At 69.4% G+C, this 55105-nt stretch carries 54 protein-coding genes (2 of these 54 cut by a window edge); 19 read left to right on the forward strand and 35 right to left on the reverse strand.

What is annotated here, in order from left to right; genetic code table 11:
- From glcF to AC2YHJ_RS03770, 4 genes are all read left to right on the forward strand, one after another.
- Positions 1 to 541: the 3' end of a glycolate oxidase subunit GlcF gene (gene glcF, locus AC2YHJ_RS03755; RefSeq protein WP_487394053.1), read on the forward strand. Its footprint begins 776 nt before the window's first position; 541 of the gene's 1317 nt are visible here — the last part of the coding sequence; the start codon falls outside the window, past its left edge; the stop codon is at positions 539 to 541.
- Positions 542 to 588: 47 nt separating this feature from the next.
- Positions 589 to 1158, forward strand: a complete 570-nt coding sequence (locus AC2YHJ_RS03760) for a tetratricopeptide repeat protein (RefSeq protein WP_487394054.1) — start codon at positions 589 to 591, stop codon at positions 1156 to 1158.
- Positions 1159 to 1239: 81 nt separating this feature from the next.
- Positions 1240 to 2319, forward strand: a complete 1080-nt coding sequence (ada, locus tag AC2YHJ_RS03765; protein WP_487394055.1) for a bifunctional DNA-binding transcriptional regulator/O6-methylguanine-DNA methyltransferase Ada — start codon at positions 1240 to 1242, stop codon at positions 2317 to 2319.
- Positions 2320 to 2388: 69 nt separating this feature from the next.
- The gene (locus AC2YHJ_RS03770) at positions 2389 to 3330 is read left to right on the forward strand and encodes a 2-hydroxyacid dehydrogenase (RefSeq protein WP_487394057.1); all 942 of its coding nucleotides are present in this window, start codon (positions 2389 to 2391) and stop codon (positions 3328 to 3330) included.
- 8 nt (positions 3331 to 3338) lie between these two features.
- Here the strand turns inward: AC2YHJ_RS03770 and AC2YHJ_RS03775 are convergent, their stop codons facing one another.
- The 3 genes from AC2YHJ_RS03775 to AC2YHJ_RS03785 all read right to left on the reverse strand — a co-directional run bounded on the left by AC2YHJ_RS03775 (position 3339) and on the right by AC2YHJ_RS03785 (position 5812).
- Positions 3339 to 3905: a transposase gene (locus AC2YHJ_RS03775; protein WP_487394058.1), complete on the reverse strand. Its 567-nt coding sequence runs from the start codon at positions 3903 to 3905 to the stop codon at positions 3339 to 3341.
- 152 nt (positions 3906 to 4057) lie between these two features.
- A complete protein-coding gene (locus AC2YHJ_RS03780) occupies positions 4058 to 4735 on the reverse strand; it encodes a hypothetical protein (RefSeq protein ID WP_487394059.1) in 678 nt (225 codons plus the stop codon).
- 135 nt (positions 4736 to 4870) lie between these two features.
- Positions 4871 to 5812, reverse strand: coding sequence for a dienelactone hydrolase family protein (locus tag AC2YHJ_RS03785; RefSeq protein WP_487394060.1), 942 nt, complete (start codon positions 5810 to 5812; stop codon positions 4871 to 4873).
- A gap of 259 nt (positions 5813 to 6071) precedes the next feature.
- Between AC2YHJ_RS03785 and AC2YHJ_RS03790 the strand changes: the two genes are divergently transcribed.
- A complete protein-coding gene (locus tag AC2YHJ_RS03790; protein WP_487394061.1) occupies positions 6072 to 7115 on the forward strand; it encodes a helix-turn-helix domain-containing protein in 1044 nt (347 codons plus the stop codon).
- Positions 7116 to 7416: 301 nt separating this feature from the next.
- Here the strand turns inward: AC2YHJ_RS03790 and AC2YHJ_RS03795 are convergent, their stop codons facing one another.
- The 11 genes from AC2YHJ_RS03795 to AC2YHJ_RS03845 all read right to left on the reverse strand — a co-directional run bounded on the left by AC2YHJ_RS03795 (position 7417) and on the right by AC2YHJ_RS03845 (position 18542).
- A complete protein-coding gene (locus AC2YHJ_RS03795; protein ID WP_487394062.1) occupies positions 7417 to 8913 on the reverse strand; it encodes an arylsulfatase in 1497 nt (498 codons plus the stop codon).
- 65 nt (positions 8914 to 8978) lie between these two features.
- Positions 8979 to 9419: a YidH family protein gene (locus AC2YHJ_RS03800; RefSeq protein WP_487394064.1), complete on the reverse strand. Its 441-nt coding sequence runs from the start codon at positions 9417 to 9419 to the stop codon at positions 8979 to 8981.
- Positions 9420 to 9454: 35 nt separating this feature from the next.
- Positions 9455 to 9961 (reverse strand): hypothetical protein, encoded by a 507-nt coding sequence (locus AC2YHJ_RS03805; RefSeq protein ID WP_487394065.1) that lies wholly within the window; start codon positions 9959 to 9961, stop codon positions 9455 to 9457.
- A 454-nt stretch (positions 9962 to 10415) separates the two neighbouring features.
- A complete protein-coding gene (locus tag AC2YHJ_RS03810) occupies positions 10416 to 10592 on the reverse strand; it encodes a pyruvate kinase alpha/beta domain-containing protein (protein WP_487394066.1) in 177 nt (58 codons plus the stop codon).
- 64 nt (positions 10593 to 10656) lie between these two features.
- Positions 10657 to 11022: a hypothetical protein gene (locus AC2YHJ_RS03815; protein ID WP_487394067.1), complete on the reverse strand. Its 366-nt coding sequence runs from the start codon at positions 11020 to 11022 to the stop codon at positions 10657 to 10659.
- Positions 11019 to 11450, reverse strand: a complete 432-nt coding sequence (locus tag AC2YHJ_RS03820) for a hypothetical protein (RefSeq protein WP_487394068.1) — start codon at positions 11448 to 11450, stop codon at positions 11019 to 11021. The genes AC2YHJ_RS03815 and AC2YHJ_RS03820 overlap by 4 nt, the downstream gene beginning before the upstream one ends.
- A 63-nt stretch (positions 11451 to 11513) precedes the next feature.
- Positions 11514 to 12677 (reverse strand): metallophosphoesterase family protein, encoded by a 1164-nt coding sequence (locus tag AC2YHJ_RS03825; protein WP_487394069.1) that lies wholly within the window; start codon positions 12675 to 12677, stop codon positions 11514 to 11516.
- Between the two features lie 383 nt (positions 12678 to 13060).
- Complete coding sequence (locus tag AC2YHJ_RS03830; protein ID WP_487394071.1) at positions 13061 to 14428, reverse strand: L,D-transpeptidase scaffold domain-containing protein; 1368 nt, start codon at positions 14426 to 14428, stop codon at positions 13061 to 13063.
- Between the two features lie 558 nt (positions 14429 to 14986).
- On the reverse strand, positions 14987 to 16420 hold the full coding sequence (gene pyk, locus AC2YHJ_RS03835; RefSeq protein WP_487394298.1) for a pyruvate kinase: 1434 nt from the start codon (positions 16418 to 16420) through the stop codon (positions 14987 to 14989).
- Between the two features lie 292 nt (positions 16421 to 16712).
- A complete protein-coding gene (locus tag AC2YHJ_RS03840; RefSeq protein WP_487394072.1) occupies positions 16713 to 17993 on the reverse strand; it encodes a glycerate kinase type-2 family protein in 1281 nt (426 codons plus the stop codon).
- A 162-nt stretch (positions 17994 to 18155) separates the two neighbouring features.
- Entirely contained in the window at positions 18156 to 18542 is a 387-nt protein-coding gene (locus AC2YHJ_RS03845; RefSeq protein ID WP_487394074.1) for a nuclear transport factor 2 family protein, read from the reverse strand.
- 156 nt (positions 18543 to 18698) lie between these two features.
- On the opposite strand from AC2YHJ_RS03845, the gene AC2YHJ_RS03850 reads away from it, so the two are divergent.
- On the forward strand, positions 18699 to 19010 hold the full coding sequence (locus AC2YHJ_RS03850) for a DUF1244 domain-containing protein (protein ID WP_487394075.1): 312 nt from the start codon (positions 18699 to 18701) through the stop codon (positions 19008 to 19010).
- Between the two features lie 66 nt (positions 19011 to 19076).
- Positions 19077 to 19343, forward strand: a complete 267-nt coding sequence (locus AC2YHJ_RS03855; protein WP_487394300.1) for a DUF2312 domain-containing protein — start codon at positions 19077 to 19079, stop codon at positions 19341 to 19343.
- A gap of 36 nt (positions 19344 to 19379) precedes the next feature.
- Here the strand turns inward: AC2YHJ_RS03855 and ggt are convergent, their stop codons facing one another.
- The 4 genes from ggt to AC2YHJ_RS03875 form a co-directional block, all read right to left on the reverse strand.
- On the reverse strand, positions 19380 to 20984 hold the full coding sequence (gene ggt, locus AC2YHJ_RS03860; protein ID WP_487394076.1) for a gamma-glutamyltransferase: 1605 nt from the start codon (positions 20982 to 20984) through the stop codon (positions 19380 to 19382).
- 1 nt (position 20985) lies between these two features.
- Positions 20986 to 21840, reverse strand: a complete 855-nt coding sequence (locus AC2YHJ_RS03865; RefSeq protein ID WP_487394078.1) for an alpha/beta hydrolase family protein — start codon at positions 21838 to 21840, stop codon at positions 20986 to 20988.
- A 3-nt stretch (positions 21841 to 21843) separates the two neighbouring features.
- Positions 21844 to 23454 (reverse strand): ABC transporter substrate-binding protein, encoded by a 1611-nt coding sequence (locus AC2YHJ_RS03870; RefSeq protein ID WP_487394080.1) that lies wholly within the window; start codon positions 23452 to 23454, stop codon positions 21844 to 21846.
- A 136-nt stretch (positions 23455 to 23590) separates the two neighbouring features.
- On the reverse strand, positions 23591 to 24505 hold the full coding sequence (locus AC2YHJ_RS03875; protein ID WP_487394081.1) for a GntR family transcriptional regulator: 915 nt from the start codon (positions 24503 to 24505) through the stop codon (positions 23591 to 23593).
- Positions 24506 to 24554: 49 nt separating this feature from the next.
- Between AC2YHJ_RS03875 and AC2YHJ_RS03880 the strand changes: the two genes are divergently transcribed.
- The gene (locus AC2YHJ_RS03880; protein WP_487394083.1) at positions 24555 to 25688 is read left to right on the forward strand and encodes a C45 family autoproteolytic acyltransferase/hydrolase; all 1134 of its coding nucleotides are present in this window, start codon (positions 24555 to 24557) and stop codon (positions 25686 to 25688) included.
- A 10-nt stretch (positions 25689 to 25698) separates the two neighbouring features.
- On the opposite strand, the gene AC2YHJ_RS03885 is transcribed toward AC2YHJ_RS03880, so the two are convergent.
- Together AC2YHJ_RS03885 and AC2YHJ_RS03890 are read right to left on the reverse strand one after the other, a co-directional pair.
- Positions 25699 to 26409 (reverse strand): glutamine amidotransferase-related protein, encoded by a 711-nt coding sequence (locus tag AC2YHJ_RS03885; RefSeq protein WP_487394085.1) that lies wholly within the window; start codon positions 26407 to 26409, stop codon positions 25699 to 25701.
- 75 nt (positions 26410 to 26484) lie between these two features.
- Entirely contained in the window at positions 26485 to 27375 is an 891-nt protein-coding gene (locus tag AC2YHJ_RS03890) for a LysR substrate-binding domain-containing protein (RefSeq protein ID WP_487394086.1), read from the reverse strand.
- A 122-nt stretch (positions 27376 to 27497) separates the two neighbouring features.
- Between AC2YHJ_RS03890 and AC2YHJ_RS03895 the strand changes: the two genes are divergently transcribed.
- The 6 genes from AC2YHJ_RS03895 to AC2YHJ_RS03920 are packed head-to-tail and all read left to right on the forward strand — an operon-like array spanning position 27498 to position 33246.
- Complete coding sequence (locus AC2YHJ_RS03895; protein WP_487394088.1) at positions 27498 to 28439, forward strand: N-carbamoyl-D-amino-acid hydrolase; 942 nt, start codon at positions 27498 to 27500, stop codon at positions 28437 to 28439.
- Positions 28440 to 28455: 16 nt separating this feature from the next.
- Positions 28456 to 29841 (forward strand): amidohydrolase family protein, encoded by a 1386-nt coding sequence (locus tag AC2YHJ_RS03900; protein ID WP_487394089.1) that lies wholly within the window; start codon positions 28456 to 28458, stop codon positions 29839 to 29841.
- A gap of 56 nt (positions 29842 to 29897) precedes the next feature.
- Positions 29898 to 30746 (forward strand): amino acid ABC transporter permease, encoded by an 849-nt coding sequence (locus AC2YHJ_RS03905; RefSeq protein ID WP_487394090.1) that lies wholly within the window; start codon positions 29898 to 29900, stop codon positions 30744 to 30746.
- Between the two features lie 2 nt (positions 30747 to 30748).
- Entirely contained in the window at positions 30749 to 31513 is a 765-nt protein-coding gene (locus tag AC2YHJ_RS03910) for an amino acid ABC transporter ATP-binding protein (RefSeq protein WP_487394092.1), read from the forward strand.
- Between the two features lie 21 nt (positions 31514 to 31534).
- A complete protein-coding gene (locus tag AC2YHJ_RS03915; RefSeq protein ID WP_487394093.1) occupies positions 31535 to 32416 on the forward strand; it encodes a polysaccharide deacetylase family protein in 882 nt (293 codons plus the stop codon).
- Positions 32417 to 32418: 2 nt separating this feature from the next.
- Positions 32419 to 33246, forward strand: a complete 828-nt coding sequence (locus tag AC2YHJ_RS03920) for a transporter substrate-binding domain-containing protein (RefSeq protein WP_487394094.1) — start codon at positions 32419 to 32421, stop codon at positions 33244 to 33246.
- Between the two features lie 52 nt (positions 33247 to 33298).
- Here AC2YHJ_RS03920 and AC2YHJ_RS03925 read toward each other — a convergent pair whose 3' ends face one another.
- Genes AC2YHJ_RS03925 through AC2YHJ_RS03955 form a run of 7 tightly spaced genes read right to left on the reverse strand, consistent with a single transcriptional unit; the run spans position 33299 to position 40551 of the window.
- The gene (locus tag AC2YHJ_RS03925; protein WP_487394095.1) at positions 33299 to 34276 is read right to left on the reverse strand and encodes a Bug family tripartite tricarboxylate transporter substrate binding protein; all 978 of its coding nucleotides are present in this window, start codon (positions 34274 to 34276) and stop codon (positions 33299 to 33301) included.
- A gap of 56 nt (positions 34277 to 34332) precedes the next feature.
- The gene (locus AC2YHJ_RS03930) at positions 34333 to 35223 is read right to left on the reverse strand and encodes a dihydrodipicolinate synthase family protein (RefSeq protein WP_487394097.1); all 891 of its coding nucleotides are present in this window, start codon (positions 35221 to 35223) and stop codon (positions 34333 to 34335) included.
- A complete protein-coding gene (locus tag AC2YHJ_RS03935) occupies positions 35220 to 36383 on the reverse strand; it encodes a sialidase family protein (RefSeq protein ID WP_487394098.1) in 1164 nt (387 codons plus the stop codon). The genes AC2YHJ_RS03930 and AC2YHJ_RS03935 overlap by 4 nt, the downstream gene beginning before the upstream one ends.
- A 14-nt stretch (positions 36384 to 36397) precedes the next feature.
- Positions 36398 to 37528: an iron-containing alcohol dehydrogenase gene (locus AC2YHJ_RS03940; RefSeq protein ID WP_487394099.1), complete on the reverse strand. Its 1131-nt coding sequence runs from the start codon at positions 37526 to 37528 to the stop codon at positions 36398 to 36400.
- Positions 37529 to 37532: 4 nt separating this feature from the next.
- Positions 37533 to 38567 carry a 4-hydroxythreonine-4-phosphate dehydrogenase PdxA gene (gene pdxA / locus AC2YHJ_RS03945; RefSeq protein ID WP_487394101.1) on the reverse strand — a complete coding sequence of 345 codons (1035 nt, stop codon included), beginning with the start codon at positions 38565 to 38567 and terminating at the stop codon, positions 37533 to 37535.
- Positions 38564 to 39670 (reverse strand): four-carbon acid sugar kinase family protein, encoded by a 1107-nt coding sequence (locus AC2YHJ_RS03950; protein ID WP_487394102.1) that lies wholly within the window; start codon positions 39668 to 39670, stop codon positions 38564 to 38566. Before AC2YHJ_RS03950 ends, pdxA begins: the two co-directional genes overlap by 4 nt.
- Positions 39667 to 40551, reverse strand: coding sequence for an IclR family transcriptional regulator (locus AC2YHJ_RS03955; RefSeq protein WP_487394103.1), 885 nt, complete (start codon positions 40549 to 40551; stop codon positions 39667 to 39669). Before AC2YHJ_RS03955 ends, AC2YHJ_RS03950 begins: the two co-directional genes overlap by 4 nt.
- 90 nt (positions 40552 to 40641) lie before the next feature.
- Between AC2YHJ_RS03955 and AC2YHJ_RS03960 the strand changes: the two genes are divergently transcribed.
- Positions 40642 to 41334, forward strand: a complete 693-nt coding sequence (locus AC2YHJ_RS03960; RefSeq protein WP_487394104.1) for an SDR family NAD(P)-dependent oxidoreductase — start codon at positions 40642 to 40644, stop codon at positions 41332 to 41334.
- Here the strand turns inward: AC2YHJ_RS03960 and AC2YHJ_RS03965 are convergent.
- The 3 genes from AC2YHJ_RS03965 to AC2YHJ_RS03975 are packed head-to-tail and all read right to left on the reverse strand — an operon-like array spanning position 41326 to position 45160.
- Positions 41326 to 43344 (reverse strand): acetyl/propionyl/methylcrotonyl-CoA carboxylase subunit alpha, encoded by a 2019-nt coding sequence (locus AC2YHJ_RS03965; RefSeq protein ID WP_487394105.1) that lies wholly within the window; start codon positions 43342 to 43344, stop codon positions 41326 to 41328. The genes AC2YHJ_RS03960 and AC2YHJ_RS03965 overlap by 9 nt on opposite strands.
- Positions 43345 to 43352: 8 nt before the next feature.
- Positions 43353 to 44960 (reverse strand): carboxyl transferase domain-containing protein, encoded by a 1608-nt coding sequence (locus tag AC2YHJ_RS03970; protein ID WP_487394106.1) that lies wholly within the window; start codon positions 44958 to 44960, stop codon positions 43353 to 43355.
- A gap of 14 nt (positions 44961 to 44974) precedes the next feature.
- Complete coding sequence (locus AC2YHJ_RS03975; protein WP_487394107.1) at positions 44975 to 45160, reverse strand: hypothetical protein; 186 nt, start codon at positions 45158 to 45160, stop codon at positions 44975 to 44977.
- A 301-nt stretch (positions 45161 to 45461) separates the two neighbouring features.
- Between AC2YHJ_RS03975 and AC2YHJ_RS03980 the strand changes: the two genes are divergently transcribed.
- From AC2YHJ_RS03980 to AC2YHJ_RS03990, 3 genes are all read left to right on the forward strand, one after another.
- Positions 45462 to 45860, forward strand: a complete 399-nt coding sequence (locus AC2YHJ_RS03980; protein WP_487394109.1) for a DOPA 4,5-dioxygenase family protein — start codon at positions 45462 to 45464, stop codon at positions 45858 to 45860.
- 52 nt (positions 45861 to 45912) lie between these two features.
- Positions 45913 to 46890 carry a Bug family tripartite tricarboxylate transporter substrate binding protein gene (locus AC2YHJ_RS03985; protein WP_487394110.1) on the forward strand — a complete coding sequence of 326 codons (978 nt, stop codon included), beginning with the start codon at positions 45913 to 45915 and terminating at the stop codon, positions 46888 to 46890.
- 114 nt (positions 46891 to 47004) lie between these two features.
- The gene (locus tag AC2YHJ_RS03990) at positions 47005 to 48075 is read left to right on the forward strand and encodes a TauD/TfdA family dioxygenase (RefSeq protein ID WP_487394111.1); all 1071 of its coding nucleotides are present in this window, start codon (positions 47005 to 47007) and stop codon (positions 48073 to 48075) included.
- A 20-nt stretch (positions 48076 to 48095) separates the two neighbouring features.
- On the opposite strand, the gene AC2YHJ_RS03995 is transcribed toward AC2YHJ_RS03990, so the two are convergent.
- The 5 genes from AC2YHJ_RS03995 to AC2YHJ_RS04015 form a co-directional block, all read right to left on the reverse strand.
- Positions 48096 to 48899, reverse strand: a complete 804-nt coding sequence (locus AC2YHJ_RS03995) for a Crp/Fnr family transcriptional regulator (protein ID WP_487394113.1) — start codon at positions 48897 to 48899, stop codon at positions 48096 to 48098.
- Positions 48900 to 49180: 281 nt separating this feature from the next.
- Positions 49181 to 49570 carry a hypothetical protein gene (locus tag AC2YHJ_RS04000; RefSeq protein ID WP_487394114.1) on the reverse strand — a complete coding sequence of 130 codons (390 nt, stop codon included), beginning with the start codon at positions 49568 to 49570 and terminating at the stop codon, positions 49181 to 49183.
- 145 nt (positions 49571 to 49715) lie between these two features.
- Positions 49716 to 50810, reverse strand: a complete 1095-nt coding sequence (locus tag AC2YHJ_RS04005; RefSeq protein WP_487394115.1) for a CE1 family esterase — start codon at positions 50808 to 50810, stop codon at positions 49716 to 49718.
- Positions 50807 to 52186, reverse strand: coding sequence for a CoA transferase (locus tag AC2YHJ_RS04010; protein WP_487394117.1), 1380 nt, complete (start codon positions 52184 to 52186; stop codon positions 50807 to 50809). The genes AC2YHJ_RS04005 and AC2YHJ_RS04010 overlap by 4 nt, the downstream gene beginning before the upstream one ends.
- A 255-nt stretch (positions 52187 to 52441) precedes the next feature.
- Positions 52442 to 54166, reverse strand: coding sequence for an AMP-dependent synthetase/ligase (locus AC2YHJ_RS04015; RefSeq protein ID WP_487394118.1), 1725 nt, complete (start codon positions 54164 to 54166; stop codon positions 52442 to 52444).
- Between the two features lie 291 nt (positions 54167 to 54457).
- On the opposite strand from AC2YHJ_RS04015, the gene AC2YHJ_RS04020 reads away from it, so the two are divergent.
- On the forward strand, positions 54458 to 55105 hold the beginning of the coding sequence (locus AC2YHJ_RS04020; protein WP_487394119.1) for a M3 family oligoendopeptidase. 1173 nt of this gene lie beyond the right edge of the window; 648 of the gene's 1821 nt are visible here — the first part of the coding sequence; its start codon is at positions 54458 to 54460; its stop codon lies beyond the right edge, outside the window.

Below are 55105 nucleotides of genomic sequence, written 5' to 3' on the forward strand. Positions count from 1 at the left end.
GGACGGGCTGGATGCCATCGTGGTCAACGCCTCGGGCTGCGGCACCACGCTCAAGGACTACGGCCACATGTTCCGCGAGGAACCGGAGCGCGAGGCCGCAGCCAAGGTCGCGGCACTCGCCGCCGACATCAGCGAGGTGCTGACCCGCTTCGCCTATGCCCCGACGCGGCCAGCGCCGGGACTGACCGTTGCCTATCATGCCGCCTGCTCGCTGCAACACGGGCAGAAGATCACCAACGAGCCCAAGGCGCTGCTGAAGGCGGCCGGCTTCACCGTGAAGGAACCGGCGGAAGGCCACATCTGCTGTGGGTCCGCGGGCACATACAACCTGATGCAGCCGGAGATCGCCGGGCAGCTCAAGGCGCGCAAGCAGGCCAACATCGCGCGCACCGGGGCGGCGGTGATCGCCTCGGGCAATATCGGCTGCCTGACGCAGCTCGGCGACGGTGCCATCCCGGCGGTCCACACGGTCGAATTGCTGGACTGGATGGCCGGCGGCCCGGAACCCGCGGCGATCGCCCGGGTGCGAGCGGCGGCGTGAAGACGCGGCGCTTGCCCCGCCGTGCCGCGAGGGCCGAGCATGGCCCCATGCGCGCCGCCCTGATCGCCCTGCCGCTGCTGATCCTGCCCGGCCTGGCGGCGGCGCAGCCTGCGCCGAACCGCCAGCAGGAAAGCCGACGCGCTGAGCTCGACACCCTGTTCGAAAACCTGCGGACCGCCCTGGACGAGCCGTCGGCGATGATGATCGAGAACCGCATCCGGGCCATCTGGATCGAGGGTGCTTCGCCGGCCGCGGTGCTGCTGCTGCGGCGCGGCGCCCGCAACCTCGCCGCCCGCACGAATGACGAGGCGCTGGAAGACTTCGACGCCGCCCTGATCCTGAGCCCCAACAGCGCCGAGGCCTGGCACCAGCGCGCCCAGGCCTACGCCGCGATGGGCGATCCGGCCGCCGCCGCGCGCGACCTGCAGGAGGCGCTTCGGCTCGAGCCACGGCACTTCGGCGCCCTCCTCACCCTGTCCATGCTGCAGGAGGAACGCGGCGACGCCCGCGCTGCGCTGCGCAGCATGGAGGCCGCGCTGGCGGTGCACCCCAAGCTGCGCGGCGGCGCCGAACGCCTGCGCGAGCTGCGCCGCAAGGCGGAAGGCGACGCGACCTGAAAGCGCGCTACCGTCGGCCGTGCGCTTGCCGGCGCAACCGGCGGATGGCTGTCCCTTGTCACCCCATGTCATGGCTTTCCCATGCCCGATGACACCCGCATCCCGACCGATCCCGACGCCGCCCGCTGGGCGGCCGTGCTGGCCCGCGACCCCGAACCGGCGAGCGGCCCGTTTCTCTACGCCGTCACAACGCAGGGGGTGTTCTGCAGGCCGGGCTGCCCATCGCGCCCGCCGCTGCGCCGGAACACGCGCTTCTTCGCCGACGCCACGGCCGCCGAGGCCGAAGGCTTCCGCGCCTGCAAGCGATGCGACCCGAAGGGCGACCGCGCCGCGATCCACGCCGCGGCGATCCGCGCCGCCTGCGCCATGATCGAGGCAGCCGAGACCATCCCCTCCCTCGCAGCACTGGCCGACCGCGCCGGCTATGCGCGGCATCACTTCCTGCGGCTGTTCCGCGACATCACCGGCGTCACGCCGCGATCCTATGCCGAGAGCGTGCGGGCGCGGCGCCTGTCGGCCGCGCTGGCCGATGGCGCGCGCGTTGCCGATGCCGTGGCCGAGGCCGGCTTCGGCAGTGAGAGCCGTGTCTATGAAGACCCCGGCCGCGTGCTCGGCATGACGCCGGGTGCCGCGCGGCGCGGTGGCGCGGGGGAGGTGATCCGCGTCGCACTCGCCGACAGCGTGCTCGGCCCGCTGATGATCGGCGCCACGGAGGCCGGCATCTGCTTCATCGGCTTCGGCGAGGACGAAGCCGGCCTGCGCGGGGACGTGATGCACCGCTTCCCCCGCGCCGCCATTGAAGACGCGCCCGATGACCTGGCCGAGGCGATGCGCACGGTCGTCGCCTTCATCGCCGAACCCAAGGCCGCGCTCGACCTGCCACTCGACCTGCGGGGCACGGCCTTCCAGCGCCAGGTGTGGGAAGCACTGCGGGCCATCCCGCTCGGGGAGACGCGCACCTATGCCGGGCTTGCCGCCGAGATGGGCATGCCGCGGGCGACGCGTGCCGTCGCGCGGGCCTGCGCGCAGAACAAGGTGTCGCTCGCGGTGCCCTGCCATCGCGTGATCGGCAAGGATGGCGACCTGACCGGCTATCGCTGGGGGGTGGAGCGCAAGCGCGCGCTGCTGGCGGGCGAGAAGGCTGCGCGCGGGCGGGGTTGAGATACCGCGCGCGGCGTGGTCCGATGCGGGCAGGGGAGAGACACGCCGCAAGCCTTGGAGTGTCCCGCCATGTCCCCGCCCATCCTGCTCGCCATGCCACTCGCCACGCGGCTGCGTGATCGGCTGTCCACGCTGTATGACGTGCACGGCCCCTTCGCGCCGGTCATCCCGGCGGCGATCCCCGAGGCGGCGCGCGGCGCCCGCGCACTGATCACCATCGGCGGCCATCGCAACGACGCGGCGATGATGGATGCGCTGCCGGACCTCGGCCTGATCGCCTGCTACGGCACGGGGTTCGAAGGGGTGGACCTGGCCGAGGCCGCGCGGCGCGGCATCATGGTCACCCATGCGCGGGATGCGAACGCAACCTCCGTCGCGGAGTTCGCGATGGGCCTGGTGCTGGCCGCCGCGCGCGACATGGGCAAGGGCGAGCGCCTGCTGCGCGCGGGCAAGTGGCGCAGCATAGACAGCATGGGGCTGGTGCCGGGCCTCGCGGGACGGCGCATGGGTGTGTACGGGCTCGGTTCGATCGGGATGAAGATCGCGGCGCGCGCGGCGGCCTTCGAGATGGAGATCGGCTACCACGGCCGCGCGCCGAAGCCGGGCGTGGCCTATGCGTATCACCCGACGCTGCTCTCCCTGGCCGAATGGTGCGACGTGCTGGTGGTGGCGGTGCGCGCGAGTGCCGAGACGCAGCATGCGGTGAATGCCGATGTGCTGGCGGCGTTGGGGAAGAAGGGCGTGGTGGTGAACATCGCGCGCGGGTCGGTGATCGACGAGGCCGCGCTGGTCGAAGCCCTGGAGCAGGGGGTGATCCACGCCGCGGGGCTCGACGTGTTCGAGCATGAGCCGAAGATCCCGGAGCGGCTGCTCGCGGTGCCGAATGCGGTGCTGACGCCGCATGTCGCGGCCTTCACGACCCTGGCGCAGCGGGTGCAGCAGCAGCTGATGCTGGATGCGCTGGCCGCCTTCTTCGCGGGGCAGAGGCCGGAGAATGTAGTCGCCGCCTGAGCACGGCATCACGACCAGCCGAGGCGCAGTCGTCGCGGGATGTACTTGATGCCGCCGGCCATGCGGTGGAGGTGCTTCAGGGCCTTGATGTAGCCGAGATAGGCGGCGAAGTGCCGCGTCTGTTTCGGCGGGCTGGGCAGGCCCATGCGCCTGAGCTTTTCGGACAAATCGGGGTTGGGGAGCTTGTTCGGCGGCCCGTTCAGCGCGGCGAGGAAGCCCAGCCGGCGGATGAGGACGATGAAGCGGAGGCCGCGGAGCCGGACGGCGCGGCGGCAGGCGCGGAAGATAAGGGGTGCGATCTCGTTAAGCGGGTGTTTGGGATCGTTGTCCTTGATGGCGCGGAGGAGTTTCTCCCACACGCCGGCATGCGTCAGGCGACGAAAGTAGCGGGAGACAGTGTCGGGTTTGCCGTGTTCGGGCGGGAGGCAGCGCCAGGGGGCAGTGGTGCAGGCCAGGTGGAATATGGCGTTCATGCGACCGCGGAGGTCGCCGATCTGGCGGCCGGCGGGGGAGGCGGGGAGGATGTGGGGGAGGAGGGCGAGGAATTGGGTGGGGGTGAGGGGGTGGGGGTGCATGAGCCAGTGTATGCACATTGCAGTAAGAAAAGCAATATTTTCCTATATTGGCGAATCGCTTACGTGTCACGCGTCGGCTTTGGCCGAACGCTGCCGGAGCGCTTCAAGGAAGCTTGCCAAAGAAATCAGGAAGCGAGGTCTTCAATCGATGTTCATCGCCCGGCTTGCTGTCGCGGCAGCGGTCGAGCATCACTGGCCATCGCAACCCGGCAGCCTTCCGCGGCCATGACCGGCGCGTCACGGTCCGGCGTCGCACCCATGCCGCCCGCCGAGAACGCAAGCGCGTTGCAGAGCGCCGCGAGCCGCATTGGTACCTGACGCTCCTCGAGCAATGGCGAACCGACCACAAAGGCCGGCGCTCCGTTGCCAAGCGTGATCGCCGCGACGTAACGCGGACCATTCGCGCCGAGCAGGCTGGTGGCCGGTTCCCCGACGACGTCCAGCACCGCCGCGCCACCGCGGCCGTAGCCGATCACCACAACTGGCCCCGCGCCTATCGTGACGGTCATGGCGTCGAGTGCACCAACCGCAGCAGCCATGATGGTATCGTGTCCTGTCTGGATGGACTCGCAGGACGGCGGCACGAATTCCAGCACAGCCGCGCGTTCAGCGAGCAGCGCCGCCACGAGCTGGTCGCGCGTGGCATCGTGCATCGGTTCCGGCATCAGCAGAACCACCGCCCCGTCGCCGAGACTCCAAGCCGGCGGCAGGCTCAACAGCGCAGGCGCATGGCATCGCGGCGCTGCCGGCATGACGACGTCGAGGGCCTCGAAGGTCGTGAATTCATAAGCGGTGGCCGGACGAACGGCGAAACCAATGGCAAGCGCCATCGCGATGAAGTGGGGCCTCATCCTGGGGTTCCTCCTGTCGTGATCTCGACGTCATGGCCCCGCGCAGCGCGGGGAACTGGCTTGACCGCGGCGAACTCCAACGCGCCTCGCCGGGTGTGCGCCGCTCACCCGGGGTCACCGCCGCTGCGCCGCGAAGGCGGAAGCGAAGAAGCTCGCGGTTTGAGTGGCCGAAAGCGCCGCACCTTCCGGCCAGTAGCGCACTCCGAGCCGCCGGCCGGGCTGGCCTGGCCAGGGCAGGCTGGGCACCTCGTATTGGCCGGACGGCGCTAGGTCCCAGGCATAGCCGGCGCCGGCATACTGCACGCGGCGGACCGGCGCGGTGCGGGCGAGGCGGGCCGCCAGGCCGGTGCAGTCGGCGGGCGCATTGGCCGGATCCGCGTCGCCATGCAGTAGCAGGATTGGTGCTCGCGGCCCGTGGCCTTCCGTCGCGACCGTGGCGCAGCCCGGATAGAGCAGAACCAGCGCGGCAATGTGGTTGCCGAGGCCCGGCTCCGCAGCAGCCAGCGTCGCCACCTGTCCTGCGGCACCGAACGCAATGAGGCCGATCGCCGCGTCGGCGAAGCGCGGATCTTCGGCAAGGATGTCGATCACCATCCGCAGGCGCGCCAGCGCGGCGGCAGGTTCATCTACGCCCGCAGCAGGACCTCCGTCTTCGGCCGAGGTGTCCTGGAGGTCCAGATGGAGCACCGCGATGCCGGCCGCCGTAAGCTGTTCGGCGTAGTGCCAGCCGCGCGGGTCGATGCCCGTCGTGTCGTACAGCGCAATGACCAAGGCCGAATGCGCGGGTGGTGCACCCGCATCGGGCAGCCATAGCAGCCCTACATTGCGGAGAGCGTCAGGCCCATCCGCGAGGCCGGGGCCAGGCAGGATGAGCATGGTCGCGAGGGCGGCGGCGACGACCACATGAGCGATGGCCTGCCCGGCTTCCCGCGCGGCGTCGATCAGCGTCACGATAGGCCTTAGCCGATCGAACCAAGTCGTCATGACAGCGTGCCCGGGTGGGCAGGCGTCGCGCATGTCGTGGCCGTGGCGCGGCCAGCCGTCGGCGCGGGTCATTGCCGAACATCCCTTCCGGTATTCGATCAGGGCACCATTCCGCGAAGCGACACCCACTGTGGCGCCCACAGTTGGATCGATGCGGTCGTGTCACCGTTTATGCGTCGGGCGCCTGGCGTCGGGATACGGGCCGATGACGGGTCTGTGAGAAACCCGGTATCATCGCTGCAAATTGTGTATAAGTTCTGCCGAAACCGTCCGCGGTCGCGCCGCAGAGTGGCGTCGCACGGCTCCGAGAAGCAGATGGGAAGTGGGAGCCATGCCCTTCCGCGAGCACCAGATCGAACCTGAGAGACTGCCAGGCTTCGACGTCTTTCGTGTCAGCGATCCCTCGGAACTGGATACGAGCTCGCGCGTCAGCGAACGCTTTCCCGTATCCGGCCGCCTCTACAAGTACCGGCTGCGCGAACGGGCATTGTGGCGGATGCGCTTCGATCGACCGATCTTCGGCATGGCGACCCGCGCTGCGGGCTCGATCCTGGTGAGTTTCGGCGACAGCTGTTTCGCGACGGAGGTCAATGTCGACGGGGAAGAGGGCGATCTGTTCTGCGTCACCATGCCGCTGCGTGGGGCTTTCACCCTGATCCAGGACGGCGTTCCGGTGACCGGGTCGGAAAGCCAGGGCCTGGTATATCGCCCCGGCCCCCGGACACGGCTGCTGATCGGCGATGACAGCGCCCGGGGGAACGTCTTCGTCAGAGTCCGGGAGGTTGAGAAGGTGCTGGAGCACATGCTCGACGCGCGCCTTCGCAAGCCTCTCGAATTCAGGCCGCAGGGCGATTGGAGCGGAGGCCTGGCGGCGAGCCTGAAGCGCCAGCTCGATGGCGTGATGCATGAGTTCCGGCAATCGGGCGGAGTGGCCGGCAACGCCGTCGCGCTCGCCTCAATGACCGACTTTCTGGTCACGCTGGCCCTGCGAGCCTTGCCGCACAATTATTCCGAACAACTGGACGCCAGAATGGATGGTGCCGTTCCTACCTATGTGCGGCGGGCGGAGGATTTCATGCGTGCCAACTGCGCGGAGCCCATCCGCATCACGCATGTCGCTGCCGCGGCCGGATGCAGCCTTCGGACCTTGGGCAGCGTGTTCCAGCGTTTTCGCGGTACGACGCCGCTGGGGGCGTTACATGCGATCCGGCTGGAGCGGGTGCGTGAGGAGCTCGCCCATGGTGCGGCCGGTGGCTCGGTCGCTGCGGTCGCGCGTCGCTACGGCTTCACCAACGCTGCGCGGTTTGCAGTGGCTTTCCGGCGCCGCTTCGGCACGGCGCCCGCGGACGTGTCGCGCCGCGCATCGGGCTCATAACTTTGTCAATTTGCATGAGACGAGCTTCGCAACGGCACATGCTGTACGTCCGCATCGGGCGCAGGGCGGACCGACAACATTTGGCCGAAAGCCGACTGGCAGCTTTGGAGCGCGCGGAAGGCCGAAGCGGCCCCAGCCCAGCAAGCTGGCTCCCGGCACCAATACGATGGTGTCCGCCGCGAACTTCCTGTCCGCTTTCGGCCACCAATGGGCTGCCGCGAGGGTCATCGGGCCGCACGGTTCTCGTGCGGCCCATCCGCCCGATCTCGCCCATCAACGAGGTGGCGCGATCCAAGCCGACTTAGTGTGAGTGGCTCCCCGCCGCGTCCTGGAGGTGCCGCAGCACTTCGTCGAGGTTGAAGGCCGCGGGTTTCTGGCGCGGTGGGAATTGCTTGAAGGCGGTGATCTGGCCGGCGACGATCGCCTGCATTTCGTAGATCAGATAGGCGTGGGAAATCACCCAGTCCCAGTAGGTGTTCGAGCTTTCGTCGGCGCGCTCGAACGGGTCGCGGCGCAGGTTGAACATCTTCGGTGCGCGCAGCTTCACGAAGGGTTCGAACCAGCACATGAGCTGCTTCGCCCGCTGTTCCATCAGCACCAGTTTCCAATCGCCCATGCGCAGCGCCAGGATGTCGCCGTCGTCGCTGATGTAGAAGAAGCTGTGGCGGGGGCTCTCCTTCACCTCGCCCGCGAGGTAGGGCATCAGGTTGAAGCCGTCGATATGGACCTTGTAGGTGCGGTCGCCGGCGGCGTGGCCTTCCAGCAGCTTGGCGGAGATGTCCGGTTCGCCTGCGGCGGCGAGGAAGGTCGGCAGCCAATCCTGATGCGAGGCGACGCCGTTGTAGACGGAGCCTGGCTTGATGGTGCCCGGCCAGCGCACGAAGATCGGCACCCGCCAGCCGCCTTCCCAATTCGTGTTCTTCTCGCTGCGGAAGGGGGTGATGCCGGCGTCGGGCCAGCTGTTGTAGTGCGGGCCGTTGTCGGTCGAGTACATGACGATGGTGTCGTCGGCGATGCCGAGCTCGTCGAGCTTCGCGAGCATGGTGCCGATGTTCTCGTCATGGGCGACCATGACGTCGTTGTAGTCGCCCTGGCCGTTGCTCTTGCCCTTGTGCTTGGCCGCGCAGTGGGTACGGAAGTGCATGCCGGTGGTGTTGTACCACAGGAAGAAGGGCTTGCCGTCCGCGTGGGCCTTGTCGATGAAGGCGAGGGCCTTTTCGGTGACTTCCTCGTCGATGGTTTCCATCCGCTTCTTGGTTAGCGGGCCGGTGTCCTCGATGGTCTGGCCGCCCTTGCCGTCCGACTTGCAATGCAGGACGCCGCGAGGGCCGAAGCGCTTCTTGAAGGCGGGATCGCGAGGGTAGTCGGGGTCTTCGGGCTCTTCCTCGGCGTTGAGGTGGTAGAGGTTGCCGAAGAACTCGTCGAAGCCGTGCATGGTGGGCAGGAATTCGTCGCGGTCGCCGAGGTGGTTCTTGCCGAACTGGCCGGTGGTGTAGCCGAGCGGCTTGAGCAGGACGGCGATGGTGGGGTCCTCGGCGCGCAGGCCGAGGTCGGAGCCGGGCATGCCGACCTTGGTCATGCCGGTGCGGATGGGGTTCTGGCCGGTGATGAAGGCGGCGCGGCCGGCGGTGCAGCTCTGCTGGCCGTAGTAGTCGGTGAAGGTGCAGCCTTCCTTGCCAATGCGGTCGATGTTGGGGGTCCAGTAACCCATCTGGCCGCGATTGTTGTAGCTGATGTTCCACCAGCCGATGTCGTCGCCCCACAGGATGAGGATGTTGGGCTTGCGCGTTCCAGCCATGAGAGTCTCCGTTGTTGGGTCCCGGGCGGGGATTACTCGTCGCGCCGGTTGGTCCGGCGTCGACGTCAGACCATGCGCAGCAGAACGGCCATGAAGGCGAAGAGGCCGATGCCGGTGAGCAGGATCGCGACGGCAGCGAGGGGGGAGTGCTTCCCCTCCTTCGTCATGCCGGCGATGGCGGCGTAGGAACCGCTGCGGAGGTAGCGGATGGTCCACCAGTACTGCCACAGGGAGACGAGCAGCGAGCCGATGCCGGCGGCGATCAGCGCCAGGCCGAGGTAGCGCGGGGCCTCCGGGTGCGCGGCGGGCTGGACTCCCGGCAGATGCTGGAAGTGTTCGAGGAACTGGACGATGGCGAAGCCGAAGCCGATCAGCGACACGGCGGTGCGGACCCAGGACAGCATGGTGCGCTCGAGAGCGAGGCGCGTGCGGATCCAGGCGAAGTGACTGTCCGACGTCACCCGGACGTCGAACCGGCCGGCGGCGCTGTGCTCAGATTCGGTCACGGGGGATGTCCTTCGGATGAACGGTTGGACAACGGCTAGGGGGTGGTCGGTCCGGAGGTGGGGGCGATCCAGCGGCGGGCGATGCGGCCCGTCAGGCCGCGCACCACCACATAGGGAAGGACGGCGAGCATCAGGGCGATGATGACCGCCTCGTTCGGGTAGAAGGTTTTCAGGACGAGCGCCTGGTAGACCATGTCCATGACGATGCCGAGCAGGACGATGCGCGCCGTCGAGTTCAGGCCTTCGCGGAGATGCGCGACGCGGTTGTGCCGTTCGCGGAGCATCGAGGAGAAGTAGGGGGTGTGCCCGGCACGCGCGTCCTGCAGCCCCTGGCGCAGGCCGGCGAGCGCGGCCATGGCTGGCTGCAGGATGAAGCGGAAGGAAATCGGCCCGTCGGGGCGCTCGACCATGTCGTGCCAGATGCGCTGGAAGGTCGCGACGGTGATGCCGTGCCAGACGATGCCGACGACAATCAGGATGGCGGCGAGAACCAGAACCAGCTTCGCCGTGATGCCAAGGCCTGGCGGTCGAGCGTCTGCCATGGCGGTGCCCCGATCCCAAGCCCTTAACCGTGCTTGCCAGCAAAAAGCGCAGCGCGAGTTACCTTCACGACCCTTGCCGCAAACCAAGCCGCGGAATGGGTACTATGAAAATGCGCCGACGTCCATCTCGACACGAATTTGCAATGAAAAATGCCCCAATGTGGGACCTTGCATGTCGGGGCTGATGAGCCGGCCGGGACCGGGTTGAGCTCCTGTCGATGGCCAAAGGCAGAACTGCAGCTTCCAGTGCTCGGTCAATGTGCGTCGCATGGCGGATCTGGGCGCAAAGCGGAATCTCTGTTCGACCACTTCGAACCAAAACAGGGATGGGCCCTACCGTCCGACCCGTACGGCAGATTAACAAACCGAAGGTGCAGGAAACTGAGTTTCCTGCCGTGGTGCAGAGGCAGAGCCCCTGCGTCTTGCGCGCTCGCAACCGGCGCAACCCGCCCCTTCACTTCACCACCGCCACCCGCAGCGCCTTCGTCGCCGCTGGCCTTTCGAACGGCACGCCGGCCGTCACCAGCACCTCGGCTCCCGTCTTGGCGAAACCTTCGGTTCGCGCCGCCTTCACCGCGCGGGCAACCATCTCGGTCACGGAGTGGATTTCGCTGACCTCCAGCGAGTGCACCCGCAGATCACCGCCATGCGGCGTGCTGCCTCGGCGGAGCGGCCCTCGCTGGCCGAATGGGTTGCTAGAGCCGAAACCAAGGCATCGTCAGGTAAACGCAAGCGGCCATGGCAACGATGGGCACGATCCAGAGGCAGGCCGACCAGAAGCGCCGCCCCAATCCGCCTGGCCAGCATGCCGCGACCAAGCCGAACAGCATCGCGCCGAGCGCGGCCGTTGCGGTCCAGCCGTACCAGTACATCGCCGGGGCAAGGAACGACATGGAAGGGGCGACGACATCGCGTGGACGGTGCGTGCCAGCCAGTACGATTCCGAGCGAGGGAAAGACCGTGAAGAGCGCGAGATCGAATTTGAGCGCGAGCACGTAGATGGGGCCGAACGCGATCCCGCACGCGAAGGCGAAGCGCCGGACCCAGGGTGCGGACGTCACGGCCTGAAGCCCATGATGTTGTTCACCACATGCCCGATCAGGAACCCCCACCAGACGGTGAAGGCAAGGATTGCCGTCAGCGCGCGACGCGTCAGGTCGGGATCATCCGGCCTGGGCCGCCGCCAGCACAGCCAGTAGGCCGGCAGCAATGCCAGCCCGATCGAGATGAAATGCTCCTTGAGGTCGAAGAGGCCGAGGGCGGTCCACTGCGCGGCGCGCTCCATGTCGGGCCTGATGTCGACACGGAAGTACAGGTACACGATCGCGCCCAGCAGGGCGGACAGCAGGTAGAGAACCACGACCGCGTTGGCGAAGTGCGCGGGCGGCACGGTGCGGAAGCGGCCGAAGAATGTGACAGGTCGTGCGCCCGCCGACGCCCATGCCGCCAAGGCCTGGTGGGTGATCGCGCCGAGCAGCGCGACCGCCACCAGACCGTGAACGATCAGGAGTGCTGTCGCCACGCGCTCACCTGGGGCGCAGATCCCGCTCGATCACGTAAACAGCTCAACCGTACCGAAGGGCTCGGACGACCAGGGGCGGAAGCGGTTCAGCGTGAATTTGGTTCTCTGGCCCGGTTCGACGTCGACCAGGCAGTAATTGTACTCCTCCTTGGGCGGCTGGCCCCGCCAGTAGAGGTCTGGCGGGTAGTCCGCCGGCACCCTGATGGCCGTGCGGCCCGGCAAGATCGGATCCTGCTCGGCACCACCGCCGCCCAGCAGCAGGTACTTCACGCCGTCCACGTCGTAGATCTCGGTCGTGTGGACGTGTCCGTTGAAGACGATGACTTCCATGTCCCGTGCGTAGGACGCGATCACACGGTGCGGATTGTCCGCAGCGGGAATGGCGCCCATGCCCGACCGCGCGAAGACAGGGTTGTGGAAGGTGATGAAAGCCCTGCGCAGTCCCTGTGCCTTGGCATCGTCCAGCCATTGCCGCATCTGCTGCATCTGCTCGGCATAGATCGGCCGATCGGCATCCCACTGCGAGGGCGAGCGATAATCGTACTTGCCGCTCCAGAGGAAGATGAAGCGGGAGTCCTTGAAGTCGAACTTGTAGATCAGGCGGTCGGGCGTCACGCCAAGCGGCCGCAAATACGGCACGGCCGACAGCACGCCGTCGATCCTGGGATCGCCCCAGACCTCGTGATTGCCCACGCCGATGAACCAGCGCCCTTCGAGGCCGGCTGCGCGCATCTCGGCATCCGGGGGCGGCAGTTGCGCCAGCAAGGTGTCGTTGATGCGCCTCCAGTAGGGGCTTTCCGTCACTGTGCGACCCTGGTTTCCCCACCAGACGACGTCGCCGGCGTTGATCGCGAATCTGGCACGCCCGCTGCGGATATCCCTGACGAGCTCGCGCGTGACCCAATCGCCGCCCTGAAGGCGGAAGATCGTCCGGTGCACGCCGGGCAGCAGGCGCCTGTCCTCGACCGAGGCTTCGGTGACCCAGCCCTGATGGAAGGTCAGCGTCATGACCTCGCTTCGGGTTTCGAAGGGCATGACGATCTGGATCAGCTCGCCGGTGGCGGGGTCGAAGGTCGTTCGCACGTCTCGCCGCACCACGGCTTCGGCGACCCTCTCAGGCAGCACCAATCCGAACATCTCGGTCAGCAGTTGTGTGACCTCGGGTTGGCCGTTGCGGTAGGGCAGGTACATCATCGGTCGAGAGTCGCCGTAGGCGACGAAGGAGAACCTGGCTTCGCCCGTGGCGCCCGAACCCTGCGCCGCCGCGCGGGGGGCTCCAAGCAGGCCTGGCACCAACGGCACGGCCGCCAGCGCCGCGGCGAAGCTTCGCCGCGATGTGGAATTCACGACCATTGTTCTGATGCTCCGCGACATTGAGGCCACGTGCGTGGAATGGTGCGCACGGAGAATGATCCGGTGCGGCGGCGACGTCGAACGGAATCGAGACGTCTAACGGATTCTACATGGAGGCTGGGCGCCGCCGTCTCGCCCACGCCACAGCCCAACAGATCGAAGGTACAGGAAACTGAGTTTCCTGCCGGGGTGCAGGGGCAGGGCCCCCGCGTCTCACCGCGCCTTCACGCCCGCCTCTGCAACTGCCGCCAGATATCACCGTCGCGGTTGTAGAAGTCCGGGCGGAACTCCAGCGCTCCGGCGGCACCCGTGAAGGCGGTCTGGTAGGTCACGAAGACCGGCACCGGCGCCGGCAGGTTGTTGCGGGTGGTGCTGCCCATCGCGATGCCCTGGTTGATCGCGTCGATCGGCTGCTGCATCAGCAGGGCGGCGAGCTCGAGCGGGTTCTGCACGCGGATGCAGCCGTGGCTGATGCGGCGGTTGCCGCGGTTGAACAGGTGCCTGTCGGGCGTGTCGTGCAGGTACACGTCGAAGCGGTTCGGCATGTCGAACATGATCTGCCCGAGCCCCGCGGTCGGCCCCGGCAGTTGCTCGACCTCCCCATTGTCGCGCAGGACCATGTTGTTCCGCGCCAGGTAGTCCGGGTCGCGGTCGAGCCGCGGCAGGATTTCCGCGGTCACGATGTCGCGCGGGATGACCCAGGGCGGGTTGAAGAAGCTGGCCTCGATGCTGGTGCGGAATTCGGGGCTCTGATTGCGCGGCGCGTCGTCGCCGACGATGATCCGCGTCGAGAAAACCGGGCGGTCCGCGCGATAGAGATCCAGCCGCTGGTCGGCGACATTGACCCAGACGCGGTCCGCCGGCAGCGGCCGCGGCAGCCAGCGTTGGCGTTCAAGATTGACCGCGATCTGGCGATCGAGGTTGATCGCAAGCTGGCGCATGCGAAACGCCTGGGCGATCGCGCGTATGGGGATGATGGGGCGGGTTCGCCGCAGCGCGTCGCGCAGCGCGCGGTAGGTCGGCGTGGCCGGTGCCAGCGCCTCGATCGCCGCCACCGCGTCGGGGCTATCGATTGCTGCATTGAGCGTGTCGGCGACATCGACCGGTTCGGGTGTCAGCGTCTCCCCGTCCCGGCGGCGTTCGACCGGCACGGCGCCGGAGGACAGCGCGCCGGCATAGGCCATGAAGGCGTCGGACAGCAGCATGTCGCGGCGCAGCGCCGGGAAGGTGGCGCGGCGGCGCAGCAGGCTGGCGTGGAACAGCTCCGGGTCCAGCCCGTGGTCGGCGGCGCGCAGCACCAGGTTCACCAGGGCATCCGCCTGGTCGGGCCGCCTTGTCCAGACGGCGCGGAAACCGTGGGGCGCGTAAAAGCGTCGCAGCAGCTCGGCATTCAGTTGCTGGCCGCCGACGACGAATTCGGACGGGTCGCCACCGGCGTTGCCGGGGTTGGGGCGGGGTTGCGAGGTTGGCCGGGTGATCGCCTCGCGCTTCGGCGTGGTGCCACAGGCGGCGAGGGCGCATGCCGCAGCCAGCGCGAGCGGGGCGCGCGCCACGGTCCTGCGTCGCGATACCTGAAGCGGATCGGTGGTCATTTGCTCGTCCTGATCAGGACCGATCCTGCATCGCAGCGCGCCCAATAGTGCGACTCCTTGAAGATAGCGGACTCACGCAACTGATAGTTTGACTTCGCACCAAGAATTGCCCTTCAATCATGCTGTGTCCATGAGCCATCGAATTATGGAGAATCAGATGAGCGTCCCTTCGAAGCTGGTGGCCGTGATGACCATCCTGGTCCCCGTCGCGCTCCTCGGGGCGTGCGCGCAGCAGCCGCCGCCGCCGGCGCCGGTTCAGGCAGCGCCGCCGCCGGCTCCGGTTCCAGCAGCGCGCGGCTGAATGGCGGCGCGCCGTAGGGTGCGCCTGTCTTGACGGCTGAATCATAATTTCTGCGAGCGTCTTTCCGCGATCAGGTGCGTGCACCTGATCGCGGTTTGCTTTGGGGCGAGGCGGTAGAGCCCCCCCCCGCGTATGGCGCCTTGCTGATGCATGGGCGCCGCAGCGCCGCCGGAACGACAGCCTGACAATCCGAAGGTGCAGGAAACAGAGTTTCCTGCCTGGGTGCAGGGGCAGAGCCCCTGCGTCTCAACGCGCCATCACTTCACGATCGCAACCCGCAGTGCGTTCGTCGTCCCTGGTGTGCCGAACGGCACGCCGGCCGTCACCACCACTTCATCCCCGGTCTTGGCGAAGCCTTCGGTCTGTGCGGCCTTCACCGCGCGGGCGACCATCTCGGTCATGGAGTGGATCTCGCTGACCTCCAGCGAGTGCACCCCCCAGATCACCGCCATGCGGCGTGCTGTCTCGGGCGACGCGGTCAGGCCCAGGATCGGGCAGTTCGGCCGCTCGCGGGCGACGCGCAGCGTGGTCGATCCGGTGGAGGAGAAGGTGGCGATCACCTCGGCTTCCATCGTCTCGGCCACCTGGCGGGCGGCGGTGGCGATCGCGCCGGCGCTGGTGCGTTCGGGGGTGGGGCGGGATGCGTCGGTGATGCGCCGCCAGTCGGGGTCCTGTTCCACGCGGGCGACGATGCGGTCCATCATGTTGACCGCCTCGTAGGGGTATTGGCCGGCAGCGGTCTCGGCGGACAGCATCACCGCATCCGCCCCGTCGAAGACCGCGGTACCGACATCGGAGACCTCGGCGCGCGTCGGGCTCGGCGCGGTGATCATCGATTCCAGCATCTGCGTCGCGACGACCACGGGCTTGCCGAGTGCGCGCGCGGCGCGGACGATCCGCTTCTGGACGAGGGGAACCTCCTCGGGCGGCAGTTCGACGCCGAGGTCGCCGCGCGCGACCATCACGCAATCGGTCAGGGCCAGGATGCCGTCGAGGTTCTCGACCGCCTGGGGCTTTTCCATCTTCACCATGACCCAGGCGCGGCCATCGGCGATGCGCTTGGTCTCGGCGACGTCCTCGGGGCGTTGCACGAAGGACAGGCCGATGTATTCGATGCCGAGCGGCAGCACGAAATCGAGGTCCGCGCGGTCCTTCTCGGTCAGCGCGGGGATGGGCAGCGCGACATCGGGGACGTTGACGCCCTTGCGGTCGGACAGCGGGCCACCGACCACGACTTCCGTTTCCAGGTGATCGGGCCGGGTGCGCGTGACGCGCAGCCGCAGCTTGCCGTCATCGAGCAACAGGGTGGTGCCGATCTGCGCGGCGGCGATGATTTCCTTGTGCGGCAGGTTGACGCGGCTGACGTCGCCGGGCGTGGGGTTGAGGTCGAGCCGGAAGGTCTGGCCGGTCTGCAACTGCACGCGGCCCGCCTGGAACTTGCCGACGCGCAGCTTCGGGCCTTGGACGTCGGCGAGGATGCCGATGGGCCGGCCGACGCGCCGTTCGACCTCGCGGATCATGTCGATGCGCGCGGCGTGATCCTCGTGGCTGCCATGGGAGAAGTTGAGCCGGAACACATCGGCGCCGGCGCGGTACAGGCGCTCGATCACCTCGATGGTGGAGGAGGCAGGGCCAAGCGTCGCGATCACCTTGGTGCGGCGGCGGCGGCGCAGGGCGGGGCGGGCGACCATTCGGACGTATCCTTCCGGCTTCGGGGCGGGCGGTTCGGCGAGGTCAGGGCGCAGCAGCCGGGTCTCTACGCCCAGGATGCGGGCGACGTCGATGACGCGGTCATCCGGCACCCGCCGCCATTGGGACACGGCGGCGGTGGAGATGCCGAGCTCGGTCGCGATGCGGGTGATGGCGCCGCGGCGGGCAAAGAGGTCTTCGAGGGTCGGATCGCGCATAAGCGATGCTTACCTCGGATAAGATCCAGCTGCCGAGCCTTTTCTGTTGCTTACGATATGTAAGTTAGGCGATGCCTCAGGTCACGAGGATTGCCCGGAAATCATTGACGTTGGTCAGGGTCGGCCCCGTCACCAGCAAATCCCCCAGCCCCGAGAACAGCCGGTGGCTGTCGTGGCCGGCCAGCAGCGCGCGCGGGTCGAGCCCTGCCGCACGGGCGCGGGCCAACGTGTCGGGCGCCGCGATGGCCCCGGCGTTGTCCTCCGACCCGTCAATGCCGTCCGTGTCGCCCATCAGCGCCCAGATGCCCGGCGTGGCCGCGAGGCCAAGCGTGCAGCCCAGCAGGCATTCGCCGTTGCGGCCGCCGCGGCCTGGCTTCTCGGCGCGGATGGTGACGGTGGTCTCGCCGCCGGACAGCAGGACGCAGGGGGCGGGCAGGGGGTGGCCATGGGCGTGGGCGGACAGGGCGATGCCGGCGAGCACTGTGCCGACCTCACGCGCCTCGCCTTCCAGCGCGTCGCCCAGGATCAGGGGGGTGAGGCCGAGTGCGCGGGCCTCGGTCGCGGCGGCCTCCAACGCCATGCGCGGCGTGGCGATGAAGCGGTAGTCGGGCTCCCCGAGGAGAGGGTCGCCGGGCTTGGGGCTTTCCTCGGCCGCCGCGGCCAGATGGGCGGTCACGGCCGGCGGCAGCACCATGCGGTAGTGGCCGACCAACGCGCGCGCCTGCTCGAAGCTGGACGGGTCCGGCACGGTGGGGCCGGAGGCGATGACCGTCGGGTCATCCCCAGGCACGTCGGAGATCGCCAGCGTGACGACGCGCGCCGGATGCGCGGCCGCCGCCAGCCGCCCGCCGGAAAAGGCCGAGAGGTGGCGGCGGATGCAGTTCATCTCGTGGATGGTGGCACCGGAGGCGAGCAGCGCCTTGTTCACCGCGATCAGCTCGGGCAGCGACAGGCCCGGCGCCGGCAGCGTGGTCAGCGACGACCCGCCGCCGGAGACGAGGAACAGCACGAGGTCGCCCGGCCCGGCCTGCCCCGCGAGGTCCAGCATTCGCTGCGCGGCGCGCGCCCCGGCTTCGTCCGGTACGGGGTGGGAGGATTCGGCCACCTCGATCCGCGTCGTCGGATAGCCGTGGCCATAACGCGTGACGACAAGGCCGGAGAGCGGCACGTCCGGCCAGGCCGCCTCGACGGCGGCAGCCATGACCGCGGCGGATTTTCCCGCACCGAGCACCAGCACGCGGCCCCGGGGCTTCTCAGGCAGGTGGCGCGCCAGCACGACCCGGGGGTCGGCGCTCGCCACCGCCGCGTCGAAGAGGCGTCGCAGCGCCCGGCGGGCCGTCGCGTCGTCAAGGGCCATGCGTCCTGTCCTCGATGTCATCGGGCGGCATCATCGCCGCTCCGGCGCATGAGGCAATGCCGCGCGGGGCGGGTTCGGCCCTTCGTCCCATGGGGCACTGGCGCCCGCTTTCAGTGGCCTGCGGATCCGCTCATGCCCCGAATGTCCTCGGCACGCAGAGGACTACCCGCAACTCACCTCGTCCCAGGCCTGGACGGTCAGGTGCCGGCGGATGCGCCCGTCCTGCAGTTCGAGCGTCATGGCCGAGACGACGTGGCAGCCATCGGGGTAGGCGCAGCGCTCGACGAAGGCGGCGCGATGCGCGTCGCTGATCGTCTCGCCCACCGCATGGGTCATCTCGCGGGAGCAGACGTCGCGCCAGAAGGCCTCGATGGCCGGCCGGCCGACCAGGCGCATGGGCGTGCTGGGCGGGCGGTTGCGGTCGATGATCTCCATCTCCGCATCGTCGTCGTAGAGCGAGACGATCGTGTCGGCGTCGCTTTGTTCAAGGGCTCGTTTCATGGCCGCGAGATCGAAGGCGGCGGCGGTCTGCCGGGCGCTTTGCGACATGACGCTTCCTCCCCGCGCGGCGGCGTCTCCGCCACGTGCGGCGGGAGACTACACCCGGGGCGGCCAGGGCCGGGGTGCCATTTTCGACGCCCTGCGCTTGGCGCGGGCCTCCGCCTGCCCCAGATTTGCCCCGGACCAGGATCAGGAGACCGCGCCATGCCCGTTCCCGAAATGGACGACGCCACCCGAATTGCGCTGGAAGCCGCGGCCTTCCGCCGCCTGGTGCAGCATCTGCGTGAGCGCAACGACGTGCAGAACATCGACATGATGAACCTGGCCGGCTTCTGCCGGAACTGCCTGTCCCGCTGGTACCGCGAGGCGGCGGAGGCGCAGGGCATCGCCCTGGCCGACCCCGATGCGCGGGAGATCGTGTACGGCATGCCGTACAAGGACTGGCAGGCGACGCATCAGAAGGAAGCGACGCCTGAGCAGAAGGCGAAATTCGCCGCGGCCAATCCGGGGCATTGAGAGGCAAGGTTGATGGCGAAGAAGCCCAAGGCTAAACCCGCGGCCCTTCAGACAGAGGCGCGGAACATGTCAGCGGCGGCGAAACAGGACGACACCGAGGTTGGCGGCATCGCGGCCGACCGGCTGCGCTCGATCATCGAGCGTGTGGAGAGGCTGGAGGAGGAGAAGAAGGCGCTCTCCTCCGACATCAAGGACATCATGGCCGAGGCGAAGTCGGCCGGCTTCGACGTGAAGGTGATCCGCGCGATCATCCGCATCCGCAAACAGGAGCCCGCGGATGTCGAGGAGCAGGAGACGCTGCTCGACCTGTATCGCCGCGCGCTCGGCATGTAGGGCCCCCTGCGGGTCATCCCGCGGGATGACCCGCACCTACGGCACCAGCAGCGCCATGCCGTCGCGCTGCGGGTCGGCGCCACCCGCCAGCCGCCCATCCGCGATTCGGATGCCATGCAGGGCGGCGAAGGCGAAGCTCATCGGGTTGCGCTTGACCGCGTAGCCCTCGGCCTCCAGCGCGTCGGTCACGAAGCGCGGCACGCGGTTGGCGACGTCGATCGTATCCGACACGCCCATGATGCGCGGCGCGGCGACGGCGTCGCTCATGCTCATGCCGAAATCAATCACGTTGCTGATGCCCTGGGCGATGGCAGGCGCAATGTAGGACCCGCCGGGCGCGCCGATCACGATGCTGGCCCGGTCGTCGCGGAAGACGATGGTCGGCGCGGCGGAGGACGCACGCCGCTTGCCCGGCGCGATGGATCCGGCGCGGCCGGGGCGCGGGTCGAAGCGGCTCATCGTGCCGTTCCAGATGAAGCCGAGGCCCTCGGTGATCGCGCCCGACGGGCTGCCGAGCGTATGCGTCAGCGCCACCGCATTGCCATCCGCATCGACGACGGAGACATGCGTGGTCTCGCGCTGCGACCGGTCGAGGCGCTTCACGCTCGCCCGTTCCCCCGCGCGGATCGAGGCGGCGTGGCCGGCCGCGTGCTGCTTCGATGTCAGCCGATCGACCGGCACATCGACATAGGCCGGATCGCCCATATGCGCGTCCTTGTCGATGGTCATGCGCTTCATCGCCTCCGCCAGCAGGCGGACATGCACGGCGCTGTTGTGGCCAAGCGCAGCGAGGTCGAAATTCTCGAGGATGTGCAGCAGTTCCAGCATCGACAGCCCGCTCGATGGCGGCGGGTTGGTCGCGATGCGATGGCCGCGATAGCTGCCCCAGATGGGCTCCGCGAGGGAGGTCCGGTACTCCGCGAAATCATTCCGTGCGAGCAGCCCGCCCTGGGCTGCGAAATCGGCGGCCGCTTCCTGCGCGATCACGCCACGGTAGAACAGGTCCGGCCCGCCACGGGCCAGGCGTTCCAGCGTGCGTGCGAGATCCGTATTGTGCAGCATGTCGCCTGGGCGCTTCGCCTCGCCGTCGGGGCGGAAGTACAGCGCGCGCCCCGTCGCCGACAGGCGCAGCTTGTCGGCGGTGTTGACCTGGCCGCTCGCGCCCTGGTCCTGCGACCAGAACCAGTGCATGTGCGGGCGCACCATCACGCCGCGCTTCGCCTCGGCGATCGCCGGCGCGATGGCATCCGCCCAGTCGAGCGTCCCCCAGCGCGACAGCGCCTCCGCATAGCCGGCCACGCTGCCGGGCGTGCAGACGGCGAGATGCCCCTGTTCGCTGATCCCTCCTTCGAGCAGGAAGGCGAAGCCGTCGCGCGACTGGCCGCGCAGCTTGTCGAGCCACATGTCGGGCCGCGCGGCGAGCGGCGCGCGGGCGTAGAATTCCAGCACCTGATGCACGCCGCGCTTCGGCATGTGGACCTGCATCGACCCGAAGCCGCCGATGCCGCACATCAGCGGATCGACCACGCCCTGCACGAAGGCGCAGGCGATGGCGGCGTCGATCGCATTGCCCCCGCGCTGCAGCACCAGCGCGCCGGCTTCCACCGCCTCCGGCTGCGGAGCGACGATCATGCCCGGCATGTCAGCCGCGCCTCGTGGCCAGCACGCCGGCGAGGAAGTCCTTCACCCGGCCCAGCACCTTTATCCGGTCATGCGACACACCCGGCACGAGGTCGAGCTGCACATTCACGCCGGCAGCACGGAAGGATTCCGCGAGCGCCTTCAGCCGCTCGGGCCGCGTGCGCCCCGCGTCGTTCGCACCGTCCATCCAATAGGTGCTGCCGGGCTGGTGCGTGATCTCCCAGGTTTCCAGATCGGCATCGCCCACCAGCATCTGCACCGGCACCTTCGCCAGCGCCTCGCCATCGAAGGCGATGCCGAAGCGTTGCTTCAGGTCGCGGACGCCCACCCACCAGTCGCGCGTGGGATCGAGCAGCGTGACCGAGCCCGGCGCGCCGATGCAGGCGGCCCAGAGTTTGTCCGGGTGCAGGATCGCCATGCGATGCGCGAAATGCCCGCCACCCGAGAAGCCGAAGACCGCGAAGCGCGACCAGTCCTGGTCGTATTTCTTCGCGACCTCGCCGATCATGTCGAGCAGCACCTGGTCGTAGCGGATGTCGCCCTCCGCCATGTACTTGTAGCCGGACCGCGCGCCATCCCCGCGCACGCCCACCGGGAAGACCGGGCAGAGCACCGCGACGTTGTTCCAGCGGCCGAACTCCGCGAAGCCGTCGCGGAATTCGAGGAAGGAGGTCCGCGTCGTGCCATGCACGGCGACGAGCAGATCCACCTTCACGCCACGCCCGACCTGCGGCGGCACATAGAGGCAGTAGTGGAAGCGCGGGTCGGCCTTGGAGGCGAACATCGCCGTGGGGCCGAGATCGTAGATGGCGCGCGCGCGGGCGGAGGCTTCGGCGGTCGGGGGTGCGTCGGTCATGCGTCAGCTCCGGCCCACGCCCATGGCGAGGGTGTATTGGTCGTTACGCGTCTCATAGGTCACGCCGCGGCGCGCAGCCCAGGCCGAGACCTCGTGATGCAGCGGGATGATGGCGACATCCTCGAAGGCGATGCGGCTGGCCTCGGCGAGCAGCGCATTGCGCTGCGCGTCGTCCATGGTGCTCAGGCCCTGCTGCAGCAGCCGATCCACCTCGACGTTGGAATAGCGCCCGGCATTGGACGCACCCATGCCGGCGCGCGCATTGTAGGTCGCGACGATGGCCTTCAGCGGGTTCGAGGTCTCGCCCGTGTTCACGCCCCAGGCCGAGAAGTAGATGCTGAACTCGCCGCGCGGGTTGCGCGTGGCGTAGGTCGCCCAAGGCATGACCTCGGCGCGCGTGTCGATGCCGATGCGCGTGAACATCTGCGCCAACGCCTGCACGATCTTGGCGTCGTTGATGTAGCGGTCGTTTGGCCCGTGGAGCGTCAGCTTGAAGCCCTGCGGATAGCCCGCCTCGGCCAGCAGTGCGCGGGCGCGGGCGGGGTCGTAGGCCGGGACGTCCAGGCGGTCCGAGGTTCCCGGCTGGCCCTTCGGCAGGAACTGGGACGCGGCGACGGCATCGCCTTCCATCACCCGGTCCACCAGCGCGGGGCGATTGATGGCGTGGTTCAGCGCCTGGCGGACGCGCAGGTCCTTGAAGGGGTTGCGTTCCAGCGGTCGGCCATCTGCGCCGGTGGCGAAGGGTGTCACGTCACGATGGAAGTCGAAGCCGAGATAGGTCACGCGGCTCGAAATGCCGCGAATCACATGGAAGCGCTGGTTCTGGCGGACGCGGCCGGCGCTCTGGGAGGGCAGCGCCTCGATGATGTCGAGGTCGCCCGAAAGCAACGCTGCCAGACGCGCGCCGTCATCGGTGACCATGCGGAGCGCCACCTCGTTCCAGGGCAGGCGCGGTCCCCACCAGCCATCATGCCGGGTGAGCTGGATGACGCTGCCCGGCGTGTTGCTGCGCAGGATGAGGGCGCCGGTGCCGATCGCCGCCGCGCCGCTGTTGAAGTCGGCGGTCGGCGCGCCGGCGTGCTTCGCCGCGATCATGCGCACGCGGCTGATCGAGTTCAGCAGCAGAGGGTCCGGCCCGTCCGTCTCGATCAGCAGGGTGTTGGGCCCCTGCGCCGACATCGCCTTGATGCTGCGCGTATAGGTGCGGAAGGAGGCTGTGCTCGGCAACTCGGTGGCGCGGCGGATGGAGGCGATGGCGTCATCGGCCGTGAAGGGAGCGCCGTCGCTGAAGCGCGCGCCGCGCCGTAGGGTGAATTCCCAATGCGTGTCGTCGATCAGCCGCCAGGATTCCGCGAGGCCGGGCGTGGAGCGCGAGGCCGCGTCATTCGTCACCAGAGCATCGAAGATATGGCTCGCCACCGCGTTGTTCGGCGCGTTGCTCTGCAGATGCGGATCGAGCGTGGTGTTGGGCGCCGCCATGCCGACGCGCAGCAGGCCGTCGGCGCCGGCACCCTGGGCAAGGGCGGTGGAAAGCCAGCCCGGCGTCTGCGCCGCGGCGGCGCCGCCCAGCATGGCGCGGGTCAGCCAGCGGCGACCGATCATGGCGTTTGGCATTGTTCTCTCCCTCATGACGGCAGCGTGTCGATGGCCGGCAGGATCGCCTATGCGGCGCAGCGAAGGAGTATCCAGGACCGGCATCCCGAACTGTTCGTATGAGTGCGCTATAAGAGCGCAAAGTACAATACAGTCATCACCCGCCGCGGGCACGCCAGGTCAGCGCCGCGGTGCCGGCCAGGTGGCGGTGCATGCGCTCGGCGGCCTCGGCCCGGTCGCCGGCCTCCAGCGCGTCGAGGATGCCGAGGTGGTCGGTGGCCGAGACGCGCACCCGTTCCACGCCGCGCTGCCAATCGTAGTTGGAGAAGCGGCGGAGCTGGTTCTGCTGTTCCACCGCCTGGACCAGGAAGCGGTTGCCGGAGGCCTCGGCGAGGCCGCGGTGGAAGGCGGCATTGGTTTCGAAGAAGGCGACCGGGTCGGTCTCCCGCCAGGCGCGGCCGAGGAACTGCTCATGCATCCGCCGCATCCCGGTGGCCCAGCCGGCGGGAAGGTGGAAGCCGGGTTCCAGCAGCCCGGCCGGCTCGATCATCAGGCGGAAGCGGTAGGAGGCCGCGCGGTCCTCGGCCGAGACGTAGCCTGGCCCGAAGCGCCAGCCATGCCCACGGTTGCGGGTAACGGCGCCGACCTCGGCGAGCTGCCGCAGCGCCGCCGCGAGGACCGTCCGCCCCACACCGTAGCGGGCCTGCAGCAGGCGTTCCGAGACCTCCTCCGGCAAATCCCCGGAGCGGCGGTCCCGCGCCAGGGTGACGATCAGCGCCGCCGTGGCGTCCCCGCCATCCTCGGCGGGCGAGGCGAGGCGTTCGGGATCGAAGCCCAGGTCGCGCAGCAGCACGGCACGCCCATCCGTCTCCACCACGCCGAGGGTCTCGAGCAGTGCCACCGCGCCCGCCACGGGCGTTCGGGACACGCCGAGCTCCTTGGCGAGGGCGAGCCGGGAGAGGCGGTCCCCCGGCCGGGCACCGCGCGCATGCAGGCCGCGCAGGATATCGCGCGCCAGGGCGCGGTGCAGGGGCGGGGCGTCGGCGGGGATGATCGGCGAGGGATTGGCCATGGAATGTGTTATGTGTCACCATAATCCAAATATGGAAGAGGCAACCTCGATGTCGTCCGCCGCGGTCGAACCCTTCCCCCTGATCGAACTGGCCGGCACGCCGGAATCCCGGGGGCGCGCCTATGGCCGCATGGCGAAGGCTCGCATCGACAAGTCGCTCGCGCACTACGGGGCGCAGCTGGCGGGGCAGGGGCGGGATGCCGGCGCCGTCCGCGCCATGGCGCGCGCCTTCGTCCCCCGCATCGAGGCCTTCGAGCCGGATTTCGTAGCCGAGATGCGCGGCATCGCCGAGGGTGCCGACGTCGCCTTCGAGGATATCGTGCTGGTGAATTGCCGCACGGAAGTCCTGCAACTCGCGAAGCGCGCCGAGGAAGCGCGCAAGGACCCCGACGGCTGCACCGGTGCCATCATCCTGCCCGAGGCGAGCGCCGACGGCACGCTGATCCACGGCCAGAACTGGGACTGGAAAAGCGAATGCGCCGAGACCGGCGTCGTCCTGCGCATCCGGCGGGAGGATGGGCCGGACGTGCTGACCTTCGTCGAGGCCGGCGGCCTCGCACGCTGCGGCATGAACGCCGCGGGCATCGCCATCACCGCGAACTACCTTGAGAGCGACCGCGACTACACGCAGGACGGGGTGCCGCTGTCCCTGCTACGCCGCAAGGCGCTGGAGCAGGAGCAGGTAGCACTCGCTTTCCGCATCCTCTACGCCACGCCGAAATCGGGATCGAACAACCTCATGCTGAGCCATGCGAGCGGCTTCGGCATCGATATCGAATGCGCGCCGGATGAATCCTTCCTGGTGCAGCCGGAGAATGGCGTGATCGTCCACGCCAACCATTGGCAGAGCCCGATCGCACTCGCGAAGCTCAAGGATACCGGGCTGCTGTCCACGCCCGACAGCGTCTATCGCGACCGCCGCGTGCGTGCGGCGCTGGAGGCGAAGCGCGGCGGCCTGACCATCGACGACCTGCGCGCCGCCCTGTTCGACGATTGGCAGACGCCCTGGTCGGTGTGCCGGCCGCCGCGGATGAATCTCGGCGGCAATCTCTCCGCCACCGTGGCGATGATCCTGATGCGCCCGGCCGATGGCGTGATGGAGATCGCGCCGCTTCCGGCGCTGAACCGCAGCTTCACCCGCTATACCCTCTCAGCCGAGGCGGTGCGCGCGGCCGCGGAATGACGCTGCCGTGTCAGCCTTCGTCGCGCAGGAGGAAGCGCGCGATCGCCTGGGCGAGATCCTGACTGTCCATCGGGTGCCGCAGTGAGTCCCTCGCCGCGGCCACGACGGCAGCCGGCACTCTGGCTTCGAGGAGGTCGCAGCAGGCCTGCGCGTAGCCCAGGTCGAATTCAGGGTGCGGCTGCACCGACATCATCGCCCCATTGTCGTAGAGCAGCCCGGCATGCGGCGCGAACTCCGATGCCAGTATCGTGCGGGCATTCGGCGGAACCTCGATGACCTGGTCCTGATGCGCGCAGGCGATGGCGATCCGATCGCCGCCGATGACGCCATTGTCCGGCGTCACCTCATAGACATGCCGGCCCAGGCCCCAGCCCTTCTCCGGTTTGCGGACCACGCCGCCGAGCGCCTGCGCCATGACCTGGTGCCCGAAGCAGATGCCGGCCATCCGCGTCGATGCCGCGTATCCGTCGCGGATGAACGCCTCCAGCGGCGCGATCCAGGGGACGTCGTCATAGACACCGGCCGGTGAACCCGTGATCAGCACCGCGTCCAACCCGGCAGGATCGGGCAGCGCGTTGCCTTCCGAGACACGCACCGTCCGGAAGCCGGCATCGACGCCGGCCTCGCGCATCATGCGCTCGAACATGAATGGGTAGGTCCCGTGCCGCTCCCGCAGTTGCGGCGCGACCAGGCCCGTTTCGATGATCGTGACCGTCCGCATCCGACGCCCCTTGAGAACCTTCGCCGCGGACCATTCCAGCCACCGGAACCGGCCGCCCGTCATGACGAGCGAAGCCTATTTCCGCTGTGCCGCCAAGGCGAGGCGGACCTCGCCCATGAAACGCCGCGCCGTGTCGGATGGCGGCTTGCGGTTCGACCAGAACGCCCAGGCGATCGACGGGATGGCAGGCTCGAAGGGCCGGATCGCGAAGGCGACCTGGCTGTCGTGCATGGCGGAGAACGGATCGACGATCGACGCCCCCATCCCGGCCGCGACCAGGGCGCAGGCCGTGCGGCAGGTCCGCACTTCCGCACGGAAGGCGAAGGGTTCCTGGGCCGCCTGGAACGCCGCGCGAACCGATGCCCCCATCCGCGTATCCGCATCGAGCGCGATGAGGTCGATCCCGGCCATGTCCCGTGCCGTGATCACCGACCGGGCGGCGAGCGGATGCCGGGGCGGCACGACGCAGACCATGCGTCCCTCGAACAGGGGCTCGACCTCCAGCGTCGGCTGCGGGCCGAGGCCGAGGCCGAAGCCGATATCCGTCTTGCCGCTCTCCACGCTGCGGACGACCTCGTCCAGTTCGCGGATGTCGAAGAAGATCTTCAGGCGCCGGTTGCGGCGCGAGAATTCCTCGAGCGCGCGGGGCAGCACGCTCCAACCCAGCGGCGGCGTGCTGAGGATACGAAGGCGGCTGACCTTGGACTCGCGCAGATCCTGCACGCGTTCCTCCAGCGCGGCATGGAGCGCGAAGATCTGGTTGGATTCCTCCTGGATGATCGATGCGGCCTCGAGCGGAAAGAGGCGGTTGTTCACGCGCTCGAACAGCGGGAAGCCGAGTTGCGCCTCCATGTGCTTCAGCGCGTTGCTGACGGCCGGCTGGGACATGCCGAGGGCGCGCGCCGCGCCCATCGTCGTGCCGAGGCGCATGAGCGCGCGGAGGATTTCGATCTGCCGAAGGGTCATTGCGAGGCACAGTATAACAAGATCGAATGATCTTCGGCGAATTCTGATAATCAACCTGATTGCCTTGCCCAAGGAGGCCGCGGCAGAAATCAGCGCCGACCCAGTCGAAGGAGATTCGACCCATGCCCCGCATTCTCCGCGTCGCCGCTGCCCAGATGGGCCCCAATCAACGCGCCGACAGCCGCGAGGCCATCCTCGCCCGCATGATCGCGCTGCTCGAGGACGCCGCCGCGCAGGGCGCCAGGCTGGTGGTCTTCCCCGAACTTGCCTTCACGACCTTCTTTCCGCGCTGGCTGCTCGAAGGTGCGGAACTCGACGCGTATTACGAGACGGCGATGCCGAACCCGGCGGTCCAGCCGCTGTTCGGCCGGGCGCGCGAACTCGGTATCGGCTTCTATGTCGGCTATGCCGAACGCGCCGCGGATGGCACGCGATACAACAGCGCCATCACCACCGGGCCGGATGGCAGCATCCTCGCCAAATACCGCAAGGCGCACCTGCCCGGCAGCCACGAACCCCGCCTGGGCGACCGCTTCCATCAGCTCGAGAAGCGCTACTTCGCCTATGGAGATGGCGGCTTCGAGGCGTTCCGCGGTCCCGCCGCCTGGGGTGCGCCGATCCTCGGCATGCTGATCTGCAACGACCGCCGCTGGCCCGAAGCCTGGCGCTGTTATGCGCTGCAGGGCATGGAGATGATGCTCGTCGGCTACAACTCGGCCGCCTACGACCCGAATGGCGGCAAGGCCGAGAACGAGGAGATCCGCACCTTCCATTCGATCCTCGCCGCGCAGGCCAATGCCTACATGAACGCGACCTGGGCGATTGCGGTCGCCAAGGCCGGCAATGAGGATGGGTCGGGCCTGATCGGCGGGTCGGTGATCGTCGATCCGAACGGTGTCATCGTGGCGCAGGCAACGACGCTCGGCGACGAGGTGCTGGTCGCGGATGTCGACTTCGACGCCTGCCGCCAGGGCAAGGAGAAGATGTTCAACTTCGCCGCGCATCGCCGGCCGGAGCATTATCGGCGCATCGTCGACCAGGTCGGCGCCGAGCCGCCGGCCTGAGCGGACAGGAACGGACATGATGCAGAACCCCGGCACCACCGCCGTCTTCGGATCCTTCGTCCTCACCGAGCGGGAGGGCCGCCCGGTCGTCCTGCGCGACCACTGGGTGCTGACGGAAGGCCGGCGGATCGCCGCCGTTACCCCGACGCGGCCCGATGGCACGGATGTGGTGCTCGATGCGCCGGGGCGCTTCGTGCTGCCTGGCCTGATGAACCTGCACAATCACTGCTTCAGCGAGGCGGTCGCCCGCACCCACAGTGAGGACGGCGCGGGCCGCAAGAACAACCAGAGCATCGTCTATACGGTGCTGCTGCCGCTGACGAAGCGGGGCATCGAGATCCTGTCGCGTGAGGAGCGGATGGCCGTGGCGCGGCTCGGCATCCTGCAATTGCTGAAGGGCGGCGCGGCCACGGTGATGGAGCCGTTCCGCAACGGCATTCCCGAGATGTTCGACGCGGCGGCGGAGATGGGGCTGCGCTTCTATGGTGCGCCCTATCTGTTCTCGACCGCCGATGCGAAGGCCGATGCGAGCGGCGCGGTGCATTATGCCGGCGATGATGGCGCGGCCGATCTCGCCGCCTGGGATGCGCTGCATGCGCAATGGGAAGGCTTCGACGAGGGGCGCATCCGCCTGGCGATGAGCCCGCACGCCACCGACACCTGCGGACCGGACCTGCTGCGCGCCGCCGCCGACCGGGCGCGCGAACTCGGCGTGCCGATCACCACGCATCTGGCCCAGAGTGCGGGGGAGGTCGCAACCATCCGCGCCCGCTATGGCCGCAGCCCGGCGGAATATCTCGACTGGCTCGGCGTATTGGCGCCGGACCTGCTCGCGGCGCATTGCGTGGACAGCAGCGAGGAAGATCTGCGCCTGATGGCGGCGCGCGGCACCGCGGTGCTGAACTGCCCGCGCGTCTTCGCGCGCGCCGGCACGACCGCCGCCTTCTCGCGCTTCGCCGATGCCGGGCTGCGCACGTTGATCGGCACGGATGGCTACAACATGGACCTTCTTGGCGAGATGAATGCCGCCGCGATGATCTCGAAGATTGTCTCCGGCCGTGCCGAGGCCGCGTCCTCGCCCGAGATCATCGCCGCCGTCACCAGCGAAGCCGCCGCGGCGATCGGCCGGCCCGATCTTGGCAGCATCCGGCCCGGCGCGACTGCCGATCTCACGGTGATCGACCTCAGCCATCCGCATCTGCAGCCGCTGCATGACGCACGCCGCGCGCTGGTCTGGCTCGCCAATCGCGGCAATGTCGATGCGGTCATGGTCGATGGCCGCGTGCTGCTGCGCGGCGGCAGGCTCGCCATGGGGGACGAGGCCGGCATCACCGCGGCGGGTGCTGCGGCCATCCAGCGCATTTGGGATCTTCCCGAGGCCCGGGCCGCCTTCGCCGGCTGACGGCAGCCCCAGGCCGGCATCAAACTTGCTCGTATTGTTCCGACAGGAAGGTCACGATGAGCGCCACGACGTCGAAGGGTCTCCCCGATATTTCGGGCTATGTGATGGTGCGGCAGCGCCATTGGGGGCGCTGGACGGCGGTGGCCATCATGGTGCTGCTGCTCGCCCTGCTGATGCGCGCCTTTGCGGTCGGCCAGATCGAATGGCCCGTGGTCGGGCAGTTCCTGACCGCGCCGGTCATCATCCATGGCCTGGTCAATACCGTCGTCATGGCGGTCGCGGCCATGGCGCTCGGAATCGCGCTCGGCGTCGTCGCGGCGGTGATGCGGATGTCCGAGAACCCGGTGCTGCAAGGGGCGGCCATCGGCTATGCGTGGCTGTTCCGCGGCACGCCGGTGATCCTGCAACTGCTGCTGTGGTTCAACCTGGCGCTGATCTTCCCCGATATCGGCATTCCCGGGCTTGGCTCAGCGCGCACCGTCGACGTGATGACGCCGGCCTTCGCAGCCCTTCTCGGCCTTGGCATCAATCAGGGCGCCTATACCTCGGAAGTGTTCCGCGCGGGGATGCTCTCGGTCGATGCCGGGCAGTATGAGGCGGCGAAGGCGATCGGCATGACGCGGCTGCATGCACTGCGCCGCATCGTCTTCCCGCAGGCGATGCGGGTCGTCATCCCGCCGCTCGGCAATGAATTCATCGGCATGGTGAAGCTGACATCGCTCGCCAGCGTCATCCAGTTCACCGAGATCCTGCACAGCGCGCAGAACATCTACTACGCCAATTCCCGGGTGATCGAGCTGCTGATCGTCGCGGCGGTCTGGTACCTCGCCGTGGTCTCGGTGCTGACACCGTTGCAGATGCTGCTGGAACGCCGCTTCGCGCGCGGCGCGGCGGGGGGGCGCTGACCATGCGGTCGATCGTTTCCATCGTCGATGTCCGCAAGGCCTTCGGCAGCTTCCAGGCGCTGAAGGGCGTCTCGCTCGACATCGCGGCCGGGGAGGTGGTGTGCGTCATCGGCGCCTCCGGATCCGGCAAGACCACGCTGCTGCGCTGCGTGAATCAGTTGGTCGAGCCGGATTCTGGAGCCATCTGGGTGGATGGCGAATTGGCCGGCCGCCGCATTGACGGCAACCGGCTGCACCGTCTGTCCGAAGGCGAGATCGCGCGCCAGCGCCGGGCGACGGGGATGGTGTTCCAGCGCTTCAACCTTTTCCCGCATTTCACCGCGCTGGAGAACATCATCGAAGGCCCGGTGCAGGTGCTGAAGCGCCCGCGCGCCGAGGCCATCGCGGAGGCCGAAGCACTGCTCGCGCGCGTCGGGCTGAAGGACAAGGCGCGCAGCTATCCGGCCCAGCTGTCGGGCGGCCAGCAGCAGCGCGTCGCCATCGCCCGCGCGCTCGCGATGAAGCCGCGGCTGATGCTGTTCGACGAGCCGACCAGCGCGCTCGATCCCGAACTGGTGGGCGAGGTCCTCGCCGTGATGCGCGAGCTTGCCGCATCAGGGATGACGATGATGGTCGTGACGCATGAACTTGGCTTTGCGCGTGAGGTCGCGGACCGCGTGGTCTTCATGGATCACGGCGCCATCGTCGAATGCGGCACGCCCACCGAGGTTCTCGGCGAGCCCAGGGAAGACCGCACCAGAGCCTTCATTTCCGCCGTCCTAGCCTGACCCGTGGAGGGAACCGAGACGATGCCCGACTACACGAACCATGACGCCTTGCCGCTGCTGCCAGCTAACCGCGCGCCGCTCGCGCCGGAATACCCCTGGCCGGCCGGCAACAAGGCGGCGATGTTCCTCTCCTTCGACGTCGATGCGGAGACCGCCTGGACCGGCAAGGATCCGGCCCGCTACGACGAACTCGTCTGCATGTCCTATGGCGGCTTCGAGGCGCGCATCGGCGTGCGCAAGCTGCTGGAGATGCTGCGCCAGCTCGGCCTGCGCGCGACCTTCTTCATCACCGGCTGGTCGGTCGAGGCGCATCCCGCCATGGCCGAGGCCATCGCCAAGGATGGCCACGAGATCGGCCATCACGGCTTCCATCACCTGATGCCGCAGCCCGGCGACCCGCGGCTGGTCGAGGAAGTCGACCGCGGGCTGGAGACGCTGAAGCGCCGGCTCGGCGTGGTGCCCAAGGGCTACCGCGCGCCGTCGGGCGAAAGCTGCGAGGAACTGCGCGTGCTGCTGAAGGAACGCGGCCTGGTCTATTCCTCCTCCTGGCGCGACGATGTGCGGCCCTACCGTCACCTGCTCGCCGATGGCCGCCCGGGCTTGGTCGAGCTACCGGTCACCATGACCTATGACGACTGGCTCTATGGCCTGTCGCATCGCTACAGCCCGCGTCCCATGATGCCGAAGGAGCACGTCCTCTCGATCTGGAAGGATGAGCTGGACGAGACGCGCGACTGGGGCGGCATGGTCACCACCGTGCTGCATCCGCAATGCAGCGGCCGGCCGATGCGTTTGCGCCTGCTGCGCGAATTCCTGCGCTATGCGCAGGGCCATGGCGATGTCTGGATCGCCACCGGCGAGGAGATCGCCGCCCACTTCACCGCCTGCGAGGGAGCAGCATGACGATGCGAATCAGGACCCTTCTCCTTGCCGCCGCCGCGCTGATCGCGCCCGGCCTCGCTTCGGCGCAGGCCGTGCCGGAGGCGATCCGCGCCCAGGGCTTCATCCGCGTCGGCATCGAGGCGACCTATCCGCCCATGGCGTACAAGGACCCGGCGACGAATGAGCGGCGCGGCGTGAATGTCGACCTCGTCACCGCCATCGGGCGCGAGCTCGGTATCGAGATCCGCTGGGAGGAACTGGCCTTCGCGCAGCTCATCCCTGCCATCACGACGCGGCGCGTCGATTTCAGCGGCAGCGCCATGACCGACCTGCCGTCGCGCCGCGAGCGCCTGACCTTCGTGGATGTGGTCAGCACCGGCGCGCAGATCTTCACCACCACGGCGCAGCAGCGCGGCGCGACGCAGCCGACGGATTTCTGCGGCCGCAGCGTCTCGACGCCGCGCACCACCAACTACTTCCCGCAGGCGCAGGCCTGGAGCGAGGCGAATTGCGTCGCCGCCGGCCGCCCGCCGATGCGCGTCATTGGCTCGGATGGTGCTGCGGCGAGCCGCACGGACCTGATGGCCGGGCGCGCGGACGGCGCGATCTTGGGCGCCGAATTCGTCGCCTTCCTGGCGCAGCAGAATCCGGGAACCATCGTCGCGATCGGCGATCCGATCTCCCGCAACTTGTCTGGCATGGCCTTCGACAAGTCGCAGACCGAATTGCGGGACGCGGTGGCCGGTGCGCTGACGCGGCTGATCGCCAACGGGACCTATGGAGAGATCCTGCGTCGCCACGGGATTGTCCGCCAGGCGCTCGGCACCATCACCGTCGACGCGGGGGAGTGACCCTCGGCAAGGCGTGAGCGCGGCGCTGGCCCCGCTCACACCAGGCAGCCGGTCAGACTGGCTCGTAGTTCACGCTGCGCAGTAGCTCGCCGGCGCGGGAGATCTCGGCGGCGATGAAGCGCTTCGTCTCCTCGATGCTCTCCGTCACCGGTTCCAGCACCTGGGTCGTCAGGCGCTGGACGATGGCGGGCTCGCGCATCGTCTCCTGCATCAGCGTGTTCACGCGCTGGCAGATCTCGGTTGGCGTACCCTTGGGCGCCCAGAGCCCGTACCAGGACTGGAACTCGAAGCCGGGCAGGCCCGCCTCCGCCATGGTCGGGACATCCGGCGCCAACGGCGAACGCTGCGCTGCCGCGATGCCCAGCGCACGGATGCGACCATCACCGGTCGCGGGCAGCAGGGCGAAGCTCGGGTCGATCAGCAACTGCGCGCTGCCGCCCATCAGGTCCGTCAGGGCCGGCTGCGTGCCGCGATAGGAGACCATGTCGAGATTGGCGCCGGTGCGGCGGTTGAACTCGATTGTCGCGAGATGCCCCGCCGAGCCGAGCGAGGAGATCGCGATGCTCCAGTCGCGCGGATTGGCCTTCGCCGCGGTGACCACATCGGTCACGTTGCGCTGCGGGCGCGTGCCGCTGATCACCATGACGAGCGGCGCGCGCGCCGTCCGGGCCATCACCTCAAGGTCGCGCTGCGGATCGAAATTGGCGCCCTTCAGCACCAGCGGCATCACCGCGGTGTTGAAGGCGGAAGCGAGCAGCGTGAATCCGTCGGGGGCGGCCTGAAGCACCGCATTGGTGCCGACCAGGCCGGCGCCGCCGGTGCGGTTTTCCACCACCGCCGTGGCACCGAGCTTGTCCTGCAATTGCTGGGCGAACAGCCGCGCCAAGGCGTCGTTCGCCGCACCGGGCGGCCAGGGGCAGATCACCCGGATCGGCCTGCCCTGCGGCCAGGCGCCCTGCGCCTGCACGGACGGCGCGGCGAGTATCCCGATCCCGGCCGCCGCCGCCTTCAACACATCGCGTCTTTTCATGATGTTCCTCCTCATCTCCCGCCGGCGCCGGGCCGGGTCGTTGCGTGGTCTGGTGGTCAGTCCTGGAGCAGGGCCGCTTCTTCGTCCGCGTTCAGCGGCAGCAGCGGCGGGCGCATGCGCCGCCAATCCGGATCGCCATTGCGATGCGCGACCAGCGCCTTCAGCGAGGCCATCTGTGCGAAGCGCGAGGCGCGATTACGCGCGGCGACGATGCGCGCCTGCGCCGCCTCGACCTCCGTCGCGCGCGTCGCATCGGCGTGGTGACGGAAAACAAAGGCAAGGTCCGCCGCGACGAGGTTCGAGGTCGCTGTGATGCAGCCCGCCCCGCCCTTCCGCAGCAGCGGCAGCATCAACGGATCGGCGCCAGCCAGCACGGCGAGGCCGGGGAAGCGTTCCACCAGGGCTTCCATATGCGACAGGTCGCCCGCGGAATCCTTGATGCAGGTGAAGGTACCGGGATAGCGCGCGCGCAGGCGCTCGATCACCGGGAAGGTGATCGGCACCGCCGAGAATTGCGGGATGTGATAGAGCACCACGCGCAGCCGCGGATCGGCGACACGCTGCACGACCTCCGAATAAGCGGTGAACACGCCATCGTCGCTGACGCCCTTGTAGTAGAAGGGCGGCAGCATCACGACCGTGGTGACGCCGAGCGAGAGCGCGTGCTTCGTCAATGCGACAGTCTCGGTCAGCGCGGTCACGCCGGTGCCAGGCAGCAGGCGATCCGGCGCGATGCCGGCGGCCACTGCCGCTTCCAGCAGCGCCTGGCGTTCGTCGCTCGAGAAGGAGTTTGCCTCCCCCGTGGTGCCGAGCAGGGCGATGCCGTCGCAGCCTTCCTCGATCAGCCGGCGCGCATGGGCGACGAAGCGGGCATGGTCCGGCGTCAGGGTCTCGGTCAGCGGCGTCAGCGCGGCGCAGAAGACGCCGTTCGGGTGCAGCGCGCTCACCGCGCCCACTCCTCGGCGACGCGGACGTATTTGATGGCCTGCCGCCAGTAGGTGTAGGCGATGTGCAGCGCCCCGTCTGGCGTCTGCACGATGGACGGATAGGAGAATTCCCGGTTCAGCCGGTCCTTGGAATTGTTCGTCATGCAGAAGCCGTCCCCGACCTCGAGGTTGCGGCGATGCGGCCAGGTGCGCCCCTCATCCTCTGAGATGGCGAGTGTCATGGGCGCGCGCGGCGCGCCCCAGAAGGCGCTGCGTTCGGTGATCGGCGCGACGTCCTCCCCGCCGATGTCGTCGTAGAGCGACAGGCGACGTCCCGTGGCGTTCTCCTTGCTCGACTCATTGAACACCATCGCGATGTGGCCGTTGGCGAGGCGCACGGCCTGGATCGAGGAATTGTTGTTCGGCAACTCGGTCGGTTCCGGCGCCGTCCATGACCGGCCGCCGTCATGCGACCGGCTTGCATAGACCCAATCCGCCCAGCGGCTGCGATAGAAGGCGACGAGGTGGCCATTGCGCAGATCGACGATGTTCATGTGCACGCAGCCGGTGCTGCCCGGCACGGCGTGCTCGCTCCAGGTCTTCCCCTGGTCGGCCGAGATCATCACCGAACTCGTGTCGAGATCACCCGTCCAGGCGCCGACCGGCGGCTTGGTGCAGCGCCAGATCGGCAGCAGCCAGTCGCCGCTGTCCGTCACGATGATCGGCTGGCGGATGAAGGTGCCGAAGCCGGGCTGCTCGCCGAACAGCGTCTCGACCGGACCCCAGGACTGCCCACCGTCGTCAGAGACGCGCCGCCGCACCATGGCGGTGTCCTGGTTGCCCGCGACCTGCGCCGTCCACAGCAGCCACACCCGCCCATCGGGCAGGGGGAAGATCAGCGGGTTCTGTTCCGACCGGCCGGGATCGTCGGACAGCCGCACCGCATTCGTCCAGCGATCCGCGCCGGGCGCGAGGCGCGAGAAATGCACGGAGATGTCTGGTACCCCTTCCTGCGTGCCGCCAAACCACACGCAGCCGAGGTCGCCGCCCGGCAGGGGCATCAGGAAGGCGGCGTGGTTCTGCACGCAAGGCGTCGGGATGAAGGCGTCGATGCGCGCGGCGTCGCCCGGCGCGGGGGCGAGGATCTCCGGCCTCTCGATCAGGCCCGTGCTGTCCGGCATGGCGTTTCCTCCGTTCAATAGGCGGCGCGATAGAGCGCGAGGATCTGTTCGCGGCTGATGTCACGCGGGTTGTTGTCGAGCAGCCGACGGATGGCATGCGCCTCCTCCGCCATCGTCGGCAGATCGGCCTCCGGCACGCCGAGGCGGCCGAGCCGCATCTCGATGCCAAGTGCGGCGCACCAGCCATGCGCGGCGGCGCGCATGGCAGCCTCGTCGCGCGCGCCGGGCAGGCTCAGCGCATCGAGTACCAGCGCCGTCTTCTCCGGCACCGCTTCCGCGTTGAAGGCGAGGGTGTGCGGGAAGATCACTGCGCAGGCGAGGCCATGCGCGACGTGATGCCGCGTGCCCAGCGGATAGGCGACGGCATGCCCCGCCGTGGTGTTTACCGGCCCGAGGCAGAAGCCGCCGTAGAGCGACGCCAGTGCCAACCCGGCCCGCGCCTCGCGGTCATTGCCGTCGGCCACGGCGCGCGCGAGGAACCGCCCGACCAGGCGGATTCCTTCCAGCGCGTGGATGTCCACCAGCGGATGCGCCTTGCGGCTGGTGAAGGCCTCGGCGCAATGGGCCAGGGCATCGACGCCGGTCGCGGCGGTAACGGCGGGCGGCACGCTCAGCGTCAGGTCGGGGTCCACCACGGCCAGGTCGGCCATCATGTGCCGGCTCTGCACGGCGAGCTTCGCCTGCGTCGCGGGATCGGTGACGAGGGCGCGCGTACCGGCCTCGCTGCCGGTGCCGGAGGTGGTCGGCACCTGCACCAGTGCCACGGAGCGGCCATTCACTTTCTCCGGGCCGACCACCTCATGAATAGTCTGCCCGCTGCCCGGCAGCACCGCGACGAGCTTCGCGAGGTCCATCGCGCTGCCACCGCCGAAGCCGACGACGAGGTCGGGCTTCACGCGTTCCGCCACCGCGATCGCTGCTGCGAGGTTGGGAATGTCGGGTTCCGGCTTCGCCTCGCCGAACACCACGACCTCGCCGGGCAGGTCGAGCAGGCCGACGCGCTTGGCGTTCGACCCGCCGGTGACGACCAGCGTGCGCGTCACGCCGCGGGCCCTGGCCCAGGCGCCGACGCTGCCGACGAGGCCGGCGCCGAAGCTGATGGTGGCGGGATGCGCGATGTCGATGGGGCGCAGCAATTCGGTCATGGCGTCAGGCGGCCTTGGCGCGATGGGTGGCGAGGAGTTCGGCGTATTCGATGGCCTCGATCAGGCTGCGCTCGCTGGCGATGCCCTTGCCGGCGATGTCGAAGGCGGTGCCGTGATCGACCGAGGTGCGAATGATCGGCAGGCCGAGCGTGATGTTCACGCCCGACAGCGCATCCCATTTCCCCGTCACCGGATCGACATGGAAGCCGAGCAGCTTGACCGGGATATGCCCCTGGTCGTGATACATCGCGACGACGGCGTCGTATTGCCCGGCGCGCAGCTTCACGAAGACGGTGTCGCCCGGGACAGGGCCGAAGACCTGCAAGCCATCGCGCACCGCCTCGGCGATGGTGGGTTCGGAGATTTCGATATCCTCGCGGCCGAACAGCCCGCCTTCACCGGCATGGGGGTTCAGCGCGGCGACGGCGATGCGCGGAGATGCGATGCCGAGGCCGATCAATGCCTGATGCGTGAGGTCGAGCACGTAGCGCAGGCGCTGCGGCGTCAGCCGCTTCGGCACGTCCTGCAACGCGACATGCGTGGTGACGTGGCTGACGCGCATGTTGCCGTGCGCCAGCAGCATCACCGAACCCTTCACGCCGGTCAGTTCGGCCAGCATCTCGGTGTGCCCGGCATAATGATAGCCCGCCTTGTTCAGCGCTTCCTTGTTGAGCGGCGCGGTGACGATCGCCCCCGCGCGGCCGGCTTCGGCCAGCCGCACGCCGCGCTCGATGGCGAGATAGGCGAAGCGCCCGCCATCGGCGGACAGCACGCCCGGTTCGATCGGCGCGCCCTCCGGCCCCGCCTGCAGGAAGCAGAGGTCCGGCCAGGTGGGATCCTCGGCGCACACTTCGGGAATGGCGAGGTTCGGGGCCAGCGCTGCACGCGCACGTTCCAGCGCCACGCCGCTGCCGATCACCAGCAGGCGCAGGTCGCCGGCAGCAATACGGTCCTGCAAGCCGGCGCAAGCCTTGACGATGATCTCCGGCCCGATCCCGGCCGGGTCGCCCATGGTGATCGCGAGATGCGGCGGTCTCATGCTTCGATGCTCCCGAAAGTCAGCCCGTTGCTTGCCAGCAGGTCACGCCACAGCGTGTCGCCGCCGAAGGCGCCGGACTTCGATATGATCGCGACGCCATCCCAGCGCCCTCCGCGCATCACCGATCGTGGGACGCCAGGGGCGACGATCCCCGTCGCGTCCAGATGCGTCGTATCCAGCCCGGCGCAGATCGCGCGCAGAGTCTCCCCGCCGGCGACGATCAGCGTGCCGGGCCGGTCGAGCCTGTCCGTCAGCGCGGTCATGGCGGCGGCGATGCGCCGCGCCGCGTCGGTCCTGGCGAGGCCGGCCGGAAGCGTCACGCTGGCCAGCGTGGCGCCATCCTCGGCCATGCGCTGCGCAACGAGGCGCGCATCGGCCGCGCCGCCATCGGTGATGCGCACCCAGGCATCGCCGCAGGCCGCCAATTGCCGCATGGTCGCGGGCTGGTCCGAACCGAACAGGCCGAGCACCGGCCCGGCAACCATCGTGGACGGCAGCGGCGCGGCATCGCCGGCGAGCGCACGGGCGAGCCCGCCGCTACCGCACCACAGCACCGGTCCGGACAGGCGGCGGCCGAGGGCGGCGATGCGTCGGAGATCGTCCTCGGTCTCGGCATCGAACACCGTGATGCCGGGACCGGGCAGCGCGGTCGCGGACGGGACCTGCGCGACCAAACCTTCGGCGGCCAGCAGGCCGTGCAGGTCGCCCACGGGCGCCCATCCACCATCCGGCTGGCGTGCGAATTGCCGCCCGTTCCGCGTCACCCGCCCTTGCGCGGGAAAGGCCGGCGCGACGAGGCAATGGGTCCAGGCTCCGAGGCCGAAGCAGGCAACGATCTGCGCCGCGACCTGGCCACGCAGCAGGCTGTCGAGCTTCGCGAAGGCGATCTCCGTGCCCGGCAGCATCGGCGCCAACGACCGGATGCGATCGAAGGCGTCATCGCGTGACGCCTCCCGCGTTCCGGCATCGATGGCGAGGTTGCCCTGCTCCGTGGCCGCACCATCCCAGGCGACGCGCACCTTCCCGCACAGCCCGGTCATCTCGGCCGCGGTGTCGAGCGCACCGGTGATGTCGTCGGCGAGCAGGCGCAGCCGTGGCGTCACCGCGCGCCTCCGCGAATGCCGATGGCGCCGAGTGACAGGCGGACCCCCTCACTGAGCGCGCGCGCGAGGTTCATCGCATGCGGCGCGGCCATGGCGGTGAAGGCTTCGCTCGCCATGCGGCCGGCATTGACCGTGAGGCTGACGCCCGCACAGGGCGCACCGCCCTGGTCGAACACCGGCGCGGCGACGGTGATGAGCCCATAGGCGTTCTCGCCGACCGACACGGCGTAGCCGCGCGCTCGCACTTCCCCGAGCCGGGCGAGCAGCGTGTCGAGGTCCGTCAGCGTGCGTTCCGACAGCTTCACCCGCGCCACGCTGTCGAGGTGCGCGACCTGCTGCTCGCGCGGCAGCCAGGCAAGGATCGCTTGGCCGAGCGCGGTGGCATAGGCGCCGATGCGGCTGCCCGGGCGGCGGATGACGCCGATGCGCTCGAGGCTCGCATCGACGCGCGCGAGATAGACCACCTCGCCACGATCAAGCACGCCGAGCGACCCGGCATCGGCAATGGCGGGCACGGCCTCCCGCAGCAGGGGCTCGGCATGGCCGGGCAGGTCGTCGGCGGACAGCGCCGAGAAGCCGAGTTCCAGGCATTTGAGCGTGAGGCGGAAGCGACGCCCATCCGGCACCGGCCGCAAATAGCCGAGGCCGACCAGGGTCTGGATCAGGCGGAAGGCTGTGCCGCGGTCGAGCCCGGCGCGCGCGGCGACCTCGGCGATGGTGAGGGCAGGGAGGTCCTGGCCGAAGGCCTTGAGCACGGCGAAAGCCTTGGCGACGGACTGGACCTGGTTCTTCGGGTTCTCCGAAGACGGCCCGACGTGCCCCGCTGCTGCCACCGTCTCGCGCACCGTTTCCTCCAGGTTTGATGTTCGGATTGCGAACATTTGTTCGATTTCTTTCGATCTGCTAGCGAGGCAAGGCGCCCGGCGTCAAGTGCTGATATCCGCGCGCCACATCCAAAGGGGAGCAACGCCATGGCAACGACCGAGACCGCCGCAGGCCACGCCGTCGTCACCGGCGCCAGTTCCGGGATCGGGGCTGCCATTGCGACGCGGCTGCTGCGCGATGGTTGGCGCGTCACCGGCCTGAGCCGCACCGATCCGGGCCTGACGGATCCGCATTTCGTGCATCGCGCCGTCGATCTGCTCGACGCCGACGCGCTGGCCCGCACGGTCGAAGGGTTGCGGCCGAACGCGCTGGTGCATGCCGCGGGGCTGATGCGGGGCGGTGCGCTCGGCGCGCTGGATGCCGAAGCGGGCCGCACGCTGTGGCGCCTGCATGTCGAAGCGGCCGCGCTGCTCGCGGACCGGCTCGTGCCGGGGATGCCGGATGGCGGGAGGATCGTGCTGGTCGGCAGTCGCACCGCGACCGGCGCGGCGGGGCGCAGTCAGTATGCTGCCAGCAAGGCCGCCATGGTGGCGATGGCGCGGTCCTGGGCGATGGAACTGGCGCCGCGCGGCATCACGGTGAATGTCGTCTCGCCCGCCGCCACGGACACGCCGATGCTGCGCGACCCCGGCCGCAGCGCGGTGGCGCCGAAGGTGCCACCGATCGGCCGGCTGATCCGGCCGGAGGAGGTCGCGGCGCTCACCGCCTTCCTGCTGGGTCCTGAGGCGGGCGCGATCACTGGCCAGCAGCTGGTGATCTGCGGTGGCAGCTCACTCTGAAGCGGGCTCGAAGGTCACGAGCTCGGTGCCTTCCTCGACCATCTCGCCCACCGCATGCGGCACCTGCGCGACGATGCCGTCCATCGGTGCGCGGAGCGTGAGTTCCATCTTCATCGCCTCCAGCACCAGCAGCGGCGCATTGCGCTGCACGGCGTCGCCGGGTGCGACGAGGATGCGGGTCACGCGGGCCGGTATCGGCGCCGTCACGCGATCGCCGCCGGCGGCTTCCAGGCGCGGCGGGGCAAGGGGATCGATGCGCGTCAGCATGCGATTGCGGCCGGCAAGGATGATCGTCAGCTCCGCGCCGCGTCGCGCCACGCCGAGGCGGCGCGAGACGCCGTCGACCAGCAACAGGAACTCCGCCCCATCCTCCGTCAGGCTCGCATGCACGGTCCCTTCTGGCAGGTCGAGCCGGAAGCGGCCATCCGGCAGCGGATGCGCGCGCACTGCCACGGTGGCGCCGTCGCCGCCGCGGAAATGCAGGTTCTGATAGCCATCGCCGTTCAGCCGCCAAGCATCAACCGCGGCCCAGGGTGACCAGGGATCGCCGGTCGCGCGCGACGCGGCGCTGATGGCAGCATCCTGCTCACGCACTACGGCGAGGGCAGCGGCGGCCCAGACAGCGGCCTGTTCCACCGGGTCCGAAGCGTGCGGGGTGGTCAGCAACGCCTCGGCATGGCGGGCGATGAAGCCGGTATCGAGTTCCGCCTGCGCGAAAGCCGCATGACCGGCGATGGCGCGCAGCAGGCCGAGATTGGTCTCGACGCCGACGACCTCATAGGCGGCGAGCGCAGCCACCAGGCGGCGCACGGCGGCAGCGCGGTCCTCGCCCCAGACGATCAGCTTCGCGATCATCGGGTCGTAATGCGGCGTGATGGCATCACCCTCGCGCACGCCGGTATCGACACGCAACTGCCCGGCGACCTCCGGAGGCTGGCGCAGATGCGTCAGCCGTCCGGTCGAGGGCAGGAAGTCGCGCGCGGGATCCTCCGCATAGACCCGTGCCTCGATGGCATGGCCGCGGATCGACAGGCCGTCCCGCGGCAGGGGCAGCGGCTCGCCGGCCGCGACGCGCAACTGCCATTCCACCAGGTCGAGACCGGTGACCATCTCCGTCACGGGATGCTCGACCTGCAGGCGGGTGTTCATCTCCATGAAGTAGAAGGCGTCGCCCTCGGCGATGAACTCCACCGTGCCCGCACCGACATAGCCGACCGCGCGTGCGGCCGCGACGGCGGCGTCCCCCATCGCCTGCCGGCGCGCCGGGTCCATCCCCGGCGCTGGCGCTTCTTCCAGCACCTTCTGGTGGCGGCGCTGGATCGAGCAGTCGCGCTCGAACAGCGAGACCGTATTGCCCTGCGTGTCGGCGAAGACCTGGATCTCGATGTGCCGCGGCCGCGTCAGGTATTTCTCGATCAGCACGCGGTCATCGCCGAAGGAGGCGAGGGCTTCCCGCTGCGCACCCTCCAACGCGGCCAGGAAGTCATCGGGCCCTTCGACGACGCGCATGCCCTTGCCGCCGCCGCCCGCGCTCGCCTTGATCAGCACGGGATAGCCGATGCGCTGCGCGGCTTCGGTCAGGGTCGCGAAGTCCTGCGCCGCACCGTGATAGCCCGGCACCAACGGCACGCCGGAGCGTTCCATCAGCGCCTTCGATTCCGCCTTGGATCCCATGGCGCGGATCGCTGCCACGGGCGGGCCGATGAAGGTGATGCCTGCCGCCGCGCAGGCCTCCGCGAAACCGGCATTCTCCGACAGGAAGCCATAGCCGGGGTGGATCGCCTCGGCGCCCGCGCGGCGGGCGACCTCGATGATCGTCGGGATGGACAGGTAGCTCTCACGCGCCGGGGCCGGGCCGATGGGCCAGGCTTCATCGGCAAGGCGCGTGTGCCGCGCGCCGGCATCGGCCTCGGAATAGACGGCGACGGTCGCGATGCCGAGCCGCTTCGCGGTGGCGATGACGCGGCAGGCGATCTCGCCGCGATTGGCGATCAGGATCTTGCGGAACATCACGCGCCTCACATCCGGAACAGGCCGAAGCGCGTCTGCGCCACCGGCGCATTGAACGCAGCGGACAGGCCGAGCGCGAGGACGCGCCTGGTGTCGGCCGGGTCGATCACGCCGTCATCCCACAGCCGCGCGCTGGAATAATAGGGGTGGCCGTGCACCTCGTACTGCTCGCGGATCGGTGCCTTGAAGGCTTCCTCCTCCGCCGCCGGCCAGGTGCCACCGCGCGCCTCGATGCCGTCGCGGCGGATGGTGGCGAGCACCGAGGCCGCCTGTTCCCCGCCCATCACGCCGATGCGCGCATTCGGCCACATCCACAGGAAGCGCGGCGAATAGGCGCGACCGCACATGCCGTAATTCCCCGCGCCGAAGCTGCCGCCGATGATGACGGTGAATTTCGGCACGGCGGCGGTCGCGACCGCGGTGACCAGCTTCGCGCCATCCTTGGCGATGCCGCCGGCCTCGTACTTCTTGCCCACCATGAAGCCCGTGATGTTCTGCAGGAACACCAGCGGAATGCCGCGCTGGGTGCAGAGCTCGATGAAATGCGCGCCCTTCTGCGCGCTTTCCGAGAACAGGATGCCGTTGTTTGCGATGATGCCGACCGGATAGCCCCAGATGCGCGCGAAGCCGCAGACCAGGGTCGGGCCATAGAGGCGCTTGAACTCGTCGAAGGCGCTGTCGTCCGCGATGCGCGCGATCACTTCTCGAACGTCGTAGGGCGTGCGCAGGTCGGTGGGCACCACGCCGTAGAGTTCCTCGGCCGCGTAGCGCGGCGGCACCGGCTCGCGCAGTTCCACCGGCGGGCGCTTCACGCTGTTCAGGCTCGCCACCACCTGGCGGGCGATCCCCAGCGCATGGGCGTCGTTCTCCGCGTAATGGTCGGTGACGCCGGAGGTGCGGCTGTGCAGGTCGGCCCCGCCCAGTTCCTCGGCGGTGACGATCTCGCCTGTCGCGGCCTTCACCAGCGGCGGGCCGGCGAGGAAGATCGTGCCCTGGTTGCGCACGATGATGCTCTCATCCGACATGGCCGGGACATAGGCGCCGCCGGCGGTGCAGGACCCCATCACCACCGCGATCTGCGCGATACCCCGCGCGGACATGTTGGCCTGGTTGAAGAAGATACGGCCGAAATGGTCGCGGCCGGGGAAGACTTCATCCTGGTTCGGCAGGTTCGCACCACCGGAATCCACAAGGTAGATGCAGGGCAGGCGGTTCGCTTCCGCGATCTCCTGCGCGCGCAGATGCTTCTGCACGGTGATCGGGAAGTAGGTGCCGCCCTTCACCGTGGCGTCGTTCGCCACGATCATGCACTCGCGGCCCGATACGCGGCCGATGCCGGTGATGATGCCGGCCGAGGGCACCTCCCCGCCATACATGCCCTGCGCGGCGAGCTGGCCGATCTCGAGGAAGGGGGAGACTGGATCGATCAGCGCGCGAATGCGGTCGCGGGGCAGCAGCTTGCCGCGGGACAGATGCCGTTCGCGCGCGACCTCCCCGCCGCCGAGGCGAACGCGGTCGGCGGTGTCGCGCAGGTCGCGGACCAGGGCGCGCATCGCCTCGGCATTGGCGCGGCTTTCGGCGGATCGAAGGTCCAGGGCGGATTCGATCATCGGCATGGCAGGACCCTCGTTCAGGAAGCCGGGCGGGTGGTGCTCACCGTAGCGTCGATCACGCCCGATTGCCGCTGTTCATCGATCCGTTCCTCCGACAGGCCGAGTTCGCGGCGCAGCACCTTTGCCGTGTGCTGACCGAGCACCGGCGACGGTTCGAGCGGCGCCTGCCGCTCACCGGGGAATTTGACCGGGCCGCCGAGCATTCGCAACGGGCCGGCGGCGGGGGTGGTCGACCGTCACCATCACCACCGCGCCGGTGATGCCGCGCGGGCGGATGTCGCAAGGGCTCGTCGTGCTGGGCGTCGGCGAGCAACTCCGCCGGACCCGGCATGCGACGCTCGGGGGAGGAATTGCGCGCCGAGGCGGCCGCCCTGTCGGCCCAGCTTCGCGACGCCTGAGATGCCGCGGCTCATCAACCTGTGGTATGGGGTAAGGTCTGAAGGCCGCGTGCGTTGCCAGACGCGCCGGCGCGGATGTCGCGACAAACGACGAGGGTAGGGGAGGTTGAGGATCGGCCATGACGACAGCCCGACCGTCCGCGCGCGGGTGCCGCGCATGATCGCAGCACCCGATACGATCAGTGGCTGGCACGCGCATGTCTATTTCGATCCGGCCTCACGCGATGCCGCATCGCGGCTGCGCGATGCGATCGCCGCCGCCTTTCCCGATGCGGTGCTCGGCCGCTGGCACGATGTGCCGGTCGGGCCGCATCCGCAATCGATGTACCAGGTGGCCTTCACCCCCGCTCTGATGCCCGCCTTGCTGCCCTTCATCGCGCTGAATCGCGAAGGCCTGGCCGTGCTCGTGCATCCCGAGACCGGGCGGCAGAAGGCCGATCACACCGACCATGCGATGTGGATGGGCGCGGTGCTGCCGCTCGACGTGTCGCGGTTGCCGGATTGACCGCGCGACAGGCTGGGACGAACCTCCGCGCCGTTCTGTTCGAGTGCTGCCCATGACCATGCCGAAGCTGACCCGCCGCGCGCTGCCTGCGCTTGCCGCCCTCGCTGCCGCCCCGGCGCGGGCCCAGGCGCCCTGGCCGGCCCGCCCGGTCCGCTTCGTCGTCCCCTGGCCGCCGGGTGGGCTCAACGACCTGATCGCGCGCGCCTTCAACGACCGCGTCGGGGCGGCACTCGGCCAGACCATCGTGAACGACTTCAAGCCGGGTGCGGGCGGCCGCATCGGCGTCGCCGAGGTCGCGCGCGCCGCCCCGGATGGCTACACGATCGGCATGGGCAATCTCGGCCCGCTGACGATCTTCCCGAACCTCTATCGCGACATGCCCTTCGACGCGGCGCGCGACCTCGCGCCCGTGACCATGTTCGCCGCCTCGCCGCTCGTGCTCGTGGTCAACAAGGACCTGCCGGTGAATTCGGTCGCCGACCTGATCGCGGCCGCCAAGGCGCAGCCGGGCAGGCTGAACTACGGTTCCGTCGGTATCGGCACCGCGCAGCATCTGATCTTCGAGATGTTCAAGCTGCGCGACGGCATCGCCATGGAGCATGTCCCCTATCGCGGCAACACGGACAGCCTGATCGCGCTGCTGGCCGGCGACATCCAGGCGATGTTCGAGACCCTGCCCACCATCCTGCCGGCGATCCGCGACGGGCGGGTCAGGGCGCTGGCCGTCACCACGCCGACCCGCGTGCCGCAGCTGCCCGATGTGCCGACCCTTGCCGAAGCCGGCCAGCCCGGCATCGAGGTCTCCACCTGGTATGCCGTGATCGCACCCGCCCGCACGCCGGACGCCGTGCTGGACCGCCTCTACGCCGTCTACACCGAGGTCGCGCAGCGCCCGGAGATGCAGCGCTTCCTTGCCGAGCAGGGCCTGATCTACCTGCCCAACACCCGCGCGGGCTTCGCCGAGCGCATCGCCGCCGAGACCGCCCGCTGGGCCAGCATCATCCGCGACCGCGGCATCAGCGTGAATTAGAGCCGTTTCCGTTCGCCACGGCTCACGGCAACGTCTCTAATCGCTGTTTTGGCGAGCATCTTTACCCGATCAGGTGATTCCACCTGATCGGGATCTGCTCTGAGGGAGAACGCCATGGACCACGCCATCGCCCCGATCGGAGGCCCCGCCGCCTGGCGTGGCGCCGAGCTCGCATCGCGCGGCTTCTGGCCACGCCGGCTGACCGCGGCCGAGATCGCCGGCCTGGAGGCGGCGCTCACTGCGGTGAAATCCGCCGGCCGCCAGGTGCCGGCCATCGCGAAGGAGCATTTCGCGATCCCCGCGCTGGCGCCGCTGCTCGCCGACCTGACCGAGGAACTGGAACGCGGCGCCGGCGTGGTGCGCGTCTCCGGCCTGCCGGTCGAACGGCTGTCGCGCGAGGATCTGCGCACGCTGTTCTGGGGCCTCTGCGCCAATGTCGGCACGCCGCTGTTCCAGAACACGACCGGCGAGGTGCTGGCGGAGGTGAAGGACGAGACGGGGCAGGGCATCGCCATCACCGGCGATGGTTCGGGGCCGGTGCCATCGGCCCGCGCGCGGTCGCGTTCGACCGGGCCGCTGCGCTTCCACACCGACAAATGCGACCTGCTGTGCCTGCTGTGCGCATCGAACGGCATCGCCGGCGGTGTCTCCCGCGTCGTCTCGACCATCGCGATCCATGACGAGATGGTCCGCCGCCGCCCCGACCTATTGCAGGTGCTCTACGAGGATTTCTGGCGCATGCGCCCGGCCGACGAGGAAGGCGCGCAGCACAGCGACCGTGTCTTCCGCATGCCGGTCTTCGCGCGCGCGGCGGATGGCGCCTTCACCAGCCAGTATTCCCGCACCTATGTCGAGATGGCCCATGCCGAGCCCGGCGTACCGCCGCTGCGTCCCGAGCAGGTCGAGGCGATGGACATGCTCGCCGCGCTGGCGGACGAACTCTGCGCCGAAGCGCCCTTCACGCCGGGCGACATCCAGTTGTTGAATCAGCACGTCACCTATCACGGCCGCACGGCCTATGCCGACGATGCGGCGGCCGGCGCGCATCGCGTGCTGCTGCGCATCTGGCTCGCGGTGCCGTTCAGCCGCGCGCTGCCGGAAGGCCATCGCGTGCAGTGGGGGGCGACGGAACCCGGCGCGCTGCGCGGCGGCGCGATACTGGGGCGCAGCGCCATCGCGGCCTGAGACGGGGAGGGGCGCCGCGCTCAGAGGCCGGCGCCCGCCTCCAGCTCCTCCTCCACGGCGCGGCGCAGGACCTCGGGCTGGCGCAGCACGAGGGCACCGCGTTCCTTCGCGATCACGCCCCGTCGCATCAGGTCGGCGAGTTCGCGCGAAACCGACTCCCGCCGCGCGCCGATCCGTGCGGCGAAGATGTGCCGCCGCGGCGGCGGGCTCACCACGCGTTCCTCGGGGTTGGCCCCTGCCGTGCGGGTAAGGCGCGGGCGCGACAGGCGCAGCAGCTCGGCATAGATGCGCAGGCGGACGGGCAGGGTCTCGCGCTCGACCAGCCGCTTCGACTGGCGCCGCAGGATCGCCGTGACGGTGCGCAGCAGCGCGAGGCTCGCGGCCGGCGTGCTGCAGGCGGCGTCGAGAAAGGCGGCGGCGGGAATGGCGCAGAGCCGCGACCGCACCAGCGCGGTCGCACCCGCCGTGCGCGGCGCCCCGTCGATCGCGGCGATCTCCCCGAACATGCCGCCCGCGCCGATGTCGCTCAGGATCACCTCGCGACCGGCGGGCGTACGGACCTGGATGCGGACCACGCCGTCCAGGACGAACCAGACATCGCCCGAGGGGTCATCGAGGTCGAGGACCATCGCGCCCGCCGCGTAGTCCCGCCACACCGACCGCGCGGCGGCGCGTGCCAGCGTCTCGGGCGATGCGTCGCGGAAGATCGGCATGCGGCGGAGGCGTTCGGCGCGCGAGGTCGCGGCCTGCGGCGCGGCCTCCGCCTCGGGGGTGGTGGATGTGGCGGCGCCTGTCGCGTCGTCGCCGGATTGGCTTGGCTGCATCGCCCGAACCTCGGCTTGCTGTACACGAAGCTGCGTCCGGCTGGTCGCGCATCCATTCTTTGCGGGCGTGCCGGAGCCAGCCATCACGGTGCAGTGTGCAGGACCTGCCGCCGAACGACACGTTGAAAGTGTCACCGCCGGGCCAGTCGCGGGCCTGCGTTTGACGGGGGCGCGATCCGACCGATCCGCCCACTGCAGGAAAGCGAAAGGCCCGGCCGCACCAGCGACCGGGCCCCCCGAGGTTCCGATGGCGATGCGCGAGCCGGGACCCGCGCCCCGCATCACCGGCTACGGCCGGGCAGCACCTCCGTGTAGACGACCTCGGCGCTCTCGCCGGAGCCGACATAGGTAGCGATCCGCTGGCTGGTGCCGAACTGCACGGTGCCGAAGGCCGCGGGCGGCAGGTTCGCCCTCGCCGAGGTCAACTCCATGTAGGTCACGGCGGCTTCCTCGCCGCGGCCGATCCAACCCGCCACCACTGGCGCCTTGAGGTCGGGCACGGTCCCGAGGGCGTTGCGCGGCGCGCGCCGGTCGCCCGGGGAGACGTAGAGGATCTCGGCACCTTCGCCGCTGCCGACGGTGATGGCGACCCGATCCTGCGCGAGGACCGGCTGCCCGAGGAGCGCGCTCGCGAGAATGGCGGAGCGCATCCCGTTGATGAAGTGCGTCATGGCCTGTCTCCTTTCTCGCTCGACGACACTTCGCCGTAGCGATGAGCGGAGAATGCGCGGATGGTCCGCGCCATTCGGTGCAAACGCGCACAGATGGCCGGCGCGCGACGGCGCGGCGCAGCGACTTGTGCGCAATGCCACGATTTCAGTCGTGCGCGCCGAGGAACCAGTCGAGGATCGCGACGTTCGCCTCGCGCGGATAGGCATGGGCGAGGTCCGCTATCTCCTCGTGCCGCACGCTCGCGCCCGCCACGGCGAGTGCGCGCGCGGCGGCCTCCGCGGTCTCGGAGGGAAACATCCAGTCCCGCGTGCCATGCAGGATGAAGATGGGCAGGCCGCGCAGACGCGCCGGATCGGCGATGCTCGCCATGATCGGATGGAAGGCGGCGGCGATGGGTGCGAGATGCGTGAAGCGCGCCGCCGCCGACAATCCATGCAGGTAGCAGAAGCTGCCGCCGTCGCTCATGCCGGTCAGCAGCATGCGCGACGGATCGACCGGCCAGCCCTGCGCGACCTGTCCGACCAGCCGCGCGATATTCTCGCCATCGAGCGGCGGTTCCACGAGCGACCAGGTGCGCCCGATCGCGGTGGGTGCGAGCAGGATGCAGCCGCGCGAACGCGCCTCGCGCAGCCAGGACCACAGGAAGCCCGCGCCATCGCCGCTGCCGCCATGCAAGGCGACGACCAGCGGCGCCGGGCGCGACGTGTCGAGGTTCTCCGGCACATAGAGCGACGCACCGCCGCGCGCGCCCGGCGGACCACCGAGCGACATGGTGCCGCGTCCTTCCGCCCCTGGCTTCGCCGCCAGGCTGGCCACCAGCGCCGCATCCTCCCGCGCCTCGGGCGTGAGGAAGAAGCGGTTCACCGGCGTGAGGAAGGCGGCGAGTGGATAGAGCGCCTCGCAGGAAGCGGCGTGGGACCGCACGGCACGATAGGCCGCGCGCAGCGGATCCGGTGTGGTCATCGCGGCGGCCAGCGCCGCGACACCGGCCGAGGCGGCCTCCGCCGCGCGTTCCAGGCAGTCGCGCACGGGCGCCAGCCCCTCCGGCCAGTCCAGCACGCGGGAGGCTTCGAGCGCCGCATCGAGGTCGCTCTCGCGTGCGCCGACCGCGGCGGTCAGGGCGCGCAGCGTCTCCGGATCGATGTGCCGTGCGGCATGTTCCAGCACCGCGAGCGCGTCGAGGGTCGCCGGCAGCAGCCGGCCCATCGCTTCGCCCGCTGCGTCGCGGCTTGCGCTCATCCCCCCCAGGCCGCCGGATGGCTGCCGAGCGGCATGGATGGCAATGCCCAGTGCGCGGGCGTGGCCGAGAGCTGCGCCGCGTGCCGTACCGCCGTCATGCGTCCGAAGCCGCTGTCGCTCCCCTCGAGATATGGTGCGACATCGGCGATGCCGGGCGCGGCTAGCCCGCCCTCGACACGCCCAAGCCGCTTGATCCATTCGCCCGTGCCGGCCAGCGACACCCGCACAAGCCACGACCCGCCTTCCTGCGCCCGGCGCAGCAGCGCGGCCATCGCACCCAAGGCCAGCAGATAGCCCGAGGCGTGGTCGAGCGCCTGGCAGGGCAGGGGGCGCGGCTTGTCCTCGCCAGCCGCGATGCGTTCGGCATCGTTGATGCCGTTGGCGTTCTGCACGAGGGAATCGAAGCCCCGCCGCCCGGACCAGGGGCCGAGATGGCCGAAGGCGGACAGCGACACGCAGATGATGCCCGGCTTCAGCGCCGCGAGATTCTGAGGCGCGAAGCCATGGCTCGCGATGGCACCCGGGCGGTAGCCCTGCAGGAACACATCTGCGGCGGCTGCGAGGCCGCGCAGCGTCGCGCGCCCGGCTTCCGCGCGCAGGTCGATGAAGGCAGTTCGTTTGCCGCGCCCGGTATCCATCGACAGCGCCGGAAGCGCGGGCAGATGCGCCGCGCTGACATGCAGCACCTCGGCGCCATGCGCCGCCAGCGTCCGCCCGGCGACCGGCCCGGCGATGACCTTGGTCAGGTCCAGCACGCGGATACCCTCCAGCGGCCGCGCGCCGAGCGGTGGCAGCGGCGTCGGCGGGGCATCGCCGATGCGCTCGATCAGCACGGGCGGCAGCGTCGCCACCGCCGGTCCCTGCGGATGGGCCGACCATTCATCAAGGCTGCGCGTCATGGTCGCCACGCCACCTTCCGCGTAGATGGCGGTTTCGGCGGCTTCCGCCTGCCAGCCGGACAGAGCGGCGGCGACGGCATCGCGGGCATTGGCGCAGCCGAGCACGCGCAGCACGACGTCGCGGTGATGCTCGTGGTTGGTGTGCAGGCGGATCCAGCGGCCGTCGCCGCAGCGATAGAGGCCGGCGATCGCGTCCCACTCATGTGCATCGAAGCCCGGGACATGCATGTGGCGTTCGGAATGGAACTCGGTCAGCGCGTGGGCCATGTCCACGGCGACGGTCTGCGGAGGGCCGCCGCGGGTGCAGTGGATGGCCGCTGCCGCCAGCCCCGTCGCGGCGATGGTCGCGACGGCCGCCGTGCCCACCGCGAAGGTGGATGGCTTCACCGGGTCCATGCCGGTCAGCGTGGCCGTGGCGGACGGCAGGCCAGCCAAGGCGAGGAGGTCGGCGAGGGCGGTGTCGGGGCGCGTGGTCATCCGGCACCGTCGCGCCGCCGACGATGCCCGTCCAGATGGCCTCGCCGCCCGGTGGCGAATCCCAAAACCCGGATCCCTACCCCGCCCTGCCGCGCCTTCGTGCCAGTTGGGCCGCAACGGGACCATCTCCGCATCGCGCGCATGCTTGGTTCGGCCGGCAAGCCCGCCGTGCACGGCGCCAAGTCCCGGCATTCCAAAGGCCACTGGCCTTTGGTGGGGTGGTCCGGAGGGGCAAAGCCCCTCCGGGTCCCACCCTCACCCATACATCCCTTCCACCTCGCCCTGCCGCGCCTCGATCGCCGCGCGGCGCTTCACCTTCATGGTCGGCGTCAGCAGCCCGTTCTCGATGGTGAAGGGCTCGGTCGCCGCGAAGTGGCGGATGCGTTCGATGGTCGACAGCTTGCCGTTCACCCGCCGCACCGCGTCACCGACCCTGTCCTTCATGCCCTCAGCCGGGACGACCAGGGCAACCAGGCCGGGCTTGCCCTCGCCGGCGACCAGCGCCTGGTGGATCTCGGGTTCGGCCATCAGCAGGCTCTCGACCTTGGCCGGGCTGACCATGTCCCCGCCCAGCGTCTTGATGAAGTCGCGCTTGCGGTCGGTGATGCGCAGGCGGCGATCCTCGATCACCCCGACATCGCCTGTGTGCAGCCAGGGGGCGCCGCCTTCGGGCGGCACCTGCAAGGCTGCGGCGGTGGCCTCGGGGTTGTTCCAGTAGCCGGTCATGACCAGGTCGCCGCGCACCAGCACCTCGCCATCCCCGGCGATGCGGCATTCGACACCCTTCAGCGGCGGGCCGACCGTGCGGCGGTGGTTGTCCCAGGGCGGGTTGACGCTGATCACCGGCCCGGCCTCGGTCTGGCCATAGCCCTGGATCACCGGCAGGCCGAGCGCGATGAAGAAGCCCGACAGGTCCGGATCGAGCCGCGCCCCACCCGAGACCATCGCCTGCAACCGCCCGCCGAAGCGCGCCCGCGTCTTCTCCCGCACCAGCCGGTCGAGCACGAGGTCCTGCAGCTTCTCGAACAGGCCGAGCGGCGGGCCATCCATCCTGCGCAGGCCGAGTTCGAGCGTCCGGTCGAACAGGCGCCGCTTGAAGGGTGTCTCCTTCTCCAGCCCTGCGAGGATGCGCCCGCGCAGCACCTCGAACAGCCGGGGAACGGCGGTCAGCACGGCCGGCTTGATCTCGGCCAGTTCATGCGCCAACCGGTCGGCGCCGCGCGAATAAACCACCTCCAGCCCGACCGAGGGCAGCAGGAAGCCGCCGACCGTGTGCTCATAGGAATGCGACAGCGGCAGGAAGGACAGGTAGGGCTTGCCGTCGAGGTCGAGCCGCTGCGCCAGCGGCACCACCCCCGCCCGGTTCGCCAGCAGCGCGCGATGCGGCAGCATCACCCCCTTGGGGGCGCCCCCGGTGCCGGAGGTGTAGATCAGGCAGGCGAGGCTGTCGGCCGGCGCCGTCGCGGCCTCGGCGGCCAGCATGGCGACGTCGCCGGGGGTGGCGAGCGCCTCCTCCCAGCGATGGGTGGCAAGGCCGGGGGCGGAGGGCGGGTCCTCGACGCAGATCAGCAGGTCGAGCCCGGCGGCGAAGCCCGCCCCTTCCAGCACCTTCTCGGCGAGCTTCCGCGTCGAGACGATGGCGATCCGCGCTCCGGAATCGCGCAGGATATGGGCGTGGTCGGCGGGCAGGTTGGTGGTGTAGGTCGGCACGGTGATGGCGCCGATCGCCATGATGGCGGTGTCGGCGATCGGGAATTCCGGGCGGTTCTCGCTGACCAGCAGGACGCGGTCGCCCGGTGCGATGCCGCGGGCGCGCAGGAAGGCGGCGACCGAGGCCACCTGCAGCGCGAAATCTCCCCATTTCAGGCTATGCCAGGCGCCGCCCTGCCAGTGGCGGAACAGCGGCCGGTCGGCCCATTGCGCCGCGCGGGCCAGCATCATCGCCGGCAGCGTTGGCCAGGTTCCGAGCGTGTAGGGCATGGGGCGGTGGTTTCCTCGGCCGGTTCCGCATCGTGCGATGGCGATTCGATGCGTTTGCGCCATTCTTATGGGATCGGTGGCCGGCGTGCACGGGCCTTGGCCGACCCCCGGGGCCGGGCGGAGCGAGATACGAACCGCCGCGATGCTGGATTCGTGATCGGAGGCCGCTGCCGTCCATAGCCCCTTGGCTTTGCAGGCTGCGGCCCCACCCGCCCCGCCTGCGGATCGGCGCGGCACAGATGCCAAGCGTATTATGCTGCGGCGCGGTTCGACCTATATGGGGGCGTGACCATGCGCATCCTCCCCACCCCCGCCTTCTCCCCCCTGGACGCCGCAGCGGCCGAGGCCGCGCTGCCCGTCTGGGACCTGTCCGACCTCTATGCCGGGCCGGATGACCCGAAGCTCGCCGCCGACCTCGACCGTGCCGAGGCCGATGCCAAGGCCTTCGAGGCCCGGCTCGCCGGCCGGCTCGCGGGCCTGTCCGGCGACGCGCTGGCCCAGGCGATCGCGGAATACGAGGTGCTGTGGGAACGGCTCGGCCGCATCACCTCCTTCGCCGGGCTGCTGTTCAGCGGCGATGCCCAGGACCCGGAGAATGGCCGCTTCTACGGCACGACGCAGGAGAGGGTGACGACCATCTCCTCCCACCTGCTGTTCTTCACGCTCGAGATCAACCGGCTCGAGGATCATGCGCTGGAGACGAAGGTCGGCGGCTCGGCGGCACTCGCCCGCTGGCGGCCCTGGCTGCGCGACCTGCGCGTGTTCCGCCCGCACCAATTGTCGGATGAGGTCGAGAAGCTCCTGCACGAGAAGGAGGTCGCGGGTGCGGCCGCCTGGAACCGCCTGTTCGACGAGACCATCGCCAACATGAAGGTGACGGTCGGCGAGGAGGAGCTGACGGTCTCCGCCGCGCTGAACCGGCTGTCCGACCGCGACCGG

It is taken from the genome of Roseomonas sp. SRI_022, from assembly GCF_057586215.1.

What these genes read in the sequence shown, in the direction of transcription:
- AC2YHJ_RS03990 (WP_487394111.1), top strand. Translation starts at nt 47,005, where the DNA reads ATGGACCACGCCATCGCCCCGATCGGAGGCCCCGCCGCCTGGCGTGGC.
- pdxA (WP_487394101.1), bottom strand. Translation starts at nt 38,567, where the DNA reads ATGAGACCGCCGCATCTCGCGATCACCATGGGCGACCCGGCCGGGATC.
- AC2YHJ_RS03995 (WP_487394113.1), bottom strand. Translation starts at nt 48,899, where the DNA reads ATGCAGCCAAGCCAATCCGGCGACGACGCGACAGGCGCCGCCACATCC.
- AC2YHJ_RS04000 (WP_487394114.1), bottom strand. Translation starts at nt 49,570, where the DNA reads ATGACGCACTTCATCAACGGGATGCGCTCCGCCATTCTCGCGAGCGCG.
- AC2YHJ_RS03760 (WP_487394054.1), top strand. Translation starts at nt 589, where the DNA reads ATGCGCGCCGCCCTGATCGCCCTGCCGCTGCTGATCCTGCCCGGCCTG.
- AC2YHJ_RS03920 (WP_487394094.1), top strand. Translation starts at nt 32,419, where the DNA reads ATGCGAATCAGGACCCTTCTCCTTGCCGCCGCCGCGCTGATCGCGCCC.
- AC2YHJ_RS03850 (WP_487394075.1), top strand. Translation starts at nt 18,699, where the DNA reads ATGCCCGTTCCCGAAATGGACGACGCCACCCGAATTGCGCTGGAAGCC.
- AC2YHJ_RS03770 (WP_487394057.1), top strand. Translation starts at nt 2,389, where the DNA reads ATGTCCCCGCCCATCCTGCTCGCCATGCCACTCGCCACGCGGCTGCGT.
- AC2YHJ_RS03830 (WP_487394071.1), bottom strand. Translation starts at nt 14,428, where the DNA reads ATGACCACCGATCCGCTTCAGGTATCGCGACGCAGGACCGTGGCGCGC.
- AC2YHJ_RS03895 (WP_487394088.1), top strand. Translation starts at nt 27,498, where the DNA reads ATGCCCCGCATTCTCCGCGTCGCCGCTGCCCAGATGGGCCCCAATCAA.
- AC2YHJ_RS03790 (WP_487394061.1), top strand. Translation starts at nt 6,072, where the DNA reads ATGCCCTTCCGCGAGCACCAGATCGAACCTGAGAGACTGCCAGGCTTC.
- AC2YHJ_RS03855 (WP_487394300.1), top strand. Translation starts at nt 19,077, where the DNA reads ATGTCAGCGGCGGCGAAACAGGACGACACCGAGGTTGGCGGCATCGCG.
- AC2YHJ_RS03935 (WP_487394098.1), bottom strand. Translation starts at nt 36,383, where the DNA reads ATGCCGGACAGCACGGGCCTGATCGAGAGGCCGGAGATCCTCGCCCCC.
- AC2YHJ_RS03900 (WP_487394089.1), top strand. Translation starts at nt 28,456, where the DNA reads ATGATGCAGAACCCCGGCACCACCGCCGTCTTCGGATCCTTCGTCCTC.
- AC2YHJ_RS03975 (WP_487394107.1), bottom strand. Translation starts at nt 45,160, where the DNA reads ATGCTCGGCGGCCCGGTCAAATTCCCCGGTGAGCGGCAGGCGCCGCTC.
- ggt (WP_487394076.1), bottom strand. Translation starts at nt 20,984, where the DNA reads ATGCCGGGCATGATCGTCGCTCCGCAGCCGGAGGCGGTGGAAGCCGGC.
- AC2YHJ_RS03905 (WP_487394090.1), top strand. Translation starts at nt 29,898, where the DNA reads ATGAGCGCCACGACGTCGAAGGGTCTCCCCGATATTTCGGGCTATGTG.
- AC2YHJ_RS04005 (WP_487394115.1), bottom strand. Translation starts at nt 50,810, where the DNA reads ATGAGCGCAAGCCGCGACGCAGCGGGCGAAGCGATGGGCCGGCTGCTG.
- AC2YHJ_RS03970 (WP_487394106.1), bottom strand. Translation starts at nt 44,960, where the DNA reads ATGCCGATGATCGAATCCGCCCTGGACCTTCGATCCGCCGAAAGCCGC.
- AC2YHJ_RS03965 (WP_487394105.1), bottom strand. Translation starts at nt 43,344, where the DNA reads ATGTTCCGCAAGATCCTGATCGCCAATCGCGGCGAGATCGCCTGCCGC.
- AC2YHJ_RS03960 (WP_487394104.1), top strand. Translation starts at nt 40,642, where the DNA reads ATGGCAACGACCGAGACCGCCGCAGGCCACGCCGTCGTCACCGGCGCC.
- AC2YHJ_RS04015 (WP_487394118.1), bottom strand. Translation starts at nt 54,166, where the DNA reads ATGCCCTACACGCTCGGAACCTGGCCAACGCTGCCGGCGATGATGCTG.
- AC2YHJ_RS03805 (WP_487394065.1), bottom strand. Translation starts at nt 9,961, where the DNA reads ATGGCAGACGCTCGACCGCCAGGCCTTGGCATCACGGCGAAGCTGGTT.
- AC2YHJ_RS03890 (WP_487394086.1), bottom strand. Translation starts at nt 27,375, where the DNA reads ATGACCCTTCGGCAGATCGAAATCCTCCGCGCGCTCATGCGCCTCGGC.
- AC2YHJ_RS03840 (WP_487394072.1), bottom strand. Translation starts at nt 17,993, where the DNA reads ATGGCCCTTGACGACGCGACGGCCCGCCGGGCGCTGCGACGCCTCTTC.
- AC2YHJ_RS03780 (WP_487394059.1), bottom strand. Translation starts at nt 4,735, where the DNA reads ATGGCGCTTGCCATTGGTTTCGCCGTTCGTCCGGCCACCGCTTATGAA.
- AC2YHJ_RS03925 (WP_487394095.1), bottom strand. Translation starts at nt 34,276, where the DNA reads ATGAAAAGACGCGATGTGTTGAAGGCGGCGGCGGCCGGGATCGGGATA.
- AC2YHJ_RS03785 (WP_487394060.1), bottom strand. Translation starts at nt 5,812, where the DNA reads ATGACCCGCGCCGACGGCTGGCCGCGCCACGGCCACGACATGCGCGAC.
- AC2YHJ_RS03870 (WP_487394080.1), bottom strand. Translation starts at nt 23,454, where the DNA reads ATGCCAAACGCCATGATCGGTCGCCGCTGGCTGACCCGCGCCATGCTG.
- AC2YHJ_RS03825 (WP_487394069.1), bottom strand. Translation starts at nt 12,677, where the DNA reads ATGATGTACCTGCCCTACCGCAACGGCCAACCCGAGGTCACACAACTG.
- AC2YHJ_RS03845 (WP_487394074.1), bottom strand. Translation starts at nt 18,542, where the DNA reads ATGTCGCAAAGCGCCCGGCAGACCGCCGCCGCCTTCGATCTCGCGGCC.
- AC2YHJ_RS03985 (WP_487394110.1), top strand. Translation starts at nt 45,913, where the DNA reads ATGACCATGCCGAAGCTGACCCGCCGCGCGCTGCCTGCGCTTGCCGCC.
- pyk (WP_487394298.1), bottom strand. Translation starts at nt 16,420, where the DNA reads ATGGTCGCCCGCCCCGCCCTGCGCCGCCGCCGCCGCACCAAGGTGATC.
- AC2YHJ_RS03775 (WP_487394058.1), bottom strand. Translation starts at nt 3,905, where the DNA reads ATGCACCCCCACCCCCTCACCCCCACCCAATTCCTCGCCCTCCTCCCC.
- AC2YHJ_RS03795 (WP_487394062.1), bottom strand. Translation starts at nt 8,913, where the DNA reads ATGGCTGGAACGCGCAAGCCCAACATCCTCATCCTGTGGGGCGACGAC.
- AC2YHJ_RS03940 (WP_487394099.1), bottom strand. Translation starts at nt 37,528, where the DNA reads ATGACCGAATTGCTGCGCCCCATCGACATCGCGCATCCCGCCACCATC.
- AC2YHJ_RS03885 (WP_487394085.1), bottom strand. Translation starts at nt 26,409, where the DNA reads ATGCGGACGGTCACGATCATCGAAACGGGCCTGGTCGCGCCGCAACTG.
- AC2YHJ_RS03910 (WP_487394092.1), top strand. Translation starts at nt 30,749, where the DNA reads ATGCGGTCGATCGTTTCCATCGTCGATGTCCGCAAGGCCTTCGGCAGC.
- AC2YHJ_RS04010 (WP_487394117.1), bottom strand. Translation starts at nt 52,186, where the DNA reads ATGACCACGCGCCCCGACACCGCCCTCGCCGACCTCCTCGCCTTGGCT.
- AC2YHJ_RS03880 (WP_487394083.1), top strand. Translation starts at nt 24,555, where the DNA reads ATGTCGTCCGCCGCGGTCGAACCCTTCCCCCTGATCGAACTGGCCGGC.
- AC2YHJ_RS03865 (WP_487394078.1), bottom strand. Translation starts at nt 21,840, where the DNA reads ATGACCGACGCACCCCCGACCGCCGAAGCCTCCGCCCGCGCGCGCGCC.
- AC2YHJ_RS03875 (WP_487394081.1), bottom strand. Translation starts at nt 24,505, where the DNA reads ATGGCCAATCCCTCGCCGATCATCCCCGCCGACGCCCCGCCCCTGCAC.
- ada (WP_487394055.1), top strand. Translation starts at nt 1,240, where the DNA reads ATGCCCGATGACACCCGCATCCCGACCGATCCCGACGCCGCCCGCTGG.
- AC2YHJ_RS03955 (WP_487394103.1), bottom strand. Translation starts at nt 40,551, where the DNA reads ATGTTCGCAATCCGAACATCAAACCTGGAGGAAACGGTGCGCGAGACG.
- AC2YHJ_RS03915 (WP_487394093.1), top strand. Translation starts at nt 31,535, where the DNA reads ATGCCCGACTACACGAACCATGACGCCTTGCCGCTGCTGCCAGCTAAC.